38 protein-coding genes (2 of these 38 cut by a window edge) are annotated in these 57,671 nt (G+C 37.5%); 11 read left to right on the top strand and 27 right to left on the bottom strand.

Going from position 1 to position 57,671, the window contains the following annotated elements:
• From G525_RS21610 to G525_RS0103355, 5 genes are all read right to left on the bottom strand, one after another.
• Positions 1 to 729 carry the start of a T9SS type B sorting domain-containing protein gene (locus G525_RS21610; protein WP_157491868.1) on the bottom strand. It extends 9,687 nt beyond the left edge of the window, so 729 of the gene's 10,416 nt are visible here — the first part of the coding sequence; its start codon is at positions 727 to 729; the stop codon falls past the left edge of the window.
• A 70-nt stretch (positions 730 to 799) separates the two neighbouring features.
• Positions 800 to 3,595, bottom strand: coding sequence for a PorP/SprF family type IX secretion system membrane protein (locus G525_RS0103370; protein ID WP_084647694.1), 2,796 nt, complete (start codon positions 3,593 to 3,595; stop codon positions 800 to 802).
• Between the two features lie 79 nt (positions 3,596 to 3,674).
• A complete protein-coding gene (locus tag G525_RS0103365; RefSeq protein ID WP_027124900.1) occupies positions 3,675 to 5,138 on the bottom strand; it encodes a T9SS type B sorting domain-containing protein in 1,464 nt (487 codons plus the stop codon).
• 179 nt (positions 5,139 to 5,317) lie between these two features.
• Positions 5,318 to 6,628, bottom strand: coding sequence for a hypothetical protein (locus G525_RS0103360; RefSeq protein WP_027124899.1), 1,311 nt, complete (start codon positions 6,626 to 6,628; stop codon positions 5,318 to 5,320).
• A 331-nt stretch (positions 6,629 to 6,959) separates the two neighbouring features.
• Positions 6,960 to 7,406 (bottom strand): hypothetical protein, encoded by a 447-nt coding sequence (locus G525_RS0103355; protein WP_027124898.1) that lies wholly within the window; start codon positions 7,404 to 7,406, stop codon positions 6,960 to 6,962.
• A 304-nt stretch (positions 7,407 to 7,710) separates the two neighbouring features.
• Here G525_RS0103355 and G525_RS0103350 point away from each other — a divergent pair, with 304 nt between their 5' ends.
• Positions 7,711 to 8,709, top strand: coding sequence for a metal-dependent hydrolase (locus G525_RS0103350; RefSeq protein WP_027124897.1), 999 nt, complete (start codon positions 7,711 to 7,713; stop codon positions 8,707 to 8,709).
• Positions 8,710 to 8,965: 256 nt separating this feature from the next.
• Here the strand turns inward: G525_RS0103350 and G525_RS0103345 are convergent, their stop codons facing one another.
• The 6 genes from G525_RS0103345 to G525_RS0103315 form a co-directional block, all read right to left on the bottom strand.
• Positions 8,966 to 10,294 (bottom strand): hypothetical protein, encoded by a 1,329-nt coding sequence (locus G525_RS0103345; protein WP_027124896.1) that lies wholly within the window; start codon positions 10,292 to 10,294, stop codon positions 8,966 to 8,968.
• Positions 10,295 to 10,298: 4 nt separating this feature from the next.
• Entirely contained in the window at positions 10,299 to 12,689 is a 2,391-nt protein-coding gene (locus G525_RS0103340) for a TonB-dependent receptor (RefSeq protein ID WP_157491867.1), read from the bottom strand.
• 138 nt (positions 12,690 to 12,827) lie between these two features.
• Positions 12,828 to 13,370, bottom strand: coding sequence for a hypothetical protein (locus G525_RS0103330; protein WP_027124893.1), 543 nt, complete (start codon positions 13,368 to 13,370; stop codon positions 12,828 to 12,830).
• 564 nt (positions 13,371 to 13,934) lie between these two features.
• Positions 13,935 to 15,986, bottom strand: coding sequence for a beta-N-acetylhexosaminidase (locus G525_RS20095; RefSeq protein WP_035478906.1), 2,052 nt, complete (start codon positions 15,984 to 15,986; stop codon positions 13,935 to 13,937).
• A 150-nt stretch (positions 15,987 to 16,136) separates the two neighbouring features.
• A complete protein-coding gene (locus G525_RS0103320) occupies positions 16,137 to 17,732 on the bottom strand; it encodes a RagB/SusD family nutrient uptake outer membrane protein (protein ID WP_027124892.1) in 1,596 nt (531 codons plus the stop codon).
• Positions 17,733 to 17,736: 4 nt separating this feature from the next.
• A complete protein-coding gene (locus tag G525_RS0103315) occupies positions 17,737 to 20,829 on the bottom strand; it encodes a SusC/RagA family TonB-linked outer membrane protein (RefSeq protein WP_027124891.1) in 3,093 nt (1,030 codons plus the stop codon).
• 148 nt (positions 20,830 to 20,977) lie between these two features.
• Here G525_RS0103315 and G525_RS0103310 point away from each other — a divergent pair, with 148 nt between their 5' ends.
• The 3 genes from G525_RS0103310 to G525_RS0103300 all read left to right on the top strand — a co-directional run bounded on the left by G525_RS0103310 (position 20,978) and on the right by G525_RS0103300 (position 24,065).
• Positions 20,978 to 22,102, top strand: coding sequence for a sensor histidine kinase (locus G525_RS0103310; RefSeq protein WP_245577716.1), 1,125 nt, complete (start codon positions 20,978 to 20,980; stop codon positions 22,100 to 22,102).
• A gap of 81 nt (positions 22,103 to 22,183) precedes the next feature.
• The gene (locus G525_RS0103305) at positions 22,184 to 22,906 is read left to right on the top strand and encodes a LytR/AlgR family response regulator transcription factor (RefSeq protein WP_027124889.1); all 723 of its coding nucleotides are present in this window, start codon (positions 22,184 to 22,186) and stop codon (positions 22,904 to 22,906) included.
• Between the two features lie 73 nt (positions 22,907 to 22,979).
• Complete coding sequence (locus G525_RS0103300; RefSeq protein WP_027124888.1) at positions 22,980 to 24,065, top strand: acyltransferase family protein; 1,086 nt, start codon at positions 22,980 to 22,982, stop codon at positions 24,063 to 24,065.
• A gap of 242 nt (positions 24,066 to 24,307) precedes the next feature.
• Here the strand turns inward: G525_RS0103300 and G525_RS20090 are convergent, their stop codons facing one another.
• The 3 genes from G525_RS20090 to G525_RS22470 form a co-directional block, all read right to left on the bottom strand.
• Complete coding sequence (locus G525_RS20090) at positions 24,308 to 25,024, bottom strand: arylamine N-acetyltransferase family protein (RefSeq protein WP_051209716.1); 717 nt, start codon at positions 25,022 to 25,024, stop codon at positions 24,308 to 24,310.
• A gap of 215 nt (positions 25,025 to 25,239) precedes the next feature.
• Positions 25,240 to 25,698 (bottom strand): DUF4168 domain-containing protein, encoded by a 459-nt coding sequence (locus G525_RS20085; RefSeq protein WP_051209714.1) that lies wholly within the window; start codon positions 25,696 to 25,698, stop codon positions 25,240 to 25,242.
• A 259-nt stretch (positions 25,699 to 25,957) separates the two neighbouring features.
• Positions 25,958 to 26,167 carry a hypothetical protein gene (locus G525_RS22470; RefSeq protein WP_157491866.1) on the bottom strand — a complete coding sequence of 70 codons (210 nt, stop codon included), beginning with the start codon at positions 26,165 to 26,167 and terminating at the stop codon, positions 25,958 to 25,960.
• A 668-nt stretch (positions 26,168 to 26,835) separates the two neighbouring features.
• Here G525_RS22470 and G525_RS0103275 point away from each other — a divergent pair.
• The 3 genes from G525_RS0103275 to G525_RS0103265 all read left to right on the top strand — a co-directional run bounded on the left by G525_RS0103275 (position 26,836) and on the right by G525_RS0103265 (position 29,901).
• Entirely contained in the window at positions 26,836 to 27,672 is an 837-nt protein-coding gene (locus tag G525_RS0103275) for a universal stress protein (protein ID WP_027124886.1), read from the top strand.
• A gap of 325 nt (positions 27,673 to 27,997) precedes the next feature.
• On the top strand, positions 27,998 to 28,834 hold the full coding sequence (locus tag G525_RS0103270; protein WP_027124885.1) for a universal stress protein: 837 nt from the start codon (positions 27,998 to 28,000) through the stop codon (positions 28,832 to 28,834).
• Positions 28,835 to 29,013: 179 nt separating this feature from the next.
• A complete protein-coding gene (locus G525_RS0103265) occupies positions 29,014 to 29,901 on the top strand; it encodes a DUF6929 family protein (protein ID WP_035478799.1) in 888 nt (295 codons plus the stop codon).
• Between the two features lie 135 nt (positions 29,902 to 30,036).
• On the opposite strand, the gene G525_RS0103260 is transcribed toward G525_RS0103265, so the two are convergent.
• The 9 genes from G525_RS0103260 to G525_RS0103220 all read right to left on the bottom strand — a co-directional run bounded on the left by G525_RS0103260 (position 30,037) and on the right by G525_RS0103220 (position 45,532).
• The gene (locus tag G525_RS0103260) at positions 30,037 to 32,562 is read right to left on the bottom strand and encodes a bifunctional glycoside hydrolase family 9 protein/polysaccharide deacetylase (RefSeq protein WP_027124883.1); all 2,526 of its coding nucleotides are present in this window, start codon (positions 32,560 to 32,562) and stop codon (positions 30,037 to 30,039) included.
• Positions 32,563 to 32,708: 146 nt separating this feature from the next.
• Positions 32,709 to 33,923 (bottom strand): exo-beta-N-acetylmuramidase NamZ family protein, encoded by a 1,215-nt coding sequence (locus G525_RS0103255; protein ID WP_035478796.1) that lies wholly within the window; start codon positions 33,921 to 33,923, stop codon positions 32,709 to 32,711.
• Positions 33,924 to 33,935: 12 nt separating this feature from the next.
• Entirely contained in the window at positions 33,936 to 35,405 is a 1,470-nt protein-coding gene (locus tag G525_RS0103250) for a glycosyl hydrolase family 18 protein (protein ID WP_084647688.1), read from the bottom strand.
• A 32-nt stretch (positions 35,406 to 35,437) separates the two neighbouring features.
• On the bottom strand, positions 35,438 to 37,129 hold the full coding sequence (locus G525_RS20080) for a glycoside hydrolase family 3 protein (RefSeq protein ID WP_035478897.1): 1,692 nt from the start codon (positions 37,127 to 37,129) through the stop codon (positions 35,438 to 35,440).
• The gene (murQ, locus tag G525_RS0103240; RefSeq protein WP_027124880.1) at positions 37,126 to 37,947 is read right to left on the bottom strand and encodes an N-acetylmuramic acid 6-phosphate etherase; all 822 of its coding nucleotides are present in this window, start codon (positions 37,945 to 37,947) and stop codon (positions 37,126 to 37,128) included. Before murQ ends, G525_RS20080 begins: the two co-directional genes overlap by 4 nt.
• A 23-nt stretch (positions 37,948 to 37,970) precedes the next feature.
• Positions 37,971 to 39,440, bottom strand: a complete 1,470-nt coding sequence (locus tag G525_RS0103235; protein WP_027124879.1) for a sodium:solute symporter — start codon at positions 39,438 to 39,440, stop codon at positions 37,971 to 37,973.
• A gap of 104 nt (positions 39,441 to 39,544) precedes the next feature.
• Positions 39,545 to 40,732 carry a DUF1343 domain-containing protein gene (locus G525_RS0103230; RefSeq protein WP_027124878.1) on the bottom strand — a complete coding sequence of 396 codons (1,188 nt, stop codon included), beginning with the start codon at positions 40,730 to 40,732 and terminating at the stop codon, positions 39,545 to 39,547.
• A 109-nt stretch (positions 40,733 to 40,841) separates the two neighbouring features.
• Positions 40,842 to 42,329, bottom strand: a complete 1,488-nt coding sequence (locus G525_RS0103225; protein WP_027124877.1) for a SusD/RagB family nutrient-binding outer membrane lipoprotein — start codon at positions 42,327 to 42,329, stop codon at positions 40,842 to 40,844.
• 11 nt (positions 42,330 to 42,340) lie between these two features.
• Positions 42,341 to 45,532, bottom strand: coding sequence for a SusC/RagA family TonB-linked outer membrane protein (locus G525_RS0103220; RefSeq protein WP_035478794.1), 3,192 nt, complete (start codon positions 45,530 to 45,532; stop codon positions 42,341 to 42,343).
• A gap of 870 nt (positions 45,533 to 46,402) precedes the next feature.
• Between G525_RS0103220 and G525_RS0103215 the strand changes: the two genes are divergently transcribed.
• Positions 46,403 to 47,152, top strand: a complete 750-nt coding sequence (locus tag G525_RS0103215; protein ID WP_027124875.1) for a DeoR/GlpR family DNA-binding transcription regulator — start codon at positions 46,403 to 46,405, stop codon at positions 47,150 to 47,152.
• Positions 47,153 to 47,223: 71 nt separating this feature from the next.
• Here G525_RS0103215 and G525_RS0103210 read toward each other — a convergent pair whose 3' ends face one another.
• The 4 genes from G525_RS0103210 to mgrA form a co-directional block, all read right to left on the bottom strand.
• Complete coding sequence (locus tag G525_RS0103210) at positions 47,224 to 50,829, bottom strand: ABC transporter permease/M1 family aminopeptidase (RefSeq protein ID WP_027124874.1); 3,606 nt, start codon at positions 50,827 to 50,829, stop codon at positions 47,224 to 47,226.
• Between the two features lie 2 nt (positions 50,830 to 50,831).
• Positions 50,832 to 51,707: an ABC transporter ATP-binding protein gene (locus G525_RS0103205; protein ID WP_027124873.1), complete on the bottom strand. Its 876-nt coding sequence runs from the start codon at positions 51,705 to 51,707 to the stop codon at positions 50,832 to 50,834.
• A gap of 412 nt (positions 51,708 to 52,119) precedes the next feature.
• On the bottom strand, positions 52,120 to 53,229 hold the full coding sequence (locus G525_RS0103200; RefSeq protein WP_027124872.1) for a GTP-binding protein: 1,110 nt from the start codon (positions 53,227 to 53,229) through the stop codon (positions 52,120 to 52,122).
• Between the two features lie 182 nt (positions 53,230 to 53,411).
• The gene (mgrA, locus tag G525_RS0103195) at positions 53,412 to 54,425 is read right to left on the bottom strand and encodes an L-glyceraldehyde 3-phosphate reductase (RefSeq protein ID WP_027124871.1); all 1,014 of its coding nucleotides are present in this window, start codon (positions 54,423 to 54,425) and stop codon (positions 53,412 to 53,414) included.
• A 351-nt stretch (positions 54,426 to 54,776) separates the two neighbouring features.
• On the opposite strand from mgrA, the gene G525_RS20075 reads away from it, so the two are divergent.
• The 3 genes from G525_RS20075 to G525_RS0103185 all read left to right on the top strand — a co-directional run.
• The gene (locus G525_RS20075) at positions 54,777 to 55,814 is read left to right on the top strand and encodes a GMC family oxidoreductase N-terminal domain-containing protein (protein ID WP_342662723.1); all 1,038 of its coding nucleotides are present in this window, start codon (positions 54,777 to 54,779) and stop codon (positions 55,812 to 55,814) included.
• 93 nt (positions 55,815 to 55,907) lie between these two features.
• Positions 55,908 to 56,339, top strand: coding sequence for a GMC oxidoreductase (locus G525_RS22815; RefSeq protein WP_342662722.1), 432 nt, complete (start codon positions 55,908 to 55,910; stop codon positions 56,337 to 56,339).
• Positions 56,340 to 56,606: 267 nt separating this feature from the next.
• Positions 56,607 to 57,671: the 5' portion of a CocE/NonD family hydrolase gene (locus G525_RS0103185; RefSeq protein WP_027124870.1), read on the top strand. Its footprint extends 822 nt past the window's final position; the window shows 1,065 of its 1,887 coding nt (coding positions 1–1,065); its start codon is at positions 56,607 to 56,609; its stop codon lies off the right edge, out of view.

Here is a 57,671-nt window from a genome sequence, read left to right as displayed (position 1 = left end):
TCCGACGATGTCAAAGCTTTGCTCTCTGTCCGCAACAGGTCCCGTATTATTTATTTTTGTGAACCCGTCAAAAGAGGTAATGTACTTACTAGGCAATAACGGATCCTCATAGATCACAAATAAAGACCATCCGGCAGACAAGCCTTCTGTGTTCCGTCCTGAGTTCATTGTGGCAGATGTCGTCGATGAGATATTTGCAACCGTATATGTGCCGTCAGCGTTACTTAAACCAGAAATAATATCTGTTACATTTTTATAATACACATAGGCATTGGAATTTCTATTGTTTGAAGAATTTTGATAATATATCTGTTCTCCAGTAATATCAATATAACTACCGCTTTCTGGGGTCTTAAATTTAATATCAGACATTGGGCTGTCTCCTTTTACAACCGCCGTCCAATATAATGCCGCATATACTACTTGATAACAATTCGTATTACTTGGCACATCCAAACTGGCACTGCTCGAGTTAAAAGTACTGCTGTCATTATCAATATCCACATAAACCATCTTATCTCTGTTGTCGCGGTGCTCATTATTAGTGTTCCCGTTGTAAGAGTTTGATCGGTGAACACTAAGGTTATTATTTCCTATTAAGAGCATATCGCCTTTAATGGCTTCATCATAGCGAGGCACGAATGGAACAAGGTTTTGTGCCATGGATTCTAGACCCATAAATAGCAAAAATGCAATAAGGGCAATTCTAGAAAAAGTAGGTTTTTTCATGATTTTGGTAGATTTATGTTTTTCGTTTCCTCCAAGGGGCATTGTTAAAAACGAATGGGTATTTAGTTGGTTAGTTTTCTATTTTAATGATTGCTATTTTGGTATTATAAGGCTGGTTACCTTTACTTTCCATGACCTCACTAGCGGCTTCAATACTATCCATTTTTTTATAGTAAATGAAATATTTGCTCGTGCTCACGTCATAAAAGAAATCGATATTGGATAGTCCAGATGCCACGGCTTTGGTTAAAAACGCATCGCGTTTTGCGACATCCGTGTGCACCGCGATAACTGCATAATATCCGTTTTGAACATTTTTGATGTTTTTAAGAATTTGAATGTTACTGCTCTGCTCTTCACCAAAATCGAAATCATCAGACTTTAAAGCGACTGGACTCAATACCGTGCGTTCTTTAATAAGTTTTAGTGCAGATCTGTCTTGGGTATATCTATCTTCTTCATTAGTATAAGCGGCCCGTTTGATTCGTCGTTTTCTTTCAAATTCTGTAGCTTCAATAATTTCATTTAAGGTTGTATTCAATTGGGTTCTGGTCTGTATGGCCCTTAATTGCTCTGCTTTTAATTTTTCAATCGTCTCTTTATAATATAAACTGACCTCATCATTTTTAAATGTAGGAATTTTTTGACGCTCCTTATACAAGTTTTCAAAATCACTAATGCGCTTCGTGTTTTTCTCTATGACATCATCCAGTTCTGCACGAATGGCTTGCATTTTATTATTTTCCTCGGAGATACTTTTGAATGCTTTTGGGGCGCGGTATATGCCTTGATCGCTCAAGTCGTTTTCTTGTTTTAAATCCTTAAGATCTTGATCTCTACTGGCCACGGCATCACTAAATCTTGCCAACAATTCATCTTGGGCATTTTTCGATGTTTTGGTCAAATCTGAAAGTGATTTCATAGAAACTGCATTGGCATCGGTTGCATTTTCCAATGCTTTTTCTTCCGCTAATTTTTCAGCTCTCGCTTCCGTATCCTTTTTCGTATCTGCCAATACTACAGCTGTGGCTGCTGATGGTAAACGAGCCGATTTCTCTTCCAACAACTTATCAGATTTTTGATTCTGTGCTTCTTCTTGAGCCGTTGCTTCTGGCATTAACGCAGGAGTTGCATCCGGGGTCATTTTCACCTGAGCAGCTAATTTTTCTTTAGCCTCTTGGTCTGCTTTTGCTTTTGTTTCTGCCAATAATAAAGCCTGTGCTTCTGCTTGCGCTTTGGCGTCTGATTTCGCTTTCTCTTGCGCAATTAATTTTTCCGTTGCTGCCTGATCAGCCTTAGCTTTTGCTTCTGCCATTAATAAAGCCTGTGCTTCTGCTTGCGCTTTAGCGTCTGCTTTGGCTTTCTCTTGCGCAATTAATTTTTCTTTTGCTGCTTGATCAGCCTTCGCTTTTGCTTCTGCCAATAATAAAGCCTGTGCTTCTGCTTGCGCTTTGGCATCTGCTTTGGCTTTTTCCTGTAGTGCCAATCTTCGTTTTGATTCTTGCTCTTCCTTTAATTTAGAAGCGGCTACTATTTCAGATTGTCTTTCTATTCGCGCTTTTTCATCAGCTTCAGCTTTTTCTTGCGCTGCCAATTTCAACCGTGCCTCTTGTTCTGCTTTAGCTTTTGCCGCTGTCTCTGCACTTAACAAGGAAGCTGCACTGATACGGTCTTTTTCCTCTTGTTTCTTTTGGTTTTCTATTGCAAGCTTAGCCTCAGTTTTACGCGCTTGTTCTACTCTAGCCTCTGCCGCTAACTCGGCACGCGTTGCTGCTTTAGCTTGTGCTCTTTCTCTTATTTCATTTCTTCTGGCCTGGGCTTCTGCCATTAATTCTGCTCTGGTTTCAGGATCCATACGTGGTTGATTTGATGCTAAAACGCGTTTGTTCTCAGTGGAGAAAAGCGCATTTACATCCTCCTCATCCCTATAATTATAATCACTTCTCTTATTGATTTTAAAAGCTAAGGTCAATTCATGAGACGATCCAAAATTAGCAAGACCTCCCATGGCCTTTTCATAATTGTATTCGATGGCGATTTGGGACGTAATGTTTAAACCAATACCTGCAGATGCGCCGTAGAGTGTATTATAACCTACTTGTGCCCATATACCCTTTGGAACTGTTAACATGGCAATTCCTGAAACTGAAGTATCCTCTTTTCCAACTTCGGTTTTTAATAGACCTGAAAACTTGGCTTCATCAAAAAAACCAGAGGTATACATATAGCCGGTGTACATGACATGAGCCTGTATGGTTTGTCGTAGGTCGTCCTGAAGGAGTTCAGAAGATTGAATATTATAGAGTACCAAATTGTTGATTGATAAACCAAAATCTAAAAACCTAGTGCCATAGTTAATTCCTGGATTTACGGTAAGCAGTAGGTTTGACGGTATATTATCTAAAGAAGGATCAGTAAAGTTAGTCACAACTTTGCCTGTATTGAGTCCGCTTTTATAGACTCCTAAATTCATACCAAAAGTCAAATTGCTATCCCGATTCAATCGTGAATTATAGGCAAAGTTTAAAACACCTCCAAAAGTAGTAAGCACCCCATAATTTTGTTGAAACAGGCTTACCCCTGCGCCAATGTTTTCAGCAAACCTACCCGAATAGCCGGCCAAATAGGTTTGAGGAGCATCATCAAATTGAACCCATTCCCGCTTATTATAAACGCTCACATATCTATTCTGTTCCCTAACAAAACTAAAAGTTGGATTGATGGCGAACCTGTTGAATTTCAAAGAGTTTCTTACAGGTAGCGCCAATGAAACTACACCATCGTCCTCTTGTGAATAGGACATCTGTACAGAATATAAAAAACAGACTAAGATTATAAATACAGTTTTTATTTGGCTATGCCACATACCTTTTCTAATGAACATATGGAACATTCCTTTGAGACTTCTTTTGCTCTGAGTGATATGTAGGAACGGTTGTTTCATCTTATTTAACTACTGTAATAGAACCTTTTTTGGTTTCTTGATTTGGGGTGTTGATAATGTAATAAAACACTTGATTGATACTATGTAGTTCCAACTGATGTTCGGGCCAATTGTTGAGATAATCTTTAGTTTGTAAAACTACCTTCCCTTGATTGGTCATGATGATCACTTCGGTATTAGTGCCACTCACATATTTTGTAGGAATGACCCAAGTATCATTGATGCCATCGCCGTTTGGACTAATGAGGTTTGGGATTTTGGCAACATCTGGAAAGGGATCGAAGGTTTCGCTAATTGAAAAAATAAATTCCTGAGAAACGACACAACCTAGTGGTTGAGTCACAATCACCTTATAATCACCAAATGCCGTTGCCTGATAGGAGGCACTTTGGGCGTCAGAAATAAGAGCTTCATTTAAATACCATTGAAATTCAGGATTGACGGCATTGGTAGTCACAATAACCTCTAAGGTTTCGTCCGATGCCATCATATTCTCTTCATCAACGTTTATACTACTTTCAAAACCTTTGCTTTCTATATCTATAGAGCCTGAGGTCGTACAACCTCCTAAATCCACCTGAACCGAAAAGGTTCCTGATTCATCCGTTTGATACTGTTGTCCTGTAGCATTTTCAATGGCAGTTCCATCTTTGTACCATTGGTAACTCACACCGGCAATTGTACTTAACGTGGTTTGTCCATCTGCGGGACAAAATGGGCTTCCTAAACTGGACACAATAGTCGCATCGGCTCCTCCAGATGATACCTCACTTATCGTAACGCGATTTGAAAACGAACCTGAAGTACAGGTCCCATAATCTGTTTTTACAAAATAAATGCCTGGTTGACTTACAGATAAACTTGATCCTATTCCTACAAACACTGAGGTGGTAGGACTGGTTTGCTTATACCATTTGAAAGTAAGTGACGGATATTTTAAAGGCGAATCATTAGATCCGTTTCCTGGATTATCTATAGTCAATAAATAACTGCCCCCAGCACAATAGGCACCGGTAGGCACAAAATTATTGATGGTAAATCCGCTGTCCTGAAGTTTATAGTAGGCGGCAAACTTATTAGAGTCTGAACTTTTTGCCGCTGGAGCGGTACTTTTCACTCTCAGCTTATACCCTTCTCCTGCAGTGGTTTCAGGCAAAGCAAAACTCAGAGTGGCAGGAGATGTCATAATTTCACCTGGTTGGGAAGTAAACACAACGGTAGCGTCTGAAAAACTTCCGTTAGCATCAGACATTTCAATAATAAAGGTATTGGTTGCGCTAAGTTCAGTTTCTGGAGAGAATACAAAACTGACATCATACTTATTAAAAGAAGAACTCGCGCATGCACGACTAAACCCTAGATTAGGTTTGGCAATGACAATCTGAGCGCTCATTTCTCCAGATAATAGAAGGATAAAAGCACCAAGGATAAAAAAAGATTTTTTTAGAGTAGTAGTTTTACGCATTCAAAGTTTATTAGTAATTGTCTATATAACTGATCCTTATTGCTTTGTGCAGAAAGATTGCCTACTAATATTTAATACCACGATAATCTATCAGGAAAACTCGCCAGAAACCTGACAAGTTTTTAAAATGATAAGCGCGTAAAGATTTGGGGCCATCCTTAATTGCAAGAGCTTGTTAATTAATCCTCAATATCTCGGTCATTTGAGGCTATAATTTTGTTGATACGAAGTCTAAAGTCTGGTCGTTTGGTGTTTTTTACATCGATAAAAGTTTCAGCATCAGAACCTTTTGAATACACATTAAAAAATGCGCGATTGCCATACCAGTTTTCTAAATCAGCATTATTGCTGTCGTTTTCTGTAAAAATATTGCCTTTACAATTGTTGAAGTACATATCACTGAACAGGATGTTTTCTAGGTTCTTAGCATTAATCTTCACTTTATTGTCAATCACCACAGCTGGGTTAAATCCAGAAATCACACTCTTACTGATATCCAAAGATGCATTTTCAGAAATATATAAGGCTTCCTTCACCAAACCAACACTAATGTCTGACGCTAGATTATCGCTCACATTGATCAACGTTAAGTTTTCTGCTTTCACAAATGTCGATTTCTTACTAAAATCAACTTCTTCTTTTTTATCGTACGATGATATGAACATACATCTTGAACCATCTGACCCAGAGACATAAGGTGATCTAATTGCTAAGGAATTTCTAATGTGGGTTTGGGTTCCAAAGTTGAATTCGTAGTCATTACTCTTGGTTCTAAAAGAAACCATTTTTTCTAATTTAACTTCCCCTCCCAAAACATTCACAGAATTTCCATCAGCATAACTTACCATAATATTCTCAATGACGGTTTTGTTTCCAACCCCAGCCAAAGTGAGTGCGCTAAAATAGCCGTATTCCTTAGTCCGTTTTCCTGCAAATTCAATTCTCACATACTTCATCACACCTGAATTACTTTCAACATTTGCTCCACCATAAGTGATATTCTCAAATGAAGATGGACGTAATCCTAAGTTTACGGAAGATCCATTACCAAATTTATTGATGGGTGCATCTCCTAGCAGAAAAATGCCTCCCCAATCGCCTTCCTTCTTAACACTACGGTTTGAAGTAAATATAATAGGATCTGTTTCTAAACCTTCCGCCATTATTTTAGATCCTTTAGTGATAATGAGAGAGCCGTTAGTTTTGAAGTCACCAATAATTACAGTGCCTGGCTCAATAGTAAGTGTTGTGCTATCCGTTACAAAAACACTGCCCAACAAGAGGTAGGTATCTCTCTTTGTCAATTTGGTGTCTTGCGTTATATTGCCGCTCAAGATTTGAGTAGGCTCCCCTTGCTCAATAAGGTTAGGTCTAAATTCAGTCCAATTGGTTAGCCAATTGCTTTTGCCGATTATTCCTTTTTCTTGTTGTGCAAAACTGCTGCCAACAATTAAAAGAAACAAACACAGGGTTTGAGTAATAGTTTTCATAGGTAGATTAATTAGTGATAGATCTAGGATTTCTTAATTTGACTCAAACATAGAATTAAATCCTATGAAATACAAATAAAGTCGATGAAATACATTATATTTTTTTAAATTATAAGTTATTTCTTACAATACAATTAAAATAAGGAAAGCACTGATATGAAACTACCGGGGTTCTTTTAAAAAGATCCTTTAAAATCATCCGAATTAGAGTGTTTGAGAAAACGTGAATCAATGAAAAATCCCAGTCTCGACCCTGGGATTTTAGTAATAGCAGATTACAATAATGTTTCAGAAATTAAATTTGCATTTATTTTCTAAAAGGCAGCACAGCTTAATATTTATTAAACTCGCTGTAGGTATGAAGAGATTTTAAAGTCTCTTCATAAAATAAAATCGCAGAAATTAAATTCGATTTATCCGAATAAGGCAACACTTTATCCTGAAACGACATGGTACTTTCAAAATAAGTATTGGCTGCCTTAATGTTTTCTTCTAATGCTTTTCTGTTGTCCTTTGTATCAGGAATTCCCAAAGAGGTCATTGTAACTCCTGGTTTTGTAGCAAAAGCAATATTCGGTAAAATTTTAACAATAACTTCAATCCGTTCGTTATATAAGGTGAGAAGATCTCCTTTTGGCAATTGATCTAATTCAGCACGATCATGATACTTTGCTATGGATACTTTTCCACTGATAATACTCTGGGCTTCTTTTTGTGCAAATCCAAAGCTTGTTATTAGTAAAAAAACAAAACTAAAAAGAGTAAGTTTAGTTTTCATAAATGTTAGTTTAGGGGTTGTTAACGCAAATTTATGTAATTAAACGAAAAAAACAAGCGTTTTGTCGATTTTTTCCATTATTTAATTCTAAAATGACACAAATCATTGAAACCTAGTTTCTTTATATGGATAACTTCAATTTCAGACCCTTGTTACTACTAATAAAGATGGCACTTCTAAGAATTGTTTTTTTCAACGAAATTGCTTGAGGTCAGAAATTCAAATCAAAATTTTTAGAACCTGTCCAGCAACTTCATGACGGAGATGGTTTAATATATTATTTCACTTACTTTTGCACAACTTTATGGATTCACTCACACAAATTATATTAGGAGCTGCGGTAGGCGAAGCTGTCTTAGGTAAAAAAGTCGGCAATAAAGCGATGTTATATGGCGCTATTGCGGGTACTATTCCGGACTTGGATGTCTTTGCGGCCTTATTTACAGACACCGTTACTACATTGGAAATACATCGAGGCTTTTCGCATTCCATTTTATTTTCTTTGATTTTTGCGCCTCTCTGCGGTTGGTTGGTATCCCGATATGAACGTTATAAGGATTTTAAAGGCTGGGCTTGGTTGTTCTTTTGGGGATTTGTTACCCATCCCCTATTAGATGCCTTTACAACTTGGGGCACACAGTTATTTTGGCCTTTAGATACAAGACTTGCGTTTAAATCGATTTTTGTCATCGACCCACTTTACACGATTCCATTTTTGATATTCCTGATCTTGACAATGTTTCAGGAAAAAACTTCTCGTAAAAGACGACTTTTCAATAATACAGGATTAATTATCAGCAGTTCCTATTTAGTACTGACCCTGTTTTTAAAATGGATGGCTTTTTCAAAGTTTGAATCCGCATTAAAAGATCAAAATATTGTTTACAAGCAAATAGATACACGGCCCGCACCTCTTACTACTATTTTGTGGAGTGCGAACATAGAAACTGAAGATGCGTATTTGTTAGGTTATTATTCCTTTTTTGATAGTCAACCCATCACTTTTGATGTTTATAAAAAAAATCATAATCTTTTAGGTGATCTTGCTAACGCTGAAAAAATAAAACGAATGGTCACCATTTCGAAAGGATGGTATACTATTCATAAGACGGAGGACCAGCTGCTTTTCAACGATCTGAGATTTGGTTTGTTAAGTATGAATAAAGGCGCACAAAATTTTGTGTTTCAATATGAAATTTTAGCAGACGCCGATGGCAAGGTCCAATTGGTAGAGCAGGAAAAAAGTCCACGTGACGGTAAAAAACTAATGGGCGATTTATGGACACGGATTAAAGGAAATTAATGTAGCCCATGAACCGAAATTGTTTTTGAACCTTTGGCTTAAGCCCTATGCAATCCGCATAAGTTAAAAAACAACTGTGACTGGTCTATATATTCCACATGAAAGTTAAGTGTCATGTCATAACTTAACACTTGATTTTAATAATAGGAATCCATTGTTGATCCAATTCTCAAACGGCAACACCCTAAATTCAGGATTTTGAATGCCGAGCTGATTTTCATTAGGAATAATTCAGTACATCATCAAGACGAGCCCTCTACTTCTCCAATTTATAAAATCGCGTCGGTCTATATTTGTTAGAGATCGTCATTTCCATTTGAAGACCACCTTGCCGATCTATGGAATAAACCCCGTTGGAATTTGGAGTAATAGCGTTGGGGACCGCCATAAAAAGTCGGTCGTCCACAATATTAAAGACGTTCATCCGTGAAGAAGGATTGGAAGTTGGTACGTTTAATTTGGTATAACTTTCAGGAGTAGCCGTATCAAATTCGTAATAGGAGAGTTTTAAGCCATTTCTGGTTTCGACCTCCTCACTAGATTCAAATAAGTAAGGATTGTCCGAGATGTGCAAATACAATTTATTATTAAAAGACATGATGGACTGAGCAATTCTGCCCTCTCCGAACAATGACTCAATATCAATCTCCCAGTTAGTATCAAATTCGGTTTCTCCCGCCTTGATTCTAAATATTTTTGAAGGATTATGTTCATTAAACTGATTCCAACCCCAAGAGCAAAAATAAAGATTTCCAGCTTCGTCCTTAGTCGTAGGATTATTTTCTGACACAAAAAAGCCCACCGTTTTGGCGCCATGATATTGAATGATTTTTTCAAAACTAAAACTCGGAATATCTATAACGGCCAAATAGAAATTCTCCTCCTCTTCAGAAATTAGGTTAAAATTGGCTTCCTCCAAAAACACGACGCTCACATACAGTTTATCCTCTTTAAAGTCCAACACCAAAGATCCCGTTCTCACCAAGTTATTCCCATAAGCATCCTCAAACTCAACATCGGGGCGAAACGCTTTAATATAAGGACGCAAGTCCAATGCGGCTCCCAATTGCATGGTTAACGGATTAAAGGCTTGGATGGTCTGACCGCCGTTGTCCTCGTTATAATAAAAACCCAAATTATCATTTACCAAAGCCAATTTTCGTGATGGAAAAAGAGTGCCCTTCCCTATATAGATTTCGCTGTCAATAAATACTTGATCTGAAGTGTTGAGCGTTAGCCTAAAGAGTCCTGGTGTGGACGAATAGCCTCTTTTGTCCTTAGCCATGCTAAAGACATAATTTCTAAAAAACTGATGTCCAGAGGACGTTGACGGATCTGAATTTACAAAAGTTTGATTTTCTTGAATCAAATCATAAGATTTTTGAGCATCCAAATCTTCCAAATTAAAGCTAAAAAACCGAGTAATATCCGCCGTAGAAGCATCTTCTGTGGCTAGCACATAATTAAATGAGGAATATTCCGTCTTCGGATTTTTATTCTCGTCATCTAAGTTGTTCACTTCACAAGCCAAGAATATTAATCCTAATAAACCAACAAAAATTTTACATATAACTGAAAATTTCATACACTTAAAAACTATAGGTTATTTTCATTCTAAAATGTCTGCCAGGACTTTGCATCTTGAATTCATTAAAAATATCCTCATCAAAGGCATTTTTAAGTTCTGCACTAAAAGATACACTTTGTTTTGAAAAGTCCCGAACATATATAAACCCAATATTATGGGTATGTTGGTTTGGGATCACTCGGCTAGTATTAATTTTAGAGGTTCCGAAGAGGCCTAAGAAACCATCAGGCTCAAATTGTTTTTCTATATAATCGAGATAATATTGATGCACATACGAATAGTCCCAAAAAAATGATAAATCAGTGGAAAGCTTCAACAATTCTTTAACATTGTAAGAGGCACTAATATTTCCATAATAAAACGGCATATTGGCAATTCGGGCATCTTTGAAATGCTGATTGTTTAAATATTTATCTTTTGATGATTGTAATCGAAAATCATTCCAGGTTAAATTCCCCGACAGTTGTAGGTCATCAACGGGTTCATAATTGGCCTGCAGCTCTACGCCTAAGCCTTTTACATTATCAAGGTTGAGATGAATGGCTTGATATTGGTTCAAATCCTTTAAACGAATCAGATTCTGGGTATCACGATAATAGGTATTAATTTCAAAACCGAATTTGGTAGCGGCATAGGTATATCCCAAATTTAGATTTTTACTCTCCTCGGGCGTTAATTCATAATTGGCTACAATAAAATTGTTGTCGCCAAATAATTCCTGCTGTTCTGGCAATCTAAACGTGTTTTCATAAGATATCCGAACATAGCTTTTCTCATTGATATTATATTTTAAGGCCTGTGAAAAGCTCAAACCTGTATTGACCACTTCCTTATCTACAATATTTTCCTCTAAGGGATTGTCTGAAGCATCATAACGACCCGCAAAATTTCCATAGAGATACTTCATTTGTGTATTGGATTCCAATTTCCGATCAAAAAACTGGGCATTTAAGGCAAAATTGGTGATGAGCTTATTATAATTGGTATTATTAAGGTCCTGTTCTCCCGTATTTGACGTTCGGTTATAATTACTATAAACGGTATTGTTTTCTATTTGAAAATAATTAGAGATCAAATAATTAAGATGGGTACGGGAGGTGAATTGCTCAAAATTATTATGCAAATAGCCGTTTTGAAGGAGCATATTACCCATTTCAGAAGATGAATTTGTGGGGTGGGCCACGCCTTTCCAATCATAATAAACATTCTTCGCTTGGTCAAAAATTTCAAAATCGATTTTGCTAAAGACCAAAAACTGGTTGACGCTCAATTTGTTCTCGAAAAAGTGGTTTTTGTATTTTAAGGAAGGAATAAAATTGCCGCGTTCCTGCCTGTAGACCTCTCCAAAAGGTCTGGCTCTGGAAAACGGGTCGTTTTGAATATCTCTTTTCAAACCGTACGAATTCACTTTCAACTCAATCGATTCTGCCCATGACAACTGTCGCGCTTCTAAGGAAAACTCTAAGGAATGCTGATTAAACGCATTATGGAACAAGCGTTCTCTGATGTAAGCTACCTGACCGCTATTAGGATCCTTATAAGGCAAATTATCTACTTTATAATTGTTTTTAGAATAATTGTAAAAGCTATTGACCCCAAGAAAAACATGCTCATTTAATTTTATATTGGCATTGGCTGTAGCGATATGCGTGTTATATGAACCGGTTTCATAAGATACCGTTCCTGAAGTCCTTTTACTGGATTTGGGAACAATATTGATTGCACTGCCCAAAGCATCCACACCGATTTTTGTAGGCAGGACACCCTTGTAAATTTCAACGCGACTGATGGCATTGGTAGGCACTTTGGTAAGTCCGAAATTAGAACCTAAATAATCAATTGGGATATCATCATATAAAAACTTGACCGCATTCCCGGAAAACCCGCCAACAATGATATTGCTCGCTGATCCGAGCCCTCCAACGTTTCGTATTTTCACTCCTGGACTTTTATCGACCAAATCCTCCACAGAACTAGCACGTCTCGTATTGGCTTCCACTGAAATGATATTTGCCTTAATCGCACTGCTCTTTAATTTCTCACTGATGCTTAGCGTTTGTAGCTTCACTTCATCTAGATTATAAGTCATCATTTCAATACGAAGCGTTATTTCCTGAATATCCCCTGCATTGACCTGTACATTTTCAATCGGAAACTGAAAACCATCATATACTGGATAAACATTATAGAAACCTGAAGGAAGATTCATAAAACTAAATTCTCCTGCTTTATTGGTTAGCGTACGAGCGTTGGTTTCAACCAAACGAATCTCAACGTTTTCAATTTGGTCATCAAGTGTATTGATTAGTTTTCCTCGTAGCGTCCCTGTAGTTTGCGCCATGGCACATAGAGAAAACACTAAAAACAAGAAGGTTGAAAAATTCCTTAGCATAGAAAGGGGGAGCTTTTTAGAGCTCCTAATTATTTGGTCTGCATCAGGCACATCCCTCTCATCTCAAAATCACAAAGATGACTTAAGGATGCACCCAAACAGATATTTAACCCAAAAGTTGGGCTTGCTATTAATTATTTATTTAGGATCAAAAAATCCGCAATAAAATGGTGCACCATTCGCGTCGGTCAATACAGGTGTTTTACTTTTGTCAATAGCTCCTTTTACAAGCGTAAAATTGGCTTCAGACCCATTTCCCATTTTTGATTGAAAGGTCATTGTGACATTACCGTCTACCTTTTGCGTTTTGATATTGGTAGGGTTTAAACCAAAATTATAGGGAGGACTCATCGGATTTGTTTGTACAATCTCAAAGTCTTCGGCATCACCTTCCCAAGTCCAGTAATCCTGTGCATACGGATCAAACAATGGCCTATCGGAATCACCTAAAATAAAATAGAATTTTGAATCTGCACGGAATTCGTAACCGGTAACCAGTTCAACTACACAAGCATCACTTGCTGGTCTTCCGCCTTCGGTCATGGAAATAAAATCGACATTGGTCAATCGCCATTCGCCTACTAAGCTGACAGTGTCTCCTGCGCCATTATCGTCATCACTAGAACAAGAATAAAACACCAATCCAAAAATAAGGGCACTCAATACAATTAATTTCTTCATAGAATTTGATTTTTAAAATTTGGTGCAAATTTAAGGCTTATTTAGAACAAGACTAAATAGAATCCATAGTTTTTCTTTTAAATTTAAAATGACTTGGTCAAATCTCACATTTAGTGGAAGATGGGTTAGATTTCGAGGAAATCTTCAGGTAATACACTATGAGTTGGGCATGCCATAGTTTGATTCGGTTAAACCGAACACCTGATTCATGAAATAACCATTAAAAATTGCAGAAAACACATAATTCAGTGTGTATTCGTGGCTATAACACTTATAGACACTGAAGTAATACAACAGAAAACATAGATTTGTTTCCCGATCACCAGACAATTAATTACTATGTCAATGCGAATTAAAAACGAACTTTAAAAGAATATATACCTCTAATTAACATCACTTACTTGGAGATCAATACCGGTTTTATTAAAGTGAAAGCTTAGGAAGATTGCGATGAAGTACTTGGTAATTTGAATTTGGAACCACCTAAAACAAATATCATAAATTACAATTTAATGTCAACGATGCCTACACTAAAGACTTGTAGGCATTTCGTTGACAAAGCTACTAATTCAATTTATAAAGGGATTCAAAATGAGTGGTTAACGCTTTTAAGCCCTCTAGAATCACAACTTCTACATCTACAAAAGGCTGACTTAAAACATATAGTGACGCTTTTACTTTAATGGCATCTGCTTTCGAAAAAGATTTGTTTTCAACGGCACTTTCTAATAAAACGGCAGTTGCAGAGAGATTTTCCGATAATTTTTCTAGAGGATTAATTTTTGGATTTTTTTCTAAGGCTTCAAAACGATCATGATTTTTAGCCCAAGTCTTAAGGTAGGATAGCACCAGATTGGTAGTTTCACTATTTGCATCCTTAATATAATTATTTACAGCAGAATTAAAAGAAGCGCCATCTTCAGCGTCTACAACGCAAGCTTCTGCAAATAATGTAAATGGAGAAAATGTTTTATATTCTACGCCACCTTCGTTGCGCGCATATATTTTTAAAGGCTCACAAATTTTGGATAAGGTAACCAGGGATGCAATATCCTGATTGTTGGTCATGCTTCTTAGAATAACAGCTCTATTTTTAATATGGGTAAGTCCTAATTCTTCTAAAGTGAAAGAGACGTGTTTCATGCGTTTTTTCATGTTGACCACATCCTTAACGGCTTTTGGAGACCAAAAACGTTCCGCTATGGCGGCAGTTCTTGGCCATATTCTGGAGTCGATGGTCAATGGCGTTACCAATTCACTCCACATGGTTGCTTCACCTCCCAAAATGCGCGCACGTTCTAATTCTGTTAATTTCACATCCCCAATAGGATCTACAGCATAGTGATTTTCAACCGGCTCCATTCTGTCAATATAATAGCCATTTGACAATACCGTTTGATAGCCTTTTTTTGCGGCAGCAATCAAAGACCCACCTTCTTCAAGACCCTCATTTTTACCTCGCCAGGAATGTATGACGGTTGTAGTGGGCATATTAGGGGTCATAATTTCATCCCAACCCATCATTTTTTTACCTAAATTATTTAGAATTTTTTCGAGCTTGATATTAAAATAAGTCTGCAAGTCGTGGTTTGTTTTTAAGTGATGCTGTTTTTTGAATGCTTGAATATCTTTGTTTTCATCCCAATGCTTGCCTTCGTTCTCATCGCCTCCAATATGGAAATACGCATCAGGAAACAGCGGGGTCATTTCAGCAAATAACCGTGCTAAAAACTCGTAAGTCATATCTTTTGTCGGATTTAAAGTAGGATCGAAGACACCAGAAAAGCGTTCAATGCTGTACCTATAGCCATCTTTGCTTCCCAACTCAGGGTAAGCGGTTAAAATAGCTGTAGCATGCCCAGGAACATCAAATTCAGGAATCACCCGGATGCCCAAATTATTGGCATAAGCTACCACATCTTTAATTTGTTCCTGTGTATAATATAATCCGTCAGAAGCCTCTTCGTGAAGTTTAGGAAACACATTCGATTCTACACGCCACCCTTGGTCATCTGTTAAATGCCAATGAAACACGTTCATTTTTACGGCAGCCATCGCTTCTAAATTTCGTTTTAAAACACCAACAGGTTGAAAATGCCTTGAGACATCAATCATCAGTCCCCGCCATACAAACCGTGGTGCATCATTGATCGTTACCCCTGGAAAAAAATAGTCATTTGACGTGTTTTGAGTGAGTTGCAATAGGGTTTCTAAACCTCTTATCGCCCCAACATCGGTTTTGGCAGTAATTGAAATATCGGCATCTTTAATCTCCAAAGTATAGGATTCGTCCGTTTCAATGCTCAACTGGGATACGTTTTGAAAATTAATTTGGATCGATCCTTTCTTGTTGGAAACAGGAAATCCTTCGTTCAAAAATACGCCTGTGCGCGTGGTTAACCGTCTTAAAAAATTGATTGCTGCATTGTGGACACGTCCGTTGGTTTCGGGATGAATTGAAATGCTTATGTCGCTATCAATAACAAACTTTCCATAATTTTCTTTAATGTCTTTTGGCCAAGGCATCAAATTAAATGTTTCTGAGACCTTGCTCTGAGAAATGATCTGTTCATTTGAAATGCCGAAAAGCAAAAGAAATAGTATGATTTTGTTCATTGGATATAATTTTGGAAAAGCAATTTTGATTGATTTTAGGCCAAGATTTGGATGATAAGAGCCCAATTGGTCCTGTCATAATAATTAAAGCAAACGAGAAAACTGAATTTCCCGTTTGCTCAACTAAACATCAAATTAAACACTCATTGATTAAAAATTTCCAGCACCTGTGTCCCACCATAGTCGTGTTCCGCCATTATCAGGGCCGTTTAAATAACCTACAGCAGTTGTAACATTAGCGCCATTGGTATTCTTTTCGTTATCCACAAAATTGATACGTCGTATTTGAACATTGGTATCAATTGCACCACCACTATTATTAACCACCACTGGGAACACTCTTGGGTAGCCTGTGCGTCTAAATTCACTCCAAGCTTCTTGTCCATCAGGGAACATGGCAATCCATTTTTGAGTGATGATTTGCTCCAATTTCTCTTCGTTTGTACCCGCACTGTTAAATGCAATAGTGACATTGCTTGGGTAAGCATAGTTGTTTGCTGGGTTAAGTGCATCCACAAAATCATTAGGCGTACTCGTGCCATCAGCCAAATAGGCCTCAACACCACCTACACCAAATTGCGCGAAAGATGCTTTTACACCGTTTTCATAATTGGACTGCGCATCACCTGCACCTGTCCAACCACGAAGCGCCGCTTCTGCTTTAAGAAAATAAATTTCTGCTGAAGTCATCCATATTTTTGAAGACCCTTCAACGACTTTCCCAACGCTGGAGTGGCTTCCATATTGCGCTTTGGAATCGATCTCAATCCCTTGACGGATGCCTTTATAGTCTCCGAGTGCAGGGTCTGAAGGCGCATTGAAAAACGCTCCTATTCTACCATCATTAAACCCTTTTAGAATTGATTCCATTTCGGCACTCATGCTGATATCTCCCCAAACTGTGCTTATTGTAAGAATAGGGTGAACGAATCCGCCCATATCAACCGTCATGTTTTGAGATTCAAGCAAACCAGCGTTACTTGCCAATGCTTTTTCCCCTTGGGTTTTGGCCAAAGTAGGGTTCACTTTTGAAACCCTGATGGCTAAACGCAATCTTAAAGAGTTGGCATAGGTACGCCATTTTGCAATATCACCACCAAAATTAGATTGGTCGAAGGCTACAAATTGCGCATCACCTATATACGGCTCCAACCCATCAATGGCTTCGTCCAAATCTGCAAAGAAAGCGGTGTAGGCCTCCTCTTGAGAATCATATTGACCTGTCGTATCGTAACTATTGTATTTTGAGTAACGGATGGGACCGAATACATCAGAAATACGGTGCATGGCATTCACACGGATAATATTTGCCAAATACACAAACTTTTCACCATTTTCATCGCCCGAAAGTTCTACTTGCTGAAAAATTTCCCGAGCGTAAGGCATTACCCCATTACCGTCATTGGCATCATAGGCATCAGCCCAAATAAAGCCATTCCAGCCGTCCACCAAACTGTAGGTTTGATTGTTTATGTTCCCAGCAAATGGAGTTGCAGAAGCCATGTATCCTGAAAAAACGTCGGCATTTAGGTTTTGTTGCAACTGATAATTCCAAGCTGGTTCCGCCCGGATCACGTTAGAAAAGAGCGGTGCAAATCTGGAACCAATATGGTTGTTCTGTTGCTCCAAACTTTCTTGGGAAATCCCATAGGGATTGGTGTTGATATCTTCAAAATCTTTAGTACAATTGGTCAAGCTTAAAGCCGCTAAAGATGCTATGGTATATTTTAAAATATGTGTCTTCATTTTCTTAGAAATTTACGTTAAGGTTAAACCCTATACTTCTTGTTGATGGTTGGTTGTAGATATCCACGCCTTGTAAGCCTAAGCCTGTACTTGCGGCCACATTCGGGTCAAATGGTGCATCTTTGTAAAAGAAGAATAAATTGTTTGCGATAAGCGATAGATTTACATTGTCAATGAATTTGTTTTTAAGTTCCATTCTATATCCAATAGACAATTCTCTTAAACTCACGTTAGTGGCATCATAAACATATTCGCCTAACATCCCATCACGTCCACCAACAGCATTGAAATATTCTTTCGCGCTCAGTTGCGACGCCACTCCAGATTCATTAACCACATCAACCATGCCTCCATTAGTGTTTCTCGCATTTGCAGTATTTTGTGATACTCCGTATTTGTCGTTGATCGCTTCAGTTACACTTAAAACATCACCACCAAATTTACCATCAACCAGTACGTTTACCGTAAAGTTTCCGAAAGCAACAGTATTGTTCCATCCTAAAGTAAAATCCGGTTGTGCATGCGCTACGGTTTCAAATCCTGTAGCCATCAAAGTACCTGAAGAATTGATCATCGGGGTGCCATTTTCATCTCTTACCAAAGTTCTGGCCTTAATACTACCAAAATCTTCACCTTCAATTAATGAATACTCATAACCGTTGACACCGCGTGCCGTAATGATGGCTTCACCATCCTGCAAAGATGGATGTACTGAAACCACTTTGTTTGAATTTAGTGCAAAATTAAAGGCCGTGTTCCAAGTCACCTTATCGGTTAACACTGGTTTTGCATTCAATACAATTTCAAAACCTTTATTTGAGATTTCACCAGCATTTACAATGTTTTGAGAATATCCATTAGGATTTGGCTCTGCTTGAATGTAGAAAATTTGGTTCACGGTTTTGGTGTCATAGTATGTGAAATCAAAACCTAAACGGTTTCCGAAGAAACGCCACTCCGTTCCTATTTCGAAAGATTTTTGACGTTCTGGTTCTAGGGTCTCCCCTTCAATTGGTGCAAATGGAGCCGTTCCGATTCCTGTGTTTGTTGAATTAATTCCGTTAAGAGGAATTGTTGCATAAACAGGGATATCTTTACCTACTTCAGCATAAGATGCTCTCAGTTTTGCAAACGAAATCGACTCAGGCATTGCTATCATTTCTGATAATACACCCGTTAAACCTACAGATGGATAAAAGAACGATTGAGAGTTGGTGTTTACCAAAGTTGAAGACCAGTCAGTACGTCCTGTCACATCTAAGAACAATCTGTTTTTAAAGCCGAAATTTACAGAGGCAAATAATGCTTGTACTTCTCTATTTGAAACTGACTGTCTGATATTATTGGTTGTCTCAAAATTTGCAATATTAAATACATTCGGATAGATAAGACCATCAACATCACGACCAGAATCTAAAAACACTTGGTCACCTAATTGGTATTTTGTTAAGCTCGTTCCTAAAATTCCGGTAAAAGAAAAATCTTCTGAAAAATCTTTAGAGTAGTTTGCAATCAAATCAACATATTGTTGGGTGTTTTCAGTTTTCTCTAAAGTGTAACGCCCATTGTTACCAGAGTTAACAGGATCTGTTCCCGCATACTGTCTTTTGTCAAACGTAAAGAAAGATTTATCAAAACTTCCTCTAGATTGCAATGAAAAGGCCTCAGTTATTTGATACTTTACAGACACGTTAGCATAAGCACGTTGTACCACATCTTTACTTGGACTACGGTTAATTAACCAATATGGGTTTTGCTCAATATTTTCTGAAAATCCAGAAGCTTCATATTGATCCATTTGATTGAGTGCCATATTAAAATATTCATATTTATTTTGATAAATGGCTCTATCAATTCCTACAGGATGTAAATACAAGCCTGTAAGTGGATTGGAATAAAGTCCATTTGTTGGACGGTTCCAGATGCGTTGGTCAGAAAGATTAACACTAGCAGAAACGTCAATTTTATCATTTAAAAACTTCCCCGTTTGTCTTAAGGTAACATTGTTTCTGTTCAATCGGTTATCAGGAATAACCCCTTCACCAATTGTGTTTGCATAAGAAAAATAGGTTTGTGATTTCTGTGTTCCTGCCGTTAGAGACATCGAGTTAATAGACGTGAACCCTGTGTTAAAAAAGCTCTTGGCATCGTTGTTCAATCCACTTGTTTTTGCTCCCCATGAATAAGGATCAGCCACATTTCCATTTTCAGCAATTGCCTGTCCTACGGAAAGACTTTGGTATTCTGATTGTAATTCAGGTAATGAAATTACATTATCTGCCGTAAAACTAGAATTGAAATTCACGGTCAAAACACCATCCTTCCCTTTTTTGGTAGTGATCAAGATCACTCCATTAGCACCTTGGCTACCATATAATGCTGATGCAGACGCACCTTTCAATACGGTCATGCTTTCAATATCATCCGGATTGATTAAAGATAAAATATCACCGCCATCACGGTTTCCTGTTTGGCTACCAAAAATATCTGTTCCCGGTTCGTTACCATTAGACCCATTTCCGTTGTTTAACATTGGGATACCATCCACTACGTATAAAGGATCATTGTTGGTGGTAGAAGAATTTCCTCTAAGCACCACTTTCGCAGCACCACCCAATCCTGATGAACTCTTGGTAATGGTAACTCCGGCAGATTTCCCAGACAAACTATTGATAGGGTTGGTTTGTTTTACTCTGGTAAGCTCATCACCACCCACTTCCTGTGCGGAATAGGTCAAGGCTTTCTTTTCTCTTTTAATCCCTAAAGCAGTAATGACCACTTCGCCCAATTGCTCAGCATCCTCTGCCAATTGTACATTAACAGTAGAAGATTCTCCAACTGTTATTTGTACACTCGTCATCCCTATATAAGAGAAGTTTAAAACATCGCCAGGTTTTGCAGTGACGATATACTCACCATCAAAATTGGTTTGGGTACCAGTAGCGGTGCCCTGAATTGACACATTAACTCCAGGAAGCGGAATCCCTTCTGCTTTGGATGTAACGGTTCCCTTAATTTCTTTTTCCTGTGCAAATACCATTGGCACAGTCAATAATAAAAAAGAAAACAAGAAAAATGATCTTAAATTTTGTTTCATAATTTGATTATTTCGATTATTTAGTTCTGCCAATCTATTTAATTATATGAAGATTTTAAAAGAATTTATCTATACGACACGAATTTACACACCAACGACATGAAAAACTCGACAAGAAAATTTGCAGAATAAAGATTCAGCAATTTAATTGTTAATTAGTGAATATATCCTTAAAATTGCGACATCACAATATGGCTTTCTTAAAAACACAACTCTAAATCCAAGAATCATTTCATTATTCAAAAAAAACATAGGCGATACCATTCCCATCCGATATCACGTGATGTTCTGGTTGGTTTACTTTCTTTTTAACATGGTAAGATGGGGAAGTTATTTTGATGACTATTGGTATTCACTTCATTCTAATTTAGTTGAATTTCCAATCCACATAATTTCTGTTTATATCAATATCTATTATCTGATTCCCAAATATATTTTGCGAAAAAAATATTGGACCTATATTGCTTCTTTGGTTGTGATGCTGGGTTTTATCTATCTCATCAGAACCGGACTTATCTATTTTTTGGTCACAAAAAACATCTGGCCAGAGGCAAGTGAATCTGGTAAGTTTATGCAATTAAACCACATTATAGTGGTGGTTCTTGGTGAATTGTACGTGATTGCATTTGTCACCGCCATAAAACTGGTTATTGATTGGTCTATAGAAAAAAGAAGGAATGAAGACTTGGCACAACTTCAAATGAGTACGGAGCTCAAATATTTGCGCACCCAAATACAACCCCATTTTTTCTTTAATACTTTAAATAATCTGTATGCCCTTACCTTAAGCAAATCTGATAACGCGCCCCGATTGGTGATCAAATTGTCTGACATGATGCAATATATTCTTTATGAAGTCAAAAGTTCGAAGGCGAGTTTATTGGAAGAAATTACCCATATCAACAATTTTATTGATATTGAGCGCCTTCGGTTTGAGGACCGTGTGGATGCTGAAATGGATATTACCGGAGATATTGAGGATGTTGAGGTACCTCCGCTATTATTACTTTCCTTTGCCGAAAATTGTTTTAAACATGGGATGAAGGATAATGACCGTTTAAAGATAAGGATGAGTTTTAATGTTTCCAGTAAAGGGTATCTGGAAGTGATATTCATCAACAATTTCAATCCAAGCGCAACCAAAGATGAGAGCAGCGGGATTGGACTCGAAAATGCGAAACGACGTTTGAACTTATTGTTTTCAACTAATTTTATTCTGGAATCTAAAGTAGAGAATGACACTTATACCTTATTTTTAAAAATCCCTGTATAAATAGGATGTAAGCAGAATAGCTAATGCACACTGATAAATGTTCAAAAAGTTCGTTACACCAATAAAAACGAGAAAGAAGCCATGAAAGTAAAATGTATTATTATTGACGATGAACCGTTGGCCATCTCTGTGATCGAAACGCATTTGAAGGATTTTAATCATGTTGAAGTGGTTGAAACGTTTACCAATCCGTTAAATGCCTATCGGATTTTGGAACAGGAAAAGATAGATCTGATTTTCTTGGACATCAACATGCCACAGCTTACAGGATTTGCATTTATTGAAAACCTGAGCTACAAGCCATTAATTGTGATCACGACTGCCTATCGCGAATACGCGGTAAAAAGTTTTGAACTTAATATTTTGGACTATTTGGTCAAGCCTATTCCATTCAATCGGTTTTTAAAAACCATCAATAAGGTTTACCAACATATGAATCTCAATAATCCAAAGGCCGAAACCAGTTTTCAGCAAGAACCACATCTTTTTTTAAAAGTCAATAAAAAACTGGTCAAAACAAATCTCAACGACATACTCTATATAGAAAGCCTTAAAGATTATATTAAAGTGATCACAGTGTTGGGTGATTACGTGGTTCACAAATCGCTCTCCGCAATCACAGAAGAATTACCTCAATCCAATTTTATGCGCATCCACCGCTCTTATACCGTTTCAATTAATAAAATCAATGCACTTGAAGGGAATACCGTAGAAATTTCCGATAGAAAAATACCTATAGGGCGCAATTACTCCAAACAAGCGAAGGAGCGTATTTTTAATATTAATGACGATACTGATAATTAATAAACTTTTTCTAAGTTTTGGAATTATTTAATGCTAAGAATAAAAAAATAAGGAGCGAAAAACTGATTATACCATGAAACAAAGAATAGAATCTGTTGATATTTTAAGAGGATTTACTATCATCGCCATGATTTTGGTAAACACTCCCGGCAGCTGGGGGAGCGTTTATGCACCATTACTTCATGCGCAATGGCATGGCCTCACCCCTACCGATTTAATATTTCCATTCTTTTTGTTTATTGTGGGCATCTCCATTTACTTCTCATATAAAAACAAACCAAACGCTTCTGCTACCTATAAAAAAATTGCCGTCCGAAGTTTAAAGCTCATAGGTTTAGGAATGTTCTTAAGGTTGTTCTTGCCTTATTTTCCTTTTATTGTTGATTTTGAATCCTTACGATTTCCTGGTGTCCTTCAAAGAATTGGGATTGTCTTTTTCATTTCTGCGCTTTTATATTTGAATTTCAACTGGAAAAACTTAGCAATTATTTCGCACGTCACATTGCTTGGTTACTGGTTGTTTTTAGGGTTTGTACCCTTGCCAAACGGCATGTCGCCAACTTTTGATAGAGCTCCAAATAATTGGGCAAACTATATTGATTTGAAGGTTTTGGGCAAGCATATGTGGCAACCTGACTATGATCCTGAAGGTGTCCTTAGCACAATAACAGCTGTTATTTCATGTATTTCAGGAATCTTAATCGGGAGACTTTTGGACGGGCTCAAGCATGTTAAATATTTATTTTTTGCTGCCCTTGGCCTTCTGATTTCAGGCTATATGTTCAGTTTGGTTTTTCCGTTGAACAAGGCTATTTGGAGCAGTAGTTTTGTTTTGGTCACCAGTGGCTGGGGCACTCTTATTCTCGCTATTATTTATTACTTGAAGGACATCAAACACTATCGTTTTGGAAACGTCTTTAAGTATGTGGGGATGAATGCTATTACTATCTACTTCCTATCAAGCTTTATTTCCAAAACCATGTCTCTCCTAAAAGTTGATGAGCAGCATAGTATTCATTCCTGGCTTTATCAAAATCTTTTTATTCACGACTTTTTCAGCGCTAAATTCTCATCTTTATTATATGCCCTTGTGGTGGTCTCATTTTATGTAGGCTTAGGCTATGTGATGTACCGCAAAAAAATATTTATTAAAGTTTAAAATAAGGCCTAAGCTAACCAACCCTACAAAGTACAATAGCTTTTTAAATCAGCCTTTTCAGCGGGCTGCATTTGTATAAATTGCATCAAAAATTTAGAAGTTAATTTTGGTACGATTGTAAAACTATCTGATTGGCGTTAGATTGTGTAAGTTTTACGGTTTAATAATGTTAAAGCAAGTTGAAAAAAACGAAAGACCTCGACAAACCTATCATTAGTTTTGCTACATAACAGCCAGTTCGTTTATGACAATGGTTTCAAACCTCCATATTCTGCATCAATTTTTATCCCAAATTCGTTCTCAACGAAGGACAGATAAGAGGCATCATCCTTCAGCAGGATTACTTCTTCTTTTCCATTAATTACCTTTTTAAACTTTTCATTGAATAAAGTGAGCATCCCGTTTTTTACCGGAAGCGCTGCTATTCTGGCGTTGATAAAAAAAGAATCTGGGTGAGATGACGTATAATGATTGCCAAATGTAATATCAATTTCAAATACATGACTTAAATCAAAACTATATAAGTTCTTCCATTGCCCATCTTGCTTACTTTGAAGCATATAACCAAACAACTCACTATCTATCAATCTATAGATTTGATTCTCGAAGGTAACGGGTTGGTTATAAACGAGTGGTACAGGAACACGTGGTGATTCCGCCCCAAATCCTACATCAACCAACCAACTTTTGTCTTCAATGGTCACTAAAGTCGCTTGATGCGATCTTCCGGTTGGCGCTCCAGAGACGTGAACCCTTCCCAATAAAGGGCGTGCTTCAAATCCGAAGGCTTTAAGTGCCAATAACAGCAAACCGTTTAATTCAAAACAATAGCCTCCACGTTTATGCCCAATCAATTTCTGAAATATGGATTTGGGATCAAGGTGGATGCTTCTTCCTAGACAAATGTCAAAGTTTTCGAAAGGAATGGAAATGTGCTGCGCACGGTGAATTGACTTCAAACATTCAAAATTAACAGAAACTTTCGCATCAAGGGCTATTCGTTTTAATAGTCTTCCTTATTAAATGAAAAATCATTCATTTCAATCGATTATTAATTAAATTTTGCATAATCCCCAAATTAGAATAATTATGGAGCTACAAAAGTACATCAAACAAAAAAAAGGAAGCTAAAACAGCTCCCTTTTATATCCCATTTAAATCCTCAAATTTGAGATTAATTTCCACTTCTTTCCACTAGAAGGGCTTGCAAGCGTTGTTGCAGCGCTTTTTCTTTTTGTATGCTTGCCGACATGGATTGGTAGCGCTCAATAGTAATTCCTGCAGACTCTATATTCTCAACGGCCTTTTTCTCCAATGCTGGTTGCATTGCTTCCATTTTGGCAATAGCTTTTGCATGTTTGCTCTTTTCATCTTCCGTAGCATCCAACGTTTTATTCGCATCCATTGAAGCTTCTTGAATTTCGCTAAAACGTTCCACTTTCAAACCTTCTTTTTCTATGATGGCCATCATTTCCTTTTGGGCTTCTTGATTTTGCATTTGCACCTTTAAATAGGCATCAGCAAAGTGACCCAATTCCTTTTCGGAAATATCTTTCTCCTGAGCGAAAAGAGACACCGATCCAATAAGACATGCAACTAAAAATAAACTCTTGATTTTTGATATTTTGAACATAATATTTTTTTAAAATTTTATCAAACTTAATTCCAACGAGATTTTCTACCAATTAAAATGGGCATCTTAACGTTAGTTTATAACTATTACGATCATTTTTATAATTTCTTTGGGAAAATCAAACCGTTTTCTTGAGCATCCTACTATCAAGAAATTACGATGTATGGATTTATGTTAGAGTAAAACCACCAAAACATACTCATCATAAACTAAAAACAAATACCATCAGAAAGACAACTTCACGAATAAGAAACGAGCTTTAATTATTTTCTACCTTCTCGCAATAACTTCTATTTTCTATTATCTTGATCCGGATCATAAGTTTTGTACATCTCACATATTTAGATAAATACTTTTCAGGATTGGCGGTCTGTAGGTGGCACATCTCGAAACTGACCACTTGAACCTGATGTGGCTTAGCATCGGGAAAGTGGGGCTGAAAATAGCTGGCATTAACTTCATTGGTCATTTTTATCATGACACCTGCAATTGTCTTTTCAATTTTTTGTCACTCGCAAAATCTACTTCTGACGGATCTGGCTTACTTTGAGCATAATAATAACTATTGTTTACGCCAAGCAAAGTGGCGTAGCTTTTCATGAGATGGTCCAGACAATCCTTCGAAATGTTTTGTAGAAGGACTTTAAGATTTCCCCATCGTGTCTGAAGCACACAACTATAGTGAGCTAATTGGGCTAGAAGAATAATAACTTTACACCACTAAAAAATTCCGAAAGAAGAAAAAAGAGCGAGTAATTTTTTATTAATTTTCATAATGACATCGTTTTTAGAAAATTCCGACCTTAAATTAGGAAATATTTCCTTCGGCTTACCTAAAAATACAAGCAATTACATGGCCTTTTGCTGAAGTATTTTCCTTTAATCCAGCTTGCATATCAATGAAAGTAGTATAAATAAAAAAAAAAACTATATTTTAGATGCTTATTAAATGGAAAAACCAAATTATAAAATGATAAATTGAAGGCAATTTTAGGGCAGATTTACAGACAATTACACTAATGGTCAATGCTGTGCTTTTGCTGATATTAATCATGGGATATGATGAAGTAAACCCGTAACTTTGCACCTTATATTATAAACCTCAATTTTTTGCTAAGGCATAAATGATAAAACAGCATGAGACACCACATTTTAATTCCAACAGATTTTTCAGATAATGCATGGAGCGCAGCGCTTTACGCTTTGAAGTTGTATGCCGATGTACCATGTACATTTTACTTCTCACATGCCTGGACGTTTTTAAATACAGGGTCTCGAACCTACATTTCGCCAAGCTATATAGACCCGATCAAAGACGCGTCAAAAAAGCAATTGACTGAAGTGAAAAATCGCGCTAAAAAAGAAAGCACTAATCCTGAACATGACTTCAAATCCATATATAGTGAGGGGTCTTTGACTGATTCTATACAGATTGCCTTTAAAAAGCACAAAATAAATCTCATCGTTATGGGTACCAAAGGCGCTACAGGAGCCAAGAAACTCATTTTGGGGTCCAATACTGTAACGGTCATTAATAAAATCCGAAAATGTCCATTGATGTTAATTCCCAATAATTTTGAATATATAACTCCAAAGCAGATTGTTTTTCCAACTGACTTTAATAGATTCTATGGTGAAGAACTTACGCACATAAAACAATTGTCTGATTTACACAATTCCACAATTGAAATTCTTCATATAAACGGGAAGGATGATCTCTCTGAAACTCAAAGTTCAAATGTGGAGATGCTCAAAACATATTTGGAAGATTATCCACATACATTTAATTGGATGCCAAATCAACCTAAAAAAGCAGATGCCATCACCAACTTTGTAAAGGAGCATAACATTGATATCCTCACAATGATTAATTACGAACACAGTTTTATTGAAAATATGATCAATGAACCTGTTATTAAAAAAATGGGCTTTAAGTCTTCCATTCCATTTATGGTTATTCCTCGTAAAGAATAGGGGCTATCCACTTAAAGCTGAAGGTTGTTTTTAGAGAAAACTAATTCCCTAAAAAACGAAAAACCATTAAAGTCTCGTCACGGAAGACTTCCTTTTTTAATAAGTATGTGACATAATAAGAAAAAATTCTAACCCTGATTCCTTCAGGGTTTTTTATTAGAATAATTCCGTCTTTGTTCTGGATTATATATTCTGCCCGTGTTAAGCTTGTGGAAACCTATTAATTTTGGATCCAGCAGCAATAAATACATGAGGCTGATATAAATCATTTAGGAGTTCATTCAAAATCTTTAGCTTTGCCTTAGAGCTTTAAAATCAAGACCACATGAGACATCACGTTTTAATACCCACAGATTTTTCAGAAAACGCATGGAGCGCTGCACTTTACGCCATAAAACTTTATGCCAATCAGGCCGCTACATTTTACTTTTCACACGCCTGGACTTTTGTAAACACGGGATCAAGAACTTATATTTCCCCAAGTTATATAGATAAACTTAAAGACGATTCAAAAGCGCAGTTGACAGCTCTACAAGAACGTGCCAAATTGGAAACTATAAATACTGATCATGAATTTCAAACCCTATTTAGTGATGAGCTTTTAATAGATTCCATAAAATATGCCATTAAAAAGCATCACATTAATTTGGTGGTGATGGGGACTAAAGGCGCTACTGGAGCTAAAGAATTTCTACTTGGAAGCAATACCGTTTCAGTCATTAATAAAATATGGCTTTGTCCAATATTATTAGTGCCGAATACCTTCGAATTTGTAAAGCCGCAACACATTGCTTTCCCTACTGATTTGAATAGAATTTATGATGAGGAGTTACTGCCAATCCTAAAATTAGCTGACTTGCATAAATCAAAAATTGAAGTCCTCCATATTACTGGTAAAGACGGACTTTCAGAAATTCAGGAAACCAATCGAGAGGCTTTGAAAGTTTATTTAGAAGCACATCCGCACAGTTTCCATTTTGTTCCAGATAAGGGTACAAAAGAGCATGCAATCCTCAATTTCATTGAACAAAAGACCATTAACATTGTTACCATGGTCAATTATGAACATAGCTTTCTAGAAGACTTTATTAAGGAGCCGGTTATTAGAAAATTAGGATTTCATTCTATTATTCCATTTTTAGTGGTGCCACGAATAGAATAAGCTTTATTATATTAGGAAATATTTTTTATCTCCAGATTTTCTTGATAAGGAAAACCATTATGATGGTCATAATAATTAAGCAGATATATATTGGTTTATAAATCATCCATAATTTAGTGTTTCATAGCCAAACTAATCGTTAATTTTGAGGTTTAAATTACAATTTAAAAATTAACGTCTTGCAACGAACGGAACTAGAGATTAAAATATTGAGCTGGCAAGTTTTGGATAACGTACCAAGTGCTTCGGGAATTGTGATATCGAACGAAAAGTTTTACGCGGTTGGCGATAATTCCCCCTATTTATTTCAACTAAATTCCAATTTTGAGCTGCTTTCAAAGACATCAATATATGCTTCCAAAAAACCAGTGGAAGACGTTATTCCTAAAATTGACAAACCGGATTTTGAGGCCATGGAAATGATTAACGATACCGAGATCCTCATCTTTGGATCTGGTTCCAAGTCGCCAGAACGCGATAGTTGCGTGTTATTAAAAATCGGGGAAACTTCTACCTATACCACCTATAACATGACTCCATTCTATGATCAAATGAGAGCATTGGAGTTAATGAAAGGTTTTGAACTGAATATTGAAGCCCTAGCCATTAAGGACGGCCTGCTCTATCTTTTTAATAGAGGAAGGAATATTATCTTCAGCTTTTCTTACAACGATTTTATGACGTATTGCACTACTGGCACACACTTTCCAATTATTAAGACCAACCTGGTTTCCTTGCCGAAAATAAATGGTCTGGAAGCGGGTTTCTCAGGCGCAACCACAACTAAGGATCAACCCTATCTCATTTTCACCGCGTCGGTAGAAGATTCTCCCAACGCCTATGATGACGGACCTATTTTAGGCAGTTTTATTGGCGTTATAGGCTTTGAAAACGGTGAGATTACCAATTACCTATCAGCGCAACAAATCCCCTGCCCTGGCTTTCCTTTAAAAATAGAATCGGTTACCATCGAGAAGCAGATTTCAGAAACAGAGACAAATCTTGTTGTGGTTACTGACAATGATGGCGCACCTTCCGAAATTATAAGATTGCAAATGACTTTATAGCATTCCAGCAGTCCATTTATTTATAAGACATCATACTTCCTTTTGAAAATATTGGAATTAAATATTTTGGATTACCAGAAACCTCACGCTTTTGAACTAAAAATCATCACCCAACACTGAAAAGCCCTTATTCAGTTAGTTGGTTACCCGCCCTTTTAAATCCAAAATATCTTTCAAGCTTTCAAATTGATACCCACGTTCTTTTAAGATTAAAATAAGATTGTCCAACTTGGAGTAGAACTTATCGGTACGATCGGGATGAGTACCCAAATGTGAAAGCAACATAAATCCATTCAAACCTTCCGTTTCCTCCAATGACAAAATAGACGCCATGATCGCTTCGGCACTTCTGTAGTTCTTCAGCTCAGGAATCGTATAATCTGCATGGGACAAGGTACCTGGACTATAATTGATGGTGGTAAGTTGTATTTGATCTGCCCATTGGGTAATGATATTGTCATGCCATTCGTAAGGCGGTAAAAAATAGGGTGCATCGCCTTTCTGAATGCCAAATTTTTCCATTTCTGAATAATTGGCGTTGAGATCATGTTTAAATTCTTCTTGGGAAACCAAACGCTTTTTTTCCTTTGTCCAATCATTATAAAGCAAATGCTTATCAGAATGGGCCCCTAAATAATGACCTTGATTTTTTGCGCTTTCTACGAACGATTTAAAATTTTGATTCCTGTAAAAATCACCCGTTAGAAAGAAGGACGCTTTGATTCCGTGCTTTTCGAGAATACGCAATATTTCCGAGGCGCCATCGGCATACTCATGCGCTGAAAACAACAGGCTAATTTTCCTTTCCGAGCTGTCGCCTCGAACAATCGCGCCACTATTATCATAGCGATACCGCTTCTTTTGATGGCCTGTTTTCCAACTTTCACTTTCAAGAGAAGACAGGTAATAGACCAATGACGCGGTACCGTCCATTGTAGGCTCGTTTGTAGCATAACTTCCTACATCATCTTGATAGACTACTAAGTCCGATTGAAAACGCGCGTATTCATCGGGATTATGAAGTTCAACCCCTATCAAACTATTGGCAATTGATCCATAGACCGGTCCATCAATCAAACCACCATTTACGGGATAACCTTCCAAATGTGTTAAAGAAGAATGTGGATCTATTGGGGTGTCTCCAAAATCAGGTAACCCCACAATCATGGAGGTTCCCCAAATATTACATCCAAAAAGCCAATCGCGGAGTGCCGCTTCCATTTCTAGAAACGTGTCATCACCAGTTAGATTATGATATAACTTGCTCTGGGTGACCGCAGCGGTTACAAAGTTATTTGAACACCAAACAAAAGGAATTCCGATATAAAAAGGATTTTCCTTGCCACGTTCATGCAGAAGCTCCAATCCTGTTTGGTAATAAGCAGTTACTTCCCTTTTTTCTTCGGATGGCATGGCTGATGCCAATTCATGATGGCCCGCATTTAAGAAAGGATAATACTGATAGTGTAAAATTGTATCTCGCCCAATCCAAGGTGTAACCTTCTCTTCAGAAGCATATTTTAAAGCACTTTTCCTGTAACCTTCGTTTCCTGTCAGTTTATAAAGACTGCTCGCCGCCAGCTCCATGTCGTCAACCCAATTGTCTTCTTCATAGAAATATGGAGAACGACCGGGTGCTGTCTGACTTACTCCGGGATGTAGTTCGCCATATTTATAGGCATCTTCAGCACGCTTTGTAAGGTCTTCAGAATATTCAGGATAAAATTCGGCCAATACCTTCGCACCGATTGCAAAGGCTGAAGCAAATTTCCCTGCTGTGGATGCCGCTCCAGTAGATCTGTTTTTGTATTTTAATATCCCTTGTTTTTCACCACTTGCCAGATAGACGGGACGTCCCTTCTGATTTGGATCATAAACAACTGAGTCCTTATTGGGTAATCGGTATCCCGAATGATCGCGGTCATCAGCAATCTGGTTATAATATTCTGTAGTGGAAGGATTCATTCTTTTGAGCCAATCCATGCCAAATTTTGCTTCATCTATAACATCGGGAATGCCATTCGGACCTGGCAATCCTTTAGCGTCATAAGCATCATCAAACGCTTCCGGATGATCACGGTAAGCAAAAAGCAATTGAAAAACCGCATTGGCCGAAGTGGCGGTATATTGCAAATAATCGGAAGCATCGTGCCATCCACCGGTCGCATCCATACGCTCTCCTTTCTTCTCAGGATTATAGAGAATATAGCCATCATCCAAATGACAGGAAGCGGTTAAATACGGATTATAGCCACAACGCTGCTGCCGCATATATTCCATTAAAAAATCGGCAGTATGATCATAAACATCTGCATTGATTCGGAATTCGGGAGATTTCACGCCTTTGGCAAGAATATAGTATTTCCCAGGCGCACTAAATTTACTAAAGTTCAAACGGTATGATGATTGGAATGGACCATAAGCACCTTTTGCTTCTAATGTTTTTGAGCTGAATACCACCTGGTTCGTAACGGCATCATGGAGCGCAAAAGAATCAATCGTGGCCTTCTCAAGAGCGCCAAATACGGCAACCTTTATAGAATTTGGTGTATAGCCCAATTGATTGATCCTAATAACCGCGTTTTCTTTAGAGTCCGTATCTATGGGCTTGGCAGCTGAGAGTACCACTAAAAGACTAAAAAATAAAAGTGCTTTTTTCATCCGTTTCTATATTTTGTTTTGGAAAAAATGACAACTATAATAGAGCCTAATTTTGCTCAAGCAAAAGCATTCAAAATGCGAATAAATCTTCACCTTTAAAAACTTTGGTTCTTAAAGAATTCATTGGACTGAATCCTATCCCCCAATTAATTGTACATTAAGTATTTACTTCTTGTTTTCCTAAAAGCTTCCAATCCAGGTTTCCAGGTTTCTTTTATTTCCTCCCCAGACATCCCCTCTTCTATCTGCTGTTGCAACTTTGTGGTGCCCGCAAGTTTTTTGAAAAAATCATTAAAAAAGGTCTTTTTATCGGAACCATTGTAGGCTTCAATGACCCAATCCAATCGCACTTCATTAAGAGGTTCAACACTTCTTAAATCTAGCCCGTGACACAGCTCTCCTTGATGCATTGGTGTTTTTGCACCAAAATTTGGTTCAGGGGTAAAACTGAATTTGAATGTGTCTTCTGGCAAAAATGGCGCTCCAAATACCTGAAATTGCATTTCGGTACCACGTCCACAGCTTACTGTTGTGCCTTCAAAAAAGCAAACGCTCGGATATAAATTAATGGCGGTTGCATTTGGAAGGTTTGGCGATGGTTTTATAGGCAAATCATATTCAGAAGCGTAGCTATAATTTTTAAGTGGCACTACGGTAAGATCACAATGCAGACCATTTTCCAACCATTTTTCGCCATTAATCATCTTTCCATATTCGCCAATGGTCATGCCATATACAATAGGCACGGGGTGCATACCCACAAAACTTTTAACGTCACTTTCCAGAATAGGGCCATCAATATAATGTCCGTTAGGATTTGGCCGGTCTAAAATAATTATTGGCACGTTAAGTTCGGCGGAAATCTCCATCACATAATGCAAGGTTGAGATGTAGGTGTAAAAACGAACGCCAACATCTTGAATATCAAAAAGCATGACGTCAATATCTTTTAAAAACGCGGCAGGTGGTTTTCTGTTATCCCCATAAAGTGATAATATAGGTAAGCCTGTTTTTTCATCAACACCGTCTTCTATATGTTCACCCGCATCTGCAACGCCTCTAAATCCATGTTCAGGCGCAAATACTTTAGTCACCTCAACATTCATTGCCAATAATGAATCAACAAGATGAGTATGCTGCTCTTTGTTGGCATCTTTAAAAATGACGCTAGTTTGGTTGGCAACAACACCCACATTTTTACCCTCTAAAAGCTTAAGGTAGACGTCTGTTTGATTGGCACCTGTTACGATTGCTGAGTTATTCACATCAGGGGTGCCTCTGCTCTCCTCTTTAGCTTGATCTTTTTTAGTAGTATCATTACAAGCTAATAGGCAAATAAAAGATAAAAATAGATATTTCATAATTTTCGATTTTTAATTGGACTTCAATATTTTAAATGTGGCCTTTTCACCTCTAATATCCTCAATTTCTAAAAAATATAAGCCATTTTCAAAACTTGTCATGTTTATACTTTCAAAATTAGAGGTCACTATTAAAACAGAAGCGCCCAAAATATTGAAGAGTTCCATTTTAGTAAAGTTCACGGCGTTAATATTTGATATAAACACATAATCTACTGTAGGATTGGGATGAATTTTAATTTGCATCAAATTCACATCACCAACAGAAGCAGTTTCACCAAACTTAGTATTGATCAAATCCCAAAGTTCTGGACGACCGCCATCATAATTTAATGCCCACATCCCTACGCCGCCTAGATTGTTGGCAATTGCCAAGTCGAACTTTTTAGAGATACTCTGTTCGTTATCGGTCCACACTTGGTTCCAGTTAGTTCCATCATTCCATCGATACCAAGGATATTCAAAGTCTGAATTCCATATAAAACCACCGTGGTTGTCTGCTTCCGTTACTGTATTTCTATAGCGAGTTGAAGATACATGGGAGATGGTTGCTGATTCAGAAACGTTAGTAGCTGTTTTCCAATGCTGTCCGTAATAAGGTACTGCCATTATCAATTTTTCAGGAGTATTTGCAGTTGGCACGGCATAGGTGCCTGTTTCTATGGTACGTTTAACAAAACGTTTCCATGAGGTATGATGTGTCAAGGGTGCTATGGGGCCGGAATTGGCTCCGTTTGCAGAAGTATAGTCGTAAGCCATAATAACAACGTAATCAACACTAGCCACCAAATCTTCAATAATCCATCCACCCCAATTCACGGCCGGTCCATCAAAAGACACCTCTTTTCCCGGAAGTTCGGCATGAATAAAAGTAGTGAGATCAGCCAAAAAATTATTCAATTCTGCACCCCTATGCGCAGAGGCCATTCCTTCAAAATCAATATTCACCCCATCTAAATTATAGGTTTGAATTAAATTCTTGACATTGGCGAAAAATTGGGCTTTCTTAGTTGGATTTGTAATCAATTCCCACACAACAGCATCCGCACCATCAGAACCACCAAAATTTACGACCGTCATAATTACCTTAACGCCTTGTGCATGAGCGGCATTAATTTCTGCTGTCCACGGCCATCCTACAGGTGGTTTTATTGAAGCGTCCAATTGAACCAAAAAATCAAAACATGCCAAATGGGTCAACAAATCGTAGCGGATATTGCTATGAGCACCTGAACTCTGCTCCCAATACGGTAAAAAACCAAATACCTTTTTATTCATAGTAGGTACTCTTAGAGCATTTAAACCATTGATGTTTTCGGCATTTTTGCGTGCATCTTCTTGTATGACATCTGCTGTAAGCCTACCAAATTCTTTTTTTTGCATTTGGTGTGGGCCTTCCAGAATTACCTCCTGTGCTAGCATGGTTTGAATGGTCATAAAGACAAATAAAATGATGATCTTTATGTGTAGAATTCTTTTCATAGTTATCTGTTTTAATATGAATTACTATTGGGTTATTTCGACGTTTTGATACCCGTATTAACTGAAAAATCGTTTGTTATTGATGCCGGCAAGGTCCCTTTCGCATCAGCTGCTCCAAAAATAATATCCGCCGTAATTCGATTTGCTACCTCTGAATTTTCGTAAGCAACCAATACACTTTCAACATCTTTTAAATCTGTTTCCTTTAAACTATATTGACTTGCAAATACGGTCAAGATGGTTTTGTGATTTTTTGAAATACTTTCAATCAGATGTCTATCTTCATCGGAAATGGCACTCGTAATTCTGCTATTTTCACGATGGTGACTGATAAAAATTTTGTCGTATTCTGAAAGTTTTTCTAGTGTTAGTTTCGCTGAAAGACTTGAAATATCAATGACATGAGCTCTAGATTTTAATTCTGTCAAAAATTGATCAGCAGAAGCATCTCCCAACTTTAAGAAGGCGATAGTGTCTTTTGCGCTCGTTTTTAATGGCAACATCTGATTTTCATTTTTAATAAGCGTTATCGCATTTTCAATGGCGGCAGCATATAATTCAACATTTATATCTTGATTCAAATCGTTTACCAAACCTTCCATTTTAATGGGTGCATAATTATTTAACCCTGCGTCAAATTTTGCTCCAAGTATTTTTTTTACAGAATGGGCCAATCGGGCTTCAGAGATACTTTCTTGATCATGCGCTTCCATAATTTTTAAAATAGCTTTGGGAGCGTCTACCGTAAAAAGTAGCACATCATTTCCAGCTTTAAATGCGGCCAAATCAATATCTCCAGGTTCTCCGTAATCGGCTGCACCTTTCATATTTAAAGCATCCGTAAAAATAAGACCGTCATAATTCAATTGATCCTTTAACAGCTCCGATACTATTTTGTAGGATAGCGAAGATGGCAACCCTTCTTGGCTTTCTAAACTGGGCACATTTAAATGGGCGACCATGACCCCTGCAATACCTTTTTTAAACAATTCTTTATATGGATAAAGCTCTATTTCATTTATCCTTTCTTTTGAAAAAGAAACTGTTGGGAGTGTTTTGTGCGAATCGGTATCGGTATCACCATGTCCCGGAAAGTGCTTGGCACAAGCAAGAACGCCAGTGCTCTGCATACCATCAGTAAACGCCCATGCTTTTTCAGTGACATTCACTTTATCCTCACCAAAAGAGCGTACGCCAATTACAGGGTTTTTTGAATTTGTGTTGATATCCACCACCGGCGCAAAATTGATGTGGATGCCCATTCGGTTGCAATCCTTCCCTATTTGTTCGCCAATTTTTTTAACGATGTCATTATTGGAAATCGCACCCAAAGTCATATTATACGGATATCTTGAGGTGCTATCTAACCGCATATTCAACCCCCATTCACCATCAACTCCTATAAACAAGGGTACTTTAGAAATGGATTGGTAATGATTGGTTTGTTTTGCTTGACGCATCGGACCTCCCTGAAAGAATATAAGTCCGCCAATATGATAGTCATTTATCAATTGTTGAATAGAATCCGTATGAGATTCACTTCTGTTGGAATAGGCACTGACCATAAATAACTGGCCCACCTTTTCCTTTAGCGACATGGAATTGTAAACACTGTCTACCCATTGGGTTTTATGGTCGATTTCAATGGTCCGTTTGGCAGGGATTTTGGCACAAGAAGCCAAGGTCAACGTTGCCAAAAGAACTAGTGGTAAAATCTTTTTCATTTTTTATTTGAATTATAAGTGTCAATAGCTTTTCTGATGCTTTTATGTTCGTTCAAAAGCGCTTTAGCCGTTGTTTCATCCACGTGGGTTTCATTCATGATCATTTGAACGCCCCTTGTAACCAGTTTCTTATTTGAAAGTTGCATATCCACCATTTTGTTGCCACGTACCCTTCCTAGCTTGATCATTACCGTGGTAGAAATCATATTTAAGGCTAGTTTTTGAGCAGTTCCTGCTTTCATTCTTGTGCTTCCCGTTACAAACTCAGGGCCAACCACCAATTCTATGGGATGATCAACTTCAAGAGCTAAGGGTGACTTTTCATTACAGGTAATGCACCCTGTAATAATACCATGCTGACGCGCCGTTTTCACGCCACCTATCACGTAGGGTGTGGTGCCGGAAGCGGCAATCCCAATTAGCACATCGTCTGAGGTAATGTTGTGTTTTTTTAGATCCTCCCAAGCAAGCTCGGTATTATCTTCGGCATTTTCCACTGCTTTCCGAAGCGCACCATCGCCTCCAGCAATAATGCCGATAACCAGCGTATCGGGAACGCCATAAGTTGGGGGACATTCTGAGGCATCCAAAACTCCTAAACGGCCACTGGTACCAGCTCCTATATAAAATAGTCGTCCGCCATCTTTCATTTTGGAATACACAGCATCGACTAATTTTTGTATTTGGGGGATAGCTTTTTCAAGCGCTTTAGGTACCGTTTTGTCCTCTGTGTTCATATTTAGGAGCAACTCACAGGTGTCCATCTTTTCTAAATCATTATAATCCGACGCTTGTTCGGTGGTCAATTTATGTTCCATAGGATTTAAAATTTAATTAGCTATTATGATAAATTTTCAGTTTTTAAGGGCTTCTTCACAAGTAACAAGCATATTATAGTAAGTAGGGCATTGACAAAAATGTTCATGAAACCAAAATCAAAGTTATACCAATTGATAAAGAAATAATTTAAAAAATAGGTGACCAATGGCATGGCTATACAGATATAGGGCACAGCACTATCGTAAACTTTCACTTTAGTAAAAATGCCCAATAAATATAAGCCCAATAATGGACCATAGGTATATCCTGCCACTTTAAAGATAGTTGAAATGACGTCTCCCTTACTTTCTGAAAACAACATAATGATTAAGAAAATGAAGGCAGAGAAGCCAAATAACGTCCGATTTTTAAGTTGAATTTTTTTCTTTGAAGACTTCGCTTTGATATTCAAAAAATCATGTGTGAATGAGGTTGTCAGCGCGGTTATTGCGGAATCAGCACTAGAAAAAGAAGCCGCTGTAATTCCTAAAATAAAACTGACTCCAGCAATAATCCCAAAATGGTTCAAGGAAAGCATCGGGAATAAATTATCCGTATTGATAAAACTTCCGTTTTCAATTTCCAATTGAATCCCAAATTTGTCCGCATATAAATATAAAAGCACACCCAGACCTAAAAATAAAAATTGGGTAACTGCTAAAAATATGCTGAACGTGAGGATGTTTTTTTGTGCTTCCTTTTTGGTTTTGCAGGTCAATGTTTTTTGCATCATATTTTGATCTAGCCCCACCATGGCCACAGCAATTAACACTCCTGAAATAAATTGTTTATAAAAATTGTTTCCAGATTTGAAATCCCAGTCGAAGACTTTAAAGTAGTCGTGATTTGTGACAGAAGTAATAGTTTCCGAAACCGTCATATTTAAAGAAGTTTTGACAACGTAAATGGAAACCCCAACCGCTAAGAGCAAAAAGAAGGTTTGTAAAGTATCGGTCCAAACGATGGTTTTGATTCCGGATTTATTGGTATATAACCAGATAAGTACCAATATGAAGATGACCGTAACAAAAAATGGGATGTTAAAGGCATCAAAAACAGCATACTGTAAAATTTTTGCGGCAAGCATCAAACGTAGAGCGGCACCAAAGGACTGTGAAATAAGAAAGAACATGGAGCCCGTCTTATAAGTCTTCATCCCAAAACGTGTTTCTAAGTACGTATATATGGATACTAATTTCAAATCGTAATAAATCGGAACCAGAACATAGGTGATAAAAACATACCCTACTACATTCCCAAAGACAAACTGCAAATAATAAAAATAGTTATTTCCTACCATCCCCGGGATCGACACAAAAGTGACCCCTGACAGAACGGCACCAATCATCCCAAACGCAACAATTTGCCATGGTGATTTTCTATCTCCAGTATAATACGATTCGTCGCTTGAATTTTTGGAGACGATGTGGGATATCAACATCAATAGTCCAAAATAGCAGGCTATGATTATTAAAATTAAAGTTGGGCTCATTGGTGTGTTCGGTTTATATTTTTGATAGGTTAATTTGGTTGGTTAAATTCTCGGGAAACGTCTGCGCTCTTTAAGCGTTAAAAATAATAATCGCCAAAAATACTTTAATAGATCTTAATGGCTTCTAGCTGTAACTTATAATTTTTTAAGTTCTCAAAATCATCCAATTCTTCTATGGATCCATTTTGGGTGACCCAATGTCTTAATTTATCCGTTCCGTTAATAATATCAATTGGTTGTTGTGTGTAATTATACTCGTATGGAGGATGTAACCATTTAAATTGATCACCCAAATAATGATAGATTTCTCTTAACAGGAATTGACCAGTGCGCCAAGGTTTGTATTTGGACCGATCAGTAACATGAAGCTGCAAGCCACCACAAACTTGATCCATCTGTTTATGAAAGGTAGGAATAAAAGTGATTGGTCTTAAAACAAAACCTTCTAAGGCAGAGGCCTTTATTTTAGCACCTAAATGATCATTAAAAAATGAGAAAGATTCAATTTTTGGGTGGCCTAAAATTTCTAAGGCTTGCGTTGTCCCCCTTCCCTCATTTAAGGACGTGCCTTCAAAAAGAACGATGGCAGGAAAAGTTAGAGCACTCTCTGGCCTTCCCAAATTTGGTGATGGCAAAAGCCAATGCAACCCAGTATCTCCAAAATACATCTGGCGTTCCCAATTCTGCATTTTTATGATCTTCAAATTAGTGCTCTCTTTAGCCCAATATTTTTGGTGCATCAAGGCAACTTCACCAATGGTCATACCATGACGTACAGGAATAGGATGCCTGCCTATGAACGATTCAAAATGAAGATCTAATATATTTCCTTCCAAATCCACACCGTTTAAAGGATTGGGTCTATCCAGAACTATAATTTCAATAGTTCTATTGCTACATTTTTCCAATAGCAAGGTCAGAGTATAAATGTAAGTATACATCCGGCAGCCAACATCCTGCAAATCAACAAACAGATGGTCAATTCCTTCGAGCATTTTATCTGTAGGCACTCGGATTTCAGAGTATAAAGAATACACGGGAATATTAAAATACGGATGGACAACATGATCAGTTTCAATCATATTGTCCTGAGCATCGGTGGCAAAGCCGTGCTGAGGTCCAAACAATTTCACGAACCTCGAGCCAAAAAACTCCTTAAATCTCAAAGAAGCATGAACCAAACTAGAATCAACTGAGGCATTATGGGCCAATAAGGCAACATTTCCACGGAATTTCTTTTGAAGATTGCCATCAGCTACCAAAACATCAAGACCTGAACTTACTTTTTTCAAAATATCGAAATCATTTTCTAAATACCATTAATAAATAAAGAGGTGAGGGCATTAAATGTTGTGAAATTTTAATTCCCTCACCTCAATTATTCATCCCATCTATTTTGATTTAATTTTTATCCCACCACATTCTTGTCAAAAGGTCATCGCCTCCTTGTTGTTGAATTCCTGCCTCTAGCATTTCTGGATTATTTAACTTTTCAGAACCAGGGTACGGTAAGCGTCTTGGAATTTGACCATCTGTGAGTAAATCGGCTACATTTGCAGGCACCAGAATAGGATATCCTGATCTTTTCCAATTTGAAAATGTTTCTAAGCCATTTCCAAAAGTAGCGACCCAATATTGCTCGTTAATCATTTTCAATGCCTGAGCAGGCACAAAAGGATTCGCTGCCAAATAGGTATCAATTTGATCCGTCGTAATGGCTACGCCATGTCCATATAAAGAAAGGTACTGCATAGCTGCAGTTACGCCTGCATTATAGTGGGTCTCTACATTACCACCTGCAAGTCCCCAACGTTCCGCCGCCTCGGCAAGCATAAATTCTACTTCAGCGTAAGTTTGAAAGAATAAAGGAGCATCGTAAACAATGTTTCCAGAACCTCCAAAAATATTAATATTTGGTTTTGAATTTGCTGTACCTCTTGTAGATACATTGATGTCTTGACCAGATTGAAGCGCAAAGTCTGTGTCTCCATCCACCGTTGAAAATAGAACTGAAACCCTAGGATCATTTCTATCTTTCATATAATCCATAAGTGTTTTGGATATTTTTATTTGTGTAGGCGTTCTAGAGGTAAAGCTTTTTGTAAGTGGGTTAACATTAGGACCACCATCGTTAGCAGAGTCTTCATATAGTATAAAAGCAATATCCGCGTTGCTCTCCATAACACCACCTGCAATGGCCTTGGTTGCCCAAGTTTTAGCTGCGGCCTCATCAACATTTACCATTCTCATAGCTAGGCGCAACATCAAAGAGTTGGCAAATTTTCTCCATTTATCAGTATCTCCTGCAAATAACAAATCGGCTGAGCCATAAGAGCTAACCGCTCCATTGCCTAGTGCTGCTGCAGAACTTTCTAAGGTCTCCAACATATTTTGATAGATCTCACTTTGTTTGTCATATTTTGGAAACCTGACGCCTTCCAGAAAGCCTTTACCTGCTTCATTATAAGGGATATCTCCGTAAGCATCAGTAAGCCTACTGAAGATAAGGACCCTTTGAACTTTTGCAATTGCCAAATCTGTTGGCGCAGTTGGGCTTGTGCTCGTTTGCAGTTGTGCCTCTAAGTCCACAATATTTTTAACTGTATTTGAAAATTGCTCTTCAAATAACTGATGGGTATTTCCTTCTTTATATAGAAAGGACACATAGGACGTATTATTAAGATGCTGAACATTTTGCATCAAATGAATCACGTTATAAAATAGCGTAGCCACATAACTACTGCCCCCTGTATATAATTGGATAAATGTCAACTTAGTTGAGGGATCTAATTGAGTAGGTTTAGTGGGGTTGACGTTAAGTTCCTCAAAACCTTCATCACATGATCCAAACATGACAACTATTGCTAGTAATATTAGTATTTTTTTCATTTTCAATTTTTTTAAAATTTAACGTTTACAGAAAATCCATAGCTTTTGGTTGATGGAATACCAAATCTTTCAATTCCTTGGGAATTCAAGTTGTTCAGCGCGGCCTCAGGATCGACGTTATCAATATCTTTCGATATAAAGAACAGGTTTCTAGCAATTAATGAAAGTCTTAAGTCATTAATAAAAAGGTCTTTTAAGATCTTGTTTGGAAGACTGTAAGAAAGACTTAATTCTCTAAATTTGATAAAATCAGTGCTATAGACAACCTCTTCTGAAATTCCTCTACTCTCCTCCAAAATAACGCCATAATAGGTTCTTAAATTTTCTGGAGCCACAGTTGCGGTGAAAGGATTACCTGTAGCATCATCAATGCCAGAAACTACCAAACCATTTTCACGACCTTCTAGTGTCTTTTTATGCAAGCCTCTTAATAAAAGCTCTCGGTTAGTACCAGAATGTACACTACCACCATATTTAGCATCGATTAAAAACCCTAAGGTTATATTTTTATATCTAAAAGAATTCGAGAATCCTAACGTATAAGGTGCTACTCCCTGTCCTAATATCTTATTTTCGCCTTGAATAGGTTTTGGTAGACCACCACTAATGTCATACATAATAGTTCCTGATTCGTCCCTTTTATAGGATGAGCCATAAATGACCCCGTAGTGTTCACCAACAATGTGAGAGATGATTGCTGTTCTAGAACGTGTTTGACTACCATCAACATTTATTGGAGTATCCTCTTCATCCGTACGAAGTATTTCACTATCGTTATATCCTAGGTTGAAGGAGGTATTCCATGAAAAATCATCTGTTTGAATTGGAGTACCGCCTATCAACAATTCAATACCCTTGTTTTGAAGGGCACCAATGTTCAATATGGAGGATGTAAACCCTGATGACTGAGAGGCAGCTGCGCGAACGATGTCATTTGTGGTTTCATTTTGGTAATACGCCACATCCAAATTCAAACGGTTATTAAAGAAACGGCCTTCCAATCCAACCTCTACTTCATCTTTCTGGAATGGTACTAAATTAGGGTTTGGGATGGAGTTGCCATTTAACTGGCCAAAAGATTGACCTTGAAATGATCCTGTAACCGCATAATCCAAATTGAGCGCATAAGCATTTTGGGCACCACCCGCCACTTGGGCATAACTCCCTCTCAATTTTAAATAATTAAATGCGTTTGGCAAATTAAAGGCCTCACTAAGCAACAAACTTCCGCTTAAAGACCAATAAAAATCATTGTTTGGAGTTTCTTTGCCAGGATAAGAAAGCGTAGAGAACCAATCATTTCTTCCCGTAAAAGTTAAGTAAAAGAATTTTCCATAATCCACTTCAAAGGAACCATAAAGTGAATTCGTTTTTGTTTTAAAATACTCATTATCTGGCTCTGGTAAAGTTGTATTATTTATGTCCTCCAAACCAATTACGATAAAGCCTCTCCCAAGGGCGCTCAATTGCTCAAAAGTTGAAGACCTTGTATTGGCTCCAATTATAGAATTCGTAGAGATTTTATCGGTAATGCCTTTCTCAATTCCCAACATCACATCGGCATCAAATGAAGTATACGTGGATTTTGATTGACTCATCTCTCCACCTGGACGGTATGCTGTTCCATAAGGCGTGACGGCTCTTCTAGCAAAATCATAAGTGTCTATTCCCGCTCGTCCTGTTAAATATAACCAATCCGTGATGTCATAACGCAGAACGGTAGACGCTGTTAATCGATTCTTTTTATCATCATTATTAAAATCGTTTACTGCCCAATATGGATTGGAAATAAACTGGCTAGGCTGAAATAAAAGCTCCGTACCTTCCGTATTTGAACCCGGCTTTAAGTCGTTAATATCTAAAGTACTAGGCAGTACATTTGCCACGGTATTTGCATTTCCGGGTGTATCTCCAATATTGATCCGGTTATGTACCTTTTCAATTACATATTTGGCGTTAACAGTAGAGGTTAACCTTGGATTAATCTTGGCAGAAGCATTTAAGGATAAAGATTTTCTGTTTAAAGTAGAATTCGGAAAAATATCAGCATTGTCCAAATTTGACATTGAAAATCGATAGTTATAACCATCACCACCCTTTGACAAAGCGAGTGTATTTACAGCTGTCGTACCGGTATCATAAAATTTATCCAAATTATTACCTTTATAAGAATAGGGCCTCCTAACACCATCCCAATTATAGACCATAGAGCCATCCATTTTAGCGCCCCAAGACTGTAATGTGCTCACAAAGGAATCATCAATGGCATTCGCCATATTTGCAATTTCAACAGGATTATTATTGGCATCAAACTCATAGCCAGGTCTCAAACCATTATCACCTTGCCCATAGGTTGTTTGAAAATCTTGAAGATCCGTGTTGACTTTATCAAAGGTATAAGAACTCGAAAATTCAATACCCAGATTATTTTTTCCTTTTCCAGATTTTGTAGTTATCATGATAACCCCGTTAGAGGCCAACGAACCATATAAGGCCGCTGCAGAACTTCCTTTTAAAACAGAAATAGATTCTATATCATCTGGATTGATCGAAGAAATGTCATCTCCCCCGTCTCCTGTTCCATCATTGGTTGGTCCTACAACAGAGCTTTTGGTATTATTAATAACCGGAATTCCGTCAACTACATAGAGCGGTTGATTGTTGCCCGTTAACGAACTGGCACCTCTAATAACAACCCTGCTTGAACCTGCTGCTCCGGCACTACTTGTAGAAACATTAACACCAGCTACCCTACCCTGCAATGAATTGACCGCACTCGTAGTCTTTACCTGAGAAATCTCATCACCATCCACTTGGGTCAATGAATACCCCAAAGCTTTTGACTCCCGCTTAATACCTAAGGCCGTTACAACGACTTCATCTAAACTTGTAGCATCTTCTTCCATGCCAACATTCAGCACTTGAGTATTACTCTCAATACCTATTGTAACGGTCTTATAACCAACAAAGCTAAAAACAAGAGTTTTACCCTGTAATGCGTTGGCGCTTTTAATGGTATAATTTCCATCAAAATCTGTGACAGCTCCATTTGACGTTCCCTCAACAACAACATTCACACCTATTAATGGCATGCCACTTCCCTTTTCAGTTACCACACCAGATATTGATGCAGATTGCGCAAAAGAACTTTGCACAACAAACAAAAATAATATGGCAATTAATTGACAACAATAATTTTTCATAAAGTTAAGATTTAGTTAATTTTTAATAAAAATAGTAAAAAAATCTAAAACACGCATGTTTTTTGCAAAATTATGCACGTTTATTGCAATTTAAGCATAATACTACCTAGGTATTTGATTTATTTTGCTCAAAAGGGTCAGTTTTAATTATTGATTTGGCTTTTTACAGCAAATCATTCTATGATTTTGAACAAGCCTCACTCGGCCAAATTGCATAGCATCAAATTCTAATGTTCTTTCTAATTCAAAATCTTACTGAGCCCAAAATTTGAATATTGAGACCAATTCTATATTCTGTAATACAAATCAAAGGTTTGCTTTTTTTCAGAATACACCTTAACGCAAATGCTTATGGACACATTACACTCTAAATAGCATGAATCAAATACCATACTCAAGACAATAGCTTCCAATTTCGTAATGAAACACTCATTAAGATGCCTTGAACCGTATAACATAAAATCAGATTCTATGCTATTGTAAGTCACTATGAAACAACTTTTATGTGACTCTATTCAAAATTGAATTATAGAGCCCAAACTTAGCGTAAGCCCAAAAAGATCCAATGTTATCCAAGAGTAAAAGAATTTAAAAGATCAAATTTTATTGATACTAGCGCGTAACGAGAGCTTTCTAAGTAAAAGAACTACAAATATCAAGGGAAAACTATCGTCACATCCATTGAAATTAACCTTAAAGAACTACTCATAATTTCATATTTTAGCAGAATTTCAAAATAGACAGCATCAAATTTTATCCTATTTTATCCTATTTTGCAATATTGAATGTCAAAACATGCAATATTTTGCATACATTTAGAAGGCTTTATGCACATGATTTCAAATTAGTTTGAAAAAACAAAAAATTTTCATGAAAAAAAAAGAACGTCAGCAAAAAATAATTGATGAGGTAAGCATCAATAGAAGAGTTAATTCCAGTTTTTTGTCTGAAAAACTTGAGGTATCTGAAGACACTATCAGGAGGGACATAAAAGAATTGGATGATCGGGGATTGCTAACCAAAGTGCATGGAGGCGCCATCTCTACCATCCAAAAATTATATCATTATAATGAAGACGTTATATACAACAGAGAAAACAAAGTCCGAATTGCCCTTAAAGCGATCACTCTACTTGAGGACGGCATGGTTATTATAATGAGTGGCGGAACCACCAATTTAATTCTTGCTAAATTATTGCCTAAAAAGTTAAAAGCAACCATTTACACTTATAGTTTACCTATTGCGATGCAATTAACGGAGCATCCCTTAATTGAAACCATCTTTATTGGTGGCAAAATCCACAGAAGCTCCATGGTGACGACGGGTATTGATGTGATACAATATTTATCAAACCTAAGAGCAAATCTCTGTTTTATAGGGGTGAGTGCCTTAAGTCTTGAGCAAGGCATTACTGATGAAGGATATGAGGTTTCACTGATCAAAAAAGCGATGATTAGTGCTTCCCAACATACGGTCTATCTTGCGACTTACAATAAATTAAACTCAATTCTCAATTATGACGTCTGCGGTTTCAATGACATTGGCACCGTGGTCACCGATTTTGAGCCCAAAGCTCCTGAACTCAAGGCATATAAAAACGCGGGACTAAACCTCGTTTAGTTATTACCCACAGTATCTAAAACATAAAAGCGAGGATTTACCTCGCTTTTATGTTTTTATGTTTATCTTGTTTATTCTTCAACGGTTTTAAGGTTATCGTCAGAGTTCCGGTCAATCAACTTATTATAAGGATCGATTCCCGCTTTCAAAGGTTTTTTATCTGTTATTAACGCAAAGGTATTATCCCCAGATGCCAACCATTTCAATTCTAAATACAACGGATCCTTAATCGTCACTCCATCTTCATTCACAACATCTTCCCCAAACAGGCCAATATCAACTAGATTTTTCTTATTATCCACCCGATCTTCTCTTCCCTTATCATCATAATAGATTTTTTTGGAATTGACCTTAAAGGTAGTTTCCCATTTGCCGTTATCCAAAGCTTTTGTTTTGGCAGTCAACACTCTATTTTCATACAGCACAATCTCTTTAAAGCCGTCATCAACTTTGTATTTTAATGAGTCAGGAGTAACTGCATAAAGCGCTTGATATAAATCTTCAGAAGTTGCGTACACCCCTTTCTTATTGTATTTAAATTCTTCCAAAAAGTTCCTTAACCCTCTATTGACCACATCTTCGCCCATGACATCCTGTAAATCATACATAATCATAGAGCCTTTTTCGTACACAATATAACTACCAGTTTCTACGTCCATCAACGTGCGCTCCGGCTTAAAACTGAATTTACGCCCCCCTAAATAAGTATCCAAAGAGTTTTTTAAGAATGACTTAATTCCATTCTCACCGTACTCCTGTTTCATGGTCATTAATGAGGCATATTCTGCCAAAGTCTCTGAAATGACATTACCACCGCTAGTTTTGCTTGGGGTCACAATATGGCCCCACCATTGGTGAGCCACCTCATGCGACGTCACTCTAAAGGCATAATTATAACTATCTGCTTTTGAAAAATCAGCAGCAAATCCAAAATCTTCAGAATACGGAATAGAAGTTGCAAAGGACTGTGCAAATACTGTATGTGCCGGAAATTCTATTATTCGGATGACTGAATACGGATATTCCATGAAGTTTTTAGAATTATAATCCAACGCAATTTTAACCCCTTTGATAAAATAGTTCAGATTCCTTTTATGCTTAGGGGAATGATAAATTTCTATCGCTACTTTTTTGCCGCTCGGGGCCGTCCAACTATCTCTTTCGATATCATAGGCCGCTGAAACAAAACTGAAGAAATAATCGGTTTTTTCTTCCATTTTATACTGAAAATAATTTCTTCCATTTTCTTCCCATTGCTTGGTCAGCGTTCCTGGAGCAACAGCGGTTTGTCCTTTTGCAGTACTGACTATGGCTTCAAAGCTTAGATAATCGGCATCCTCATTAAACAAGTTTTTTCTTAGTGCCAAACTATCGGTTCGCGGCGATAATAAATAATCAAGTTTCTCTAATCCATGTTTTTTACGAATGCCATTATCAACTATGGTGCGCTGATAATGAAAGGAAGGAAAGATTGCATCATTAAAAAATGTTCCATTCTCCAAAATCGCAGTTTCAGAATCCATTGAAAATCCGTGCGTATCCACCTGTGTTTCAATCACCAGAGATGCCGTTTCTTTTGGCTGCAAACTTATAGGTAATTTGTAGAGAAACAGTCGATATTCCTCGTCCGATAGAAACGGTTTTAATTCAGCACCATTATAAACAACTTTAGTGATTTTTGTATCTGCAATTGGGAATTTCACTTCCATCAACAGCGTATCAATAGGGACTTCATAATTATTAACAACCTTAAATTCGCCCTTGGCTTCTACGCGCCGGTCTTCTGGAAATATATCGATAAACGCTTTGAGGTCGGTGATTTGAACATGCGGTTGATCAATAAATTTACCATACTTCTTTTCAGCATCTGCATTAAGTTTTTGACTGTAGTTACCATCTTCCAATTGATTTAATACTTTCAGATTATAAAAACTGTAGGCACCTACAGACACAAATGCCACTATAAAAAAGAGCATTAAACTTAGCGTTTTCCCACTAAAACGTTGCTTTGCTATTTGCAAGCGCTCTTTAGCAGAAGAAAAGAAACCACGATTCCAAAAAACAATACCTATTGTTGTCAAGATACAGGTTAATAAAATCCAATACAGGTTCAACCAAAACCTACCATACAAGTAATGTCCAAAGCCATTCAAATCACTTAAAAACCCACCTGGTGTGGCTCCAAAAATCACCAACGGATTTGACGTTTTGAGTGCCAATCCCAATAAAATTGGCAACCCGACATAAATAAGAATCACAATGAAATGTCCTAAAAACTTATTATTGACCAACACATGGATGAAAAACGCTAAAAGAACGGTCATGACATAATTGGGAAAAACATTCGAAAAATTATAGGTCAAGTACATACCCAACTCATAATTGAAAAAACCATTGAACGTTTGATACAAAATACCTACGACCACATTGAGCAAAGTCAACACGACCGAAATTCCAATTAGAGAAATGATTTTAGAAAGATATAAAGTGATATTGCTCACAGGTAAGGCATCATAAAACTCAAATGTTTTATTCTGACGCGTTCTATGTACAGCCTCCCCCGAATAAATAATTAAAATAATGATAGAAAACAAGATCATGCCTCCCGAAATCTGTGTCACCATATAACGTGTCAATGGCAGCGATGGGGTTCCATAAGTTTGATTGGACATATAAGCAATAAATCCAGCCATGATAACTCCCATCACCATTAAAATGACAAAAGCAGTCTCTTTAATGATGGAAAGAAATTCAATCTTGCTTAAAGAAAATAGATTTTCCCGACGGGCTTTGGAGTTAAAAACCTGGGTGATGTTTGGAATAAAAGAAGCAGGAACATAGTCTTCTTTGCTTTCTTTAGTTGATTTTCTTTTTGAACTGGACAAAAATCCTTTGTATGAAAATCTAAATAAAGTGAAAAAGAAAATCAGGAACGCCATGCCCAACCACAATAATCGGTTGATTGCAAATTTACCAGAAAGTGTTAATTGGTTGTGATTGAGTTCGTCAACCGTCCAATACTTCGTTAAAAATCCGTGAGCTGCTTCACCAAACGGATCAACATATACACTTAACCATTCGGTATCTAAGCCAGATAATAATTGTCCGGTTGCGATAGTCAGAATGAGTATGACAATACCTCCCAAATATAGAATTGACATCCGTTTGAAAAATGTCATCAAACAAAAGAACAAACTCCCAATAAAAAACGCATTAAATGTCAATAGGTAAATAAATGGCAACAAATAAGAGGTGAAGTTAAAAGACATATAGACGCCATAATCCGGTCGTTCTAAAAACGCACCTATACTGAAGCCAATCATTGCCCCAATCACTGCTCCAATATTCATTACCGTAACAATGGTAAAACTGCCAAGGAAACGTCCGAGAATGTAATTTTTTTCCGAAACAGAAAAGGTAAAATACGTTTGCGCTGTTTTATGCTCCTCATCCCGATACACCGCAACGCCCATAATAGCAGCATAAAAAAACAGGCTGATGACACTCATTCCTCCCAAAACGCCAACAACGGCATTTGGACTATTGGTATATTGAGCCGTAACTGAACTTTCAAAAACACTCATTAAGAGTGGGATTAGGAACATCAAAAACATGTAGATGTAGGTAGCTGGCCGTCTCAACCGATATTTCAGTTCAAATAAGAAAATCTCCTTCATGATTATACGGTTTGAGGTTGGTTAATACTATAGAAATAGAAATCTTCCAAATTATTGTTGACCACTTCAAAACCGTCTCCAGGATGCACGTCACTAAAGATATTAACATTCATGTTTCCACTTCGTAAGTAGGTAGAAAGCACCATGTATTCCGATTGATATTTCTCAATTTCCTCCTTTTCGATGCGTTTGCGGTATATTTTGTCATTCAATGAGTTGGATAATTCTTGTGGATGGCCTTGCACCACAATTTGTCCGTCATTAAAAACAGCCATATTGGTACATAAATTAACAACATCATCCACAATATGAGTCGATAAAATCACCACCGCATCTTCTCCCAATTCACTTAATAAGTTATGAAAACGGTTGCGCTCCAATGGATCTAACCCCGCGGTTGGCTCGTCCACAATAATTAACTTCGGATTTCCGATCAAGGCCTGAGCAATCCCGAACCGCTGACGCATTCCTCCTGAATAATCTCCTAAATTTCGTTTTCTAAATTTGTAAAGATTCACCTGATTTAAAAGATCGGCCACGTAGGCTTTACGGTCATTACTGCTATGGATTCCTTTGATCTTCGCAATATGGTTCAGCATCATTTCTGCGGACACTTTAGGATACACCCCAAAATCCTGAGGTAAATACCCCAAAACTTTTCTAAGTTCCTCAGGCTGTTTAAACACATCAATGCCATCAAACTCAATAGTACCGGAATCGGCAATTTGCAAAGTGGCAATGGTGCGCATTAAGGTTGATTTACCTGCGCCGTTAGGCCCTAAAAGTCCGAACATGCCTTTTTGAATTTTGAGGTTGACATTATTTAAAGCCTGGGCTCCGTTAGGATAGGTTTTATTCAGGTTTTGGATTGAAAGCATAGTTTTTTTGTTTAGAAGGTTGTTGGTTTAATAGTGTTAGTAGTTCAAATCTAATTTTTGTTACAAAATAGGATTTTTAAAAAATGGCATCTGATCTAGGTTTGAAATCATCAATGATAGTCATTAAAAAATGAAGTGAAAGGACTTCAACTTGATTGAATTTTAGCTCAACGACCTTACAACGGACTGAAAGGCCAGCGCATTCATGTCATAGATAGCGAAGTGTTTTCTCACAACTATCCTTGAAGACATTCAAAGAAATCCGTGAAATTTGTGTGGAGATATTTAGATGCTAGGCTCAATGCACCTAATTTTTAGCTGTCCGTCCGAGCAGATTGAGTTTCAAATTGACGTAAGAGTAATGAATAATCTGAACATGGCACCTTGTAGAGAATCAACTTCTTAATTGTTATTATTCCCTTTTAATCTTGAGTGATTTTAAGGCGTTATAATTCTCGGTCGCAATCACTTCCGCATCCGAAACCATATTTTTGCCGATAGATGAGGTCAATAGAAAACCAACCGTTGACGAAATTGCGATACCGATAAAAGGAAAGTACTTAGAAGCAGATTTTGCCGCAACGGTTGCTCCTGCTCTTTTTAAAAGAAGTATAATCGCATCCTTCCCTAAGTACTTCACACTAAACTGAACAGCTTTGGCCGTCAATACCTTGGCGTTACTCTTATCCAACAATTCCATAATAAAATGCTGTTGTTCTTCGCCCAAACAGTAAATATCCCTAACATGGATTCCCATTCTTGTCAATACGGATATATCCACACCTACGTCCAATCCCGGAATAGGATTAACGCCATTAACTGCCGATAGCGCTGCATGAATGCCTACAATTTTATTTGCGAGTTCTTTTTTTTTTGATAATATTTTTTGGCTGGTGATGTTAATATCCGCAACAAACCGTTGTTGTTTTATTTTTCCCAAGCTCGAGTAAACATCATCCAAAAGCTGGCCTAAATCATATTCTTGCGGATAATCGGCAGAGGTCAAATAAATGCCATTGAGACGGTAGCCTCTAAGGTTTTCTTCGAGATCATTCAAAACTGTTTTATAGGTTTCTTCTTCGGATATATCCCGTTTTAATCCACGATCAATTGAAAAATCAATTTTTGTCCGAACCGCAAAAACAGGCATTTTAAGTTTTAAAAGCTCATCGATTAAGTATAAATCGTCTTCATAAAAGCGGTCTGCAGTCACTAATATTACACAATCAAAATGGCTGATGTTGAACTCTTCAAGATAGCGCTCCTTCGGAAAATTGATGGTGGAGCAACCCGGTAAATCATAAAAGTTCAATCCGCGATGTTCAATGGGCTTCCCAACTTCCATGGTGGTTTCTACTTCGCCTACTTCGGCAATATGCTCACCAACAATGGCATTGATCAAAGATGATTTGCCAACACCACTTCGCCCAATAATGCCACACTTTATTTTAGCAGACTCAAATTTATTGAGATCGGCTTTAAGTTTGTTTTCGAGTTTTGCAATTTCTTTGTTCTTGCTCATTATTTTGAATAGGGCTTACATTGTGGTCAAGTAGTAGTATTGACCTTGTTTAGACTGCAAATTTAAAGAATTCTAACCTAATATCATTGGTGCGCTATAACATCTAAAAGCATGGACTATTTTAAAAATAATATTCACAGAATTTCAAACTGATTTTTTACGCTGCTGCATTGTACTGATTTTTAATTTAAGATATCATCAATCGTCGCTAGCTCTTCTCTTGAAAAATCCAAATTAACAATTGATTTCACATTGTCTTGCATTTGTTCAGGGCTACTGGCACCCACCAAAACCGAAGTAATACGATCATCTTTTAAAAGCCAAGCAATCGCCATTTGCGCCAAACTTTGATCTCTTTTTTTTGCGATACTATTCAACTCCTTCACTTTCTCCAATCTGTCTTCAGTCAGTTGTTCTGGTTTAAGATATCTTTTGTCTCTTCCCGCTCTTGAGTCTTCTGGAATTCCGTTGAGATATTTGTCAGTTAAGATGCCTTGGCTTAAAGGTGAAAAGGCTATTCCTCCTATTCCCTGAGATTCAAGCACATCCATTAAGCCATCTTCAACCCAACGATCCATCATATTATAACGTGGTTGATGAATCAATAATTTGGTGCCCATCCGTTCTAATATGTCACTTGCCTTCCGGGTTAAATCGGCTGGATAACTGGAAACTCCCACATAAAGTGCTTTTCCTTGTTGTACCATTTGATGCAATGCTCCCATAGTTTCCTCCAATGGCGTATCAGGGTCTGGCCGGTGATGGTAAAAGATGTCCACATAGTCCAATCCCATTCTCTTTAAACTTTGATCGAGACTCGCCATCAAATACTTTTTAGAACCCAAATCGCCATAAGGGCCATCCCACATATCCCATCCCGCTTTACTCGAAATCAAAAGCTCATCGCGATACTTTTGAAAATCCTTTTTTAAGATTCTCCCGAAGGTTTCTTCGGCGGCGCCATAAGGCGGACCATAATTATTTGCTAAATCAAAATGGGTAATGCCACAATCAAAAGAAGTCCTAACTATGTTTCTTGCGTTTGTAAAATCATCGGCGTGCCCGAAATTATGCCATAATCCAAGAGAAATCGCTGGTAATAGGATACCGCTCTTACCGCAACGGCGGTACAGCATGTCCTTATAGCGACTTGGTTGCGCTTGGTAGTCTGAAATTGATTGTTGATTAATGGTCATATAATGAAATGAGTTGATGATAGTTTTTTGTCCTCCTGGTCTTTTTCCAAAGGCTTTCAGAATTATGTTAAAGCTCTGCTTGAACGAAACCTTATTTTTTTAAGACTGATCTATGTTTTTTAAGGCAAGCTAAATATACCAATAATCCTATATTATTTTCAAGACAAATGAGGTTTTTGTTCCAACCTGTATATTTTCTTTCGAAGAATTGAGTTCACAAGACATCTGATTTTAAACGTACAAAAAATAAAATTTGTTAAATTATAATTTACCAAAGGCCAATTTAATTTCACTAAATTCGTCATCGAGACTCATTGTCTCTCGAATACAAATTCGTTATGGGAGAATAATATGACATACGATTATATTATAGTTGGGAGTGGTTTTGGTGGTTCGGTGAGTGCCTTAAGATTATCCAAAAAAGGCTATAAGGTTTTAGTAGTCGAAAAAGGTAAATGGTACGCCGCCAATGATTTCCCCAAAACCAATTGGAACTTCAAGAAATGGTTATGGATGCCCAGTTTACGGTTTTTTGGCATCATGAAACTCTCCGTTTTTAAACATATTGCCATTATTTCAGGCACTGGCGTTGGTGGCGGCTCTTTGGTTTATGCCAACACCTTGCCTACCCCGAAAACTGCTTTTTTCAAATCGGGAAGCTGGAAAGATCTCAACGATTGGGAAAATGAGTTGAAGCCGTATTATAAAGAAGCCTTACGGATGCTTGGTGCTACGAAAAATCCACAATTATTTGATGCCGATTTGGGACTCAAAAAAGTGTCGGAAGATTTAGGCATTGCGGAGAGGTTTGACCCCACTTGGGTCGCCGTTTTTTTTGGAACACCAAATCAAACACAAAAAGACCCCTATTTTAATGGTGAGGGTCCAGAGCGCTCTGGATGTAATTTTTGCGGTGCTTGTATGACGGGTTGCCGATATAATGCCAAAAACACGCTGGATAAAAACTACCTCTACCTTGCTCAGAAACATGGTGCAGAGATTTTGGCCGAAAATGAAGTTATAGACGTACAACCTATCAACGCCAACGATGGATCTCAGGGATACGAAGTGTCCCTAAAAAGCAGTACCAAATTATTTAAAAAACACCAAAAGATAAAAGCGCAAGGCGTCATTTTCTCCGGTGGCGTTTTGGGTACGGTTAAATTACTCCTCAAGCTTAAAAAATCATCACTACCCAATTTATCGGATAAGTTGGGCGAAGATATCCGCAGTAACAATGAAACCCTGGTTAGTGTTACTGGACTCGACAAAAGCAAAAACTACTCAAAAGGTGTCGCCATCGGCAGTATTCTTGATACCGATGAAAATAGTCATCTCGAAATTTGCAGATATGGTGAAGGCTCCAATGCATGGAAACTGGTACATTGACCTTACGTTACTGGATCCAATGTCATCTCACGTCTGTTTAAAATACTCATTAAATTCCTAAAAAACCCCGTCGACTATTTTAAAATATATTTTGTGAACGGCTGGGCAAAAAATACGGTCGTCCTACTTTTTATGCAAACACTGGACAGCACTTTAAAATTTAAACGCAATGCCTTTGGGCAAATGACCTCAACGGTAAGCGCCGGCTTGGCTCCTACACCTTTTATTCCGGAATCTATTAAACTCGTAAAAGCCTACCGAAAAGCCATTAACGGTGTAAGCACTTCCTTTGCTCTTGAAACTTTGGCGGGAATACCATCCACAGCCCATATCTTAGGCGGTGCTGTTATGGAAAAAGATCACACCACTGGCGTTATTGATAAGAACAATAAGATCTTTGGGTACCAAAATATGTTTGTTATAGATGGTGCGATGATTTCCGCCAATCCTGGGGTCAATCCTTCATTATCAATAACAGCAATTGCGGAACACGCCATGGATCAAATTCCAAACAAAAATGATTAAACCAAGCGTACACTTCTCATAAAACTGAAAAAACTGATAACCATCTCCACAGGAACCATGGGATTTTTGTAAAAATCTTTCAGTCCTTTATTATAACCAATGCGATAGAAGAACAGACCTGATAATTTAGTTTTTTAATGACCAGGAAAGTTTTTACCGATTTTACAGATGAGTTTTGTATTTTTAATGAATCGGCTCAAGATGGGCAGCGGATCTTACTTAAGAGCGCTAATCTCAATGATGACCAACCAATTAATCACTTCTAAAATGAAAAAACACAGCATTTTAATCACCTTTGTACTTGTATGCTTTTTTGTTAACAGCTTCAATCTTCAAGCACAAGAAGACATCTTTCAAGAACTGGAAGAAATTGCCATTGTAGATCAAAAAATAATGATGCCTATGCGCGATGGCATCCGATTGGCCACGGATATCTATCGCCCAAAAACCAATAAAAAAGTACCCATTATTTTTTCGCGCACACCTTATAATTTTAATTCTTGGGTCAATGGTGAGCAACGAACGGGAACCGCTAAAAAAGCTTTGGAAGCCGTCAAAAAAGGTTATGCTTATGTGGTACAAAATGAACGTGGCCGCTATTTCTCTGAGGGTGAATGGGATATTTTGGGAGTTCCTTTAACTGATGGTTACGATGCATTTACATGGATGAAAGATCAGCCATGGTCTAACGGTAAAATTGGAACATTAGGTTGCTCTTCTACTGCAGAATGGCAAATGGCAGCTGCGGCCTTAGATCATCCGTCATACGCCGCAATGGTCCCACAAGGATTTGGTGCCGGAGTGGGCAGGGTTGGCAACATAAACGAGCAAGGCAATTGGTTCAGAGGTGGTGCTGAACAGATGTTGTTCATTGCTTGGTTATACGGTGTAGAGCAAGACAAATTCAAACCTCGAATTCCGGCCGGGGCCACTCAGGAAGATTTGATCAGGATTTCGAGGTTTTACGATTTAAATCCTAAAAATCCGCCAATAGATATGGCTAAGGCGCTTAAGCATTTACCTCTTCAGGACATCCTAAAAAACATAAATGGGAAACATGACATTTTCGATAAAATGATCGTTCGTAAACCGAATGATCCGGATTGGTTTAAGGGCGGACTTTATCATGACAACATGGAAATTGGTGTTCCGGGTTTTTGGTTCGCATCCTGGTACGACGTGTCCATAACACCTAATCTTGCTTTATTTAATCATGTAAGAAATAATTCCAAAGATCCTAAAATCAGGGATAATCAATATTTGGTCATTGCCCCAACCTTGCATTGCAGTTATACCCGAGCTACTGAAAATACAATCGTTGGTGAACGCAAC

The sequence above is a fragment of the Gelidibacter mesophilus DSM 14095 genome (assembly GCF_000423005.1).
Lineage (GTDB): Bacteria > Bacteroidota > Bacteroidia > Flavobacteriales > Flavobacteriaceae > Gelidibacter > Gelidibacter mesophilus.
The sequence above is the reverse complement of the archived record's forward strand: the minus strand, read 5'-3'. Positions and strand labels throughout refer to the sequence as shown.

Excerpts from the sequence above, each read along its gene's own strand:
- G525_RS0103370 (WP_084647694.1), bottom strand. The coding sequence starts at position 3,595 with ATGTGGCATAGCCAAATAAAAACTGTATTTATAATCTTAGTCTGTTTT.
- G525_RS0103365 (WP_027124900.1), bottom strand. The coding sequence starts at position 5,138 with ATGCGTAAAACTACTACTCTAAAAAAATCTTTTTTTATCCTTGGTGCT.
- G525_RS0103360 (WP_027124899.1), bottom strand. The coding sequence starts at position 6,628 with ATGAAAACTATTACTCAAACCCTGTGTTTGTTTCTTTTAATTGTTGGC.
- G525_RS0103355 (WP_027124898.1), bottom strand. The coding sequence starts at position 7,406 with ATGAAAACTAAACTTACTCTTTTTAGTTTTGTTTTTTTACTAATAACA.
- G525_RS0103350 (WP_027124897.1), top strand. The coding sequence starts at position 7,711 with ATGGATTCACTCACACAAATTATATTAGGAGCTGCGGTAGGCGAAGCT.
- G525_RS0103345 (WP_027124896.1), bottom strand. The coding sequence starts at position 10,294 with ATGAAATTTTCAGTTATATGTAAAATTTTTGTTGGTTTATTAGGATTA.
- G525_RS0103340 (WP_157491867.1), bottom strand. The coding sequence starts at position 12,689 with ATGCTAAGGAATTTTTCAACCTTCTTGTTTTTAGTGTTTTCTCTATGT.
- G525_RS0103330 (WP_027124893.1), bottom strand. The coding sequence starts at position 13,370 with ATGAAGAAATTAATTGTATTGAGTGCCCTTATTTTTGGATTGGTGTTT.
- G525_RS20095 (WP_035478906.1), bottom strand. The coding sequence starts at position 15,986 with ATGAACAAAATCATACTATTTCTTTTGCTTTTCGGCATTTCAAATGAA.
- G525_RS0103320 (WP_027124892.1), bottom strand. The coding sequence starts at position 17,732 with ATGAAGACACATATTTTAAAATATACCATAGCATCTTTAGCGGCTTTA.
- G525_RS0103315 (WP_027124891.1), bottom strand. The coding sequence starts at position 20,829 with ATGAAACAAAATTTAAGATCATTTTTCTTGTTTTCTTTTTTATTATTG.
- G525_RS0103305 (WP_027124889.1), top strand. The coding sequence starts at position 22,184 with ATGAAAGTAAAATGTATTATTATTGACGATGAACCGTTGGCCATCTCT.
- G525_RS0103300 (WP_027124888.1), top strand. The coding sequence starts at position 22,980 with ATGAAACAAAGAATAGAATCTGTTGATATTTTAAGAGGATTTACTATC.
- G525_RS20085 (WP_051209714.1), bottom strand. The coding sequence starts at position 25,698 with ATGTTCAAAATATCAAAAATCAAGAGTTTATTTTTAGTTGCATGTCTT.
- G525_RS22470 (WP_157491866.1), bottom strand. The coding sequence starts at position 26,167 with ATGACCAATGAAGTTAATGCCAGCTATTTTCAGCCCCACTTTCCCGAT.
- G525_RS0103275 (WP_027124886.1), top strand. The coding sequence starts at position 26,836 with ATGAGACACCACATTTTAATTCCAACAGATTTTTCAGATAATGCATGG.
- G525_RS0103270 (WP_027124885.1), top strand. The coding sequence starts at position 27,998 with ATGAGACATCACGTTTTAATACCCACAGATTTTTCAGAAAACGCATGG.
- G525_RS0103260 (WP_027124883.1), bottom strand. The coding sequence starts at position 32,562 with ATGAAAAAAGCACTTTTATTTTTTAGTCTTTTAGTGGTACTCTCAGCT.
- G525_RS0103255 (WP_035478796.1), bottom strand. The coding sequence starts at position 33,923 with ATGAAATATCTATTTTTATCTTTTATTTGCCTATTAGCTTGTAATGAT.
- G525_RS0103250 (WP_084647688.1), bottom strand. The coding sequence starts at position 35,405 with ATGAAAAGAATTCTACACATAAAGATCATCATTTTATTTGTCTTTATG.
- G525_RS20080 (WP_035478897.1), bottom strand. The coding sequence starts at position 37,129 with ATGAAAAAGATTTTACCACTAGTTCTTTTGGCAACGTTGACCTTGGCT.
- murQ (WP_027124880.1), bottom strand. The coding sequence starts at position 37,947 with ATGGAACATAAATTGACCACCGAACAAGCGTCGGATTATAATGATTTA.
- G525_RS0103235 (WP_027124879.1), bottom strand. The coding sequence starts at position 39,440 with ATGAGCCCAACTTTAATTTTAATAATCATAGCCTGCTATTTTGGACTA.
- G525_RS0103225 (WP_027124877.1), bottom strand. The coding sequence starts at position 42,329 with ATGAAAAAAATACTAATATTACTAGCAATAGTTGTCATGTTTGGATCA.
- G525_RS0103220 (WP_035478794.1), bottom strand. The coding sequence starts at position 45,532 with ATGAAAAATTATTGTTGTCAATTAATTGCCATATTATTTTTGTTTGTT.
- G525_RS0103215 (WP_027124875.1), top strand. The coding sequence starts at position 46,403 with ATGAAAAAAAAAGAACGTCAGCAAAAAATAATTGATGAGGTAAGCATC.
- G525_RS0103210 (WP_027124874.1), bottom strand. The coding sequence starts at position 50,829 with ATGAAGGAGATTTTCTTATTTGAACTGAAATATCGGTTGAGACGGCCA.
- G525_RS0103205 (WP_027124873.1), bottom strand. The coding sequence starts at position 51,707 with ATGCTTTCAATCCAAAACCTGAATAAAACCTATCCTAACGGAGCCCAG.
- G525_RS0103200 (WP_027124872.1), bottom strand. The coding sequence starts at position 53,229 with ATGAGCAAGAACAAAGAAATTGCAAAACTCGAAAACAAACTTAAAGCC.
- mgrA (WP_027124871.1), bottom strand. The coding sequence starts at position 54,425 with ATGACCATTAATCAACAATCAATTTCAGACTACCAAGCGCAACCAAGT.
- G525_RS20075 (WP_342662723.1), top strand. The coding sequence starts at position 54,777 with ATGACATACGATTATATTATAGTTGGGAGTGGTTTTGGTGGTTCGGTG.